Source organism: Psychroserpens sp. (genome assembly GCF_034670085.1).
Lineage (GTDB): Bacteria > Bacteroidota > Bacteroidia > Flavobacteriales > Flavobacteriaceae > Psychroserpens.
The window spans coordinates 57,672-115,342 of sequence record NZ_JAXMOD010000006.1 but is presented as its reverse complement, the minus strand read 5'-3'; the positions used below and the strand labels follow the sequence as shown (position 1 = coordinate 115,342).

The 57,671-nt window shown below is 33.1% G+C and carries 43 protein-coding genes and 2 tRNA genes (2 of these 45 cut by a window edge); 22 read left to right on the top strand and 23 right to left on the bottom strand.

Translation table 11 applies throughout. The annotated features are described in order from the left end of the window. Positions 1–1,016, bottom strand: partial view of a TonB-dependent receptor gene (locus VOI25_RS11330; protein ID WP_323789191.1) — the beginning only. The gene continues 1,822 nt to the left of window position 1, outside the view; 1,016 of the gene's 2,838 nt are visible here — the first part of the coding sequence; the start codon lies at positions 1,014–1,016; its stop codon lies off the left edge, out of view. Between the two features lie 178 nt (positions 1,017–1,194). Between VOI25_RS11330 and dgt the strand changes: the two genes are divergently transcribed. The 3 genes from dgt (at position 1,195) to VOI25_RS11315 (ending at position 5,627) form a co-directional block, all read left to right on the top strand. Next, positions 1,195–2,538, top strand: coding sequence for a dGTP triphosphohydrolase (gene dgt, locus VOI25_RS11325; RefSeq protein ID WP_323789190.1), 1,344 nt, complete (start codon positions 1,195–1,197; stop codon positions 2,536–2,538). A gap of 17 nt (positions 2,539–2,555) precedes the next feature. Next, positions 2,556–5,318 carry a T9SS type A sorting domain-containing protein gene (locus VOI25_RS11320; RefSeq protein ID WP_323789189.1) on the top strand — a complete coding sequence of 921 codons (2,763 nt, stop codon included), beginning with the start codon at positions 2,556–2,558 and terminating at the stop codon, positions 5,316–5,318. Between the two features lie 135 nt (positions 5,319–5,453). Continuing rightward, the gene (locus VOI25_RS11315) at positions 5,454–5,627 is read left to right on the top strand and encodes a hypothetical protein (RefSeq protein ID WP_323789188.1); all 174 of its coding nucleotides are present in this window, start codon (positions 5,454–5,456) and stop codon (positions 5,625–5,627) included. On the opposite strand, the gene dxs is transcribed toward VOI25_RS11315, so the two are convergent. Next, positions 5,602–7,380 carry a 1-deoxy-D-xylulose-5-phosphate synthase gene (gene dxs, locus VOI25_RS11310; protein ID WP_323789187.1) on the bottom strand — a complete coding sequence of 593 codons (1,779 nt, stop codon included), beginning with the start codon at positions 7,378–7,380 and terminating at the stop codon, positions 5,602–5,604. The genes VOI25_RS11315 and dxs overlap by 26 nt on opposite strands. A gap of 55 nt (positions 7,381–7,435) precedes the next feature. Here dxs and VOI25_RS11305 point away from each other — a divergent pair, with 55 nt between their 5' ends. Then, positions 7,436–7,885, top strand: coding sequence for a nucleoside deaminase (locus VOI25_RS11305; protein WP_323789186.1), 450 nt, complete (start codon positions 7,436–7,438; stop codon positions 7,883–7,885). A gap of 151 nt (positions 7,886–8,036) precedes the next feature. Here the strand turns inward: VOI25_RS11305 and VOI25_RS11300 are convergent, their stop codons facing one another. The 10 genes from VOI25_RS11300 to VOI25_RS11255 all read right to left on the bottom strand — a co-directional run bounded on the left by VOI25_RS11300 (position 8,037) and on the right by VOI25_RS11255 (position 20,885). Beyond that, positions 8,037–8,228 (bottom strand): cold-shock protein, encoded by a 192-nt coding sequence (locus tag VOI25_RS11300; RefSeq protein ID WP_040252334.1) that lies wholly within the window; start codon positions 8,226–8,228, stop codon positions 8,037–8,039. Between the two features lie 193 nt (positions 8,229–8,421). Beyond that, positions 8,422–8,649 carry a hypothetical protein gene (locus VOI25_RS11295; RefSeq protein WP_323789184.1) on the bottom strand — a complete coding sequence of 76 codons (228 nt, stop codon included), beginning with the start codon at positions 8,647–8,649 and terminating at the stop codon, positions 8,422–8,424. A gap of 128 nt (positions 8,650–8,777) precedes the next feature. Next, positions 8,778–10,556, bottom strand: a complete 1,779-nt coding sequence (locus tag VOI25_RS11290) for a chloride channel protein (RefSeq protein WP_323789183.1) — start codon at positions 10,554–10,556, stop codon at positions 8,778–8,780. Further along, on the bottom strand, positions 10,556–11,362 hold the full coding sequence (locus tag VOI25_RS11285) for a tetratricopeptide repeat protein (RefSeq protein WP_323789182.1): 807 nt from the start codon (positions 11,360–11,362) through the stop codon (positions 10,556–10,558). The genes VOI25_RS11290 and VOI25_RS11285 overlap by 1 nt, the downstream gene beginning before the upstream one ends. Further along, entirely contained in the window at positions 11,334–11,885 is a 552-nt protein-coding gene (locus VOI25_RS11280; RefSeq protein ID WP_323789181.1) for a hypothetical protein, read from the bottom strand. Before VOI25_RS11280 ends, VOI25_RS11285 begins: the two co-directional genes overlap by 29 nt. Positions 11,886–11,930: 45 nt before the next feature. Continuing rightward, the gene (gene aspS / locus VOI25_RS11275; protein WP_323789180.1) at positions 11,931–13,685 is read right to left on the bottom strand and encodes an aspartate--tRNA ligase; all 1,755 of its coding nucleotides are present in this window, start codon (positions 13,683–13,685) and stop codon (positions 11,931–11,933) included. Positions 13,686–14,219: 534 nt separating this feature from the next. Further along, complete coding sequence (locus VOI25_RS11270; protein WP_323789179.1) at positions 14,220–17,747, bottom strand: efflux RND transporter permease subunit; 3,528 nt, start codon at positions 17,745–17,747, stop codon at positions 14,220–14,222. Between the two features lie 12 nt (positions 17,748–17,759). Next, complete coding sequence (locus VOI25_RS11265) at positions 17,760–18,947, bottom strand: efflux RND transporter periplasmic adaptor subunit (RefSeq protein WP_323789178.1); 1,188 nt, start codon at positions 18,945–18,947, stop codon at positions 17,760–17,762. A 9-nt stretch (positions 18,948–18,956) separates the two neighbouring features. Next, entirely contained in the window at positions 18,957–20,279 is a 1,323-nt protein-coding gene (locus VOI25_RS11260) for a TolC family protein (RefSeq protein WP_323789177.1), read from the bottom strand. A gap of 3 nt (positions 20,280–20,282) precedes the next feature. After that, entirely contained in the window at positions 20,283–20,885 is a 603-nt protein-coding gene (locus VOI25_RS11255) for a TetR/AcrR family transcriptional regulator (RefSeq protein WP_323789176.1), read from the bottom strand. 124 nt (positions 20,886–21,009) lie between these two features. On the opposite strand from VOI25_RS11255, the gene VOI25_RS11250 reads away from it, so the two are divergent. Further along, entirely contained in the window at positions 21,010–21,984 is a 975-nt protein-coding gene (locus VOI25_RS11250) for a polyprenyl synthetase family protein (protein ID WP_323789175.1), read from the top strand. Further along, the gene (locus VOI25_RS11245) at positions 21,984–22,334 is read left to right on the top strand and encodes a hypothetical protein (protein WP_323789174.1); all 351 of its coding nucleotides are present in this window, start codon (positions 21,984–21,986) and stop codon (positions 22,332–22,334) included. The genes VOI25_RS11250 and VOI25_RS11245 overlap by 1 nt, the downstream gene beginning before the upstream one ends. Here the strand turns inward: VOI25_RS11245 and VOI25_RS11240 are convergent. Next, entirely contained in the window at positions 22,331–22,858 is a 528-nt protein-coding gene (locus VOI25_RS11240) for an alpha-ketoglutarate decarboxylase (RefSeq protein ID WP_323789173.1), read from the bottom strand. The two genes, VOI25_RS11245 and VOI25_RS11240, sit on opposite strands and share 4 nt — an antisense overlap. 115 nt (positions 22,859–22,973) lie before the next feature. On the opposite strand from VOI25_RS11240, the gene VOI25_RS11235 reads away from it, so the two are divergent. Together VOI25_RS11235 and odhB are read left to right on the top strand one after the other, a co-directional pair. Beyond that, complete coding sequence (locus VOI25_RS11235) at positions 22,974–25,730, top strand: 2-oxoglutarate dehydrogenase E1 component (RefSeq protein ID WP_323789172.1); 2,757 nt, start codon at positions 22,974–22,976, stop codon at positions 25,728–25,730. A 67-nt stretch (positions 25,731–25,797) separates the two neighbouring features. Then, the gene (gene odhB, locus VOI25_RS11230) at positions 25,798–27,012 is read left to right on the top strand and encodes a 2-oxoglutarate dehydrogenase complex dihydrolipoyllysine-residue succinyltransferase (protein WP_323789171.1); all 1,215 of its coding nucleotides are present in this window, start codon (positions 25,798–25,800) and stop codon (positions 27,010–27,012) included. A 705-nt stretch (positions 27,013–27,717) separates the two neighbouring features. On the opposite strand, the gene VOI25_RS11225 is transcribed toward odhB, so the two are convergent. Both VOI25_RS11225 and VOI25_RS11220 read right to left on the bottom strand, forming a co-directional pair. Then, positions 27,718–28,353 (bottom strand): response regulator transcription factor, encoded by a 636-nt coding sequence (locus VOI25_RS11225; RefSeq protein ID WP_323789170.1) that lies wholly within the window; start codon positions 28,351–28,353, stop codon positions 27,718–27,720. Between the two features lie 42 nt (positions 28,354–28,395). Continuing rightward, positions 28,396–28,836: a retropepsin-like aspartic protease gene (locus tag VOI25_RS11220; RefSeq protein WP_323789169.1), complete on the bottom strand. Its 441-nt coding sequence runs from the start codon at positions 28,834–28,836 to the stop codon at positions 28,396–28,398. A gap of 51 nt (positions 28,837–28,887) precedes the next feature. Here VOI25_RS11220 and VOI25_RS11215 point away from each other — a divergent pair, with 51 nt between their 5' ends. From VOI25_RS11215 to VOI25_RS11205, 3 genes are all read left to right on the top strand, one after another. Continuing rightward, positions 28,888–29,655: a TatD family hydrolase gene (locus tag VOI25_RS11215; protein WP_323789168.1), complete on the top strand. Its 768-nt coding sequence runs from the start codon at positions 28,888–28,890 to the stop codon at positions 29,653–29,655. Between the two features lie 2 nt (positions 29,656–29,657). Next, positions 29,658–30,689 carry an asparaginase gene (locus tag VOI25_RS11210; RefSeq protein WP_323789167.1) on the top strand — a complete coding sequence of 344 codons (1,032 nt, stop codon included), beginning with the start codon at positions 29,658–29,660 and terminating at the stop codon, positions 30,687–30,689. 65 nt (positions 30,690–30,754) lie between these two features. Further along, positions 30,755–30,842 (top strand) — tRNA-Ser (locus VOI25_RS11205). A gap of 381 nt (positions 30,843–31,223) precedes the next feature. On the opposite strand, the gene VOI25_RS11200 is transcribed toward VOI25_RS11205, so the two are convergent. From VOI25_RS11200 to dinB, 3 genes are read right to left on the bottom strand one after another with little or no spacing between them, the layout of a single operon-like run. Next, positions 31,224–31,961 carry an SOS response-associated peptidase gene (locus VOI25_RS11200; RefSeq protein ID WP_323789166.1) on the bottom strand — a complete coding sequence of 246 codons (738 nt, stop codon included), beginning with the start codon at positions 31,959–31,961 and terminating at the stop codon, positions 31,224–31,226. A 35-nt stretch (positions 31,962–31,996) separates the two neighbouring features. Further along, positions 31,997–34,954, bottom strand: coding sequence for a DNA polymerase III subunit alpha (locus tag VOI25_RS11195; protein ID WP_323789165.1), 2,958 nt, complete (start codon positions 34,952–34,954; stop codon positions 31,997–31,999). Beyond that, on the bottom strand, positions 34,954–36,168 hold the full coding sequence (gene dinB, locus VOI25_RS11190; protein ID WP_323789164.1) for a DNA polymerase IV: 1,215 nt from the start codon (positions 36,166–36,168) through the stop codon (positions 34,954–34,956). The genes VOI25_RS11195 and dinB overlap by 1 nt, the downstream gene beginning before the upstream one ends. A gap of 52 nt (positions 36,169–36,220) precedes the next feature. Between dinB and VOI25_RS11185 the strand changes: the two genes are divergently transcribed. Both VOI25_RS11185 and VOI25_RS11180 read left to right on the top strand, forming a co-directional pair. Continuing rightward, a complete protein-coding gene (locus tag VOI25_RS11185) occupies positions 36,221–36,994 on the top strand; it encodes an XRE family transcriptional regulator (RefSeq protein WP_323789163.1) in 774 nt (257 codons plus the stop codon). A gap of 56 nt (positions 36,995–37,050) precedes the next feature. Continuing rightward, positions 37,051–37,500, top strand: coding sequence for a translesion error-prone DNA polymerase V autoproteolytic subunit (locus VOI25_RS11180; RefSeq protein ID WP_323789162.1), 450 nt, complete (start codon positions 37,051–37,053; stop codon positions 37,498–37,500). Positions 37,501–37,603: 103 nt separating this feature from the next. Here the strand turns inward: VOI25_RS11180 and VOI25_RS11175 are convergent, their stop codons facing one another. Both VOI25_RS11175 and VOI25_RS11170 read right to left on the bottom strand, forming a co-directional pair. After that, the gene (locus VOI25_RS11175; protein WP_323789161.1) at positions 37,604–38,089 is read right to left on the bottom strand and encodes a hypothetical protein; all 486 of its coding nucleotides are present in this window, start codon (positions 38,087–38,089) and stop codon (positions 37,604–37,606) included. 29 nt (positions 38,090–38,118) lie between these two features. Then, entirely contained in the window at positions 38,119–40,263 is a 2,145-nt protein-coding gene (locus VOI25_RS11170) for a hypothetical protein (protein ID WP_323789160.1), read from the bottom strand. 146 nt (positions 40,264–40,409) lie between these two features. Between VOI25_RS11170 and VOI25_RS11165 the strand changes: the two genes are divergently transcribed. From VOI25_RS11165 to VOI25_RS11150, 4 genes are read left to right on the top strand one after another with little or no spacing between them, the layout of a single operon-like run. Next, on the top strand, positions 40,410–40,943 hold the full coding sequence (locus tag VOI25_RS11165; RefSeq protein ID WP_323789159.1) for a sigma-70 family RNA polymerase sigma factor: 534 nt from the start codon (positions 40,410–40,412) through the stop codon (positions 40,941–40,943). Positions 40,944–40,992: 49 nt separating this feature from the next. Continuing rightward, positions 40,993–41,895, top strand: coding sequence for a FecR family protein (locus VOI25_RS11160; RefSeq protein WP_323789158.1), 903 nt, complete (start codon positions 40,993–40,995; stop codon positions 41,893–41,895). Beyond that, positions 41,882–44,386: a TonB-dependent receptor gene (locus VOI25_RS11155; protein WP_323789157.1), complete on the top strand. Its 2,505-nt coding sequence runs from the start codon at positions 41,882–41,884 to the stop codon at positions 44,384–44,386. Before VOI25_RS11160 ends, VOI25_RS11155 begins: the two co-directional genes overlap by 14 nt. Positions 44,387–44,435: 49 nt before the next feature. Then, entirely contained in the window at positions 44,436–47,036 is a 2,601-nt protein-coding gene (locus VOI25_RS11150; RefSeq protein WP_323789156.1) for a T9SS type A sorting domain-containing protein, read from the top strand. A 129-nt stretch (positions 47,037–47,165) separates the two neighbouring features. On the opposite strand, the gene VOI25_RS11145 is transcribed toward VOI25_RS11150, so the two are convergent. Beyond that, positions 47,166–47,247: transfer RNA gene (locus VOI25_RS11145), tRNA-Leu, on the bottom strand. A 145-nt stretch (positions 47,248–47,392) separates the two neighbouring features. Here VOI25_RS11145 and VOI25_RS11140 point away from each other — a divergent pair. The 3 genes from VOI25_RS11140 (at position 47,393) to pth (ending at position 49,727) form a co-directional block, all read left to right on the top strand. Next, a complete protein-coding gene (locus VOI25_RS11140) occupies positions 47,393–48,334 on the top strand; it encodes a ribose-phosphate pyrophosphokinase (protein ID WP_323789155.1) in 942 nt (313 codons plus the stop codon). A gap of 24 nt (positions 48,335–48,358) precedes the next feature. Continuing rightward, positions 48,359–49,015 (top strand): 50S ribosomal protein L25/general stress protein Ctc, encoded by a 657-nt coding sequence (locus tag VOI25_RS11135; RefSeq protein WP_323789154.1) that lies wholly within the window; start codon positions 48,359–48,361, stop codon positions 49,013–49,015. A gap of 145 nt (positions 49,016–49,160) precedes the next feature. Next, the gene (gene pth / locus VOI25_RS11130) at positions 49,161–49,727 is read left to right on the top strand and encodes an aminoacyl-tRNA hydrolase (protein WP_323789153.1); all 567 of its coding nucleotides are present in this window, start codon (positions 49,161–49,163) and stop codon (positions 49,725–49,727) included. 46 nt (positions 49,728–49,773) lie between these two features. Here pth and VOI25_RS11125 read toward each other — a convergent pair whose 3' ends face one another. Both VOI25_RS11125 and VOI25_RS11120 read right to left on the bottom strand, forming a co-directional pair. Continuing rightward, a complete protein-coding gene (locus tag VOI25_RS11125) occupies positions 49,774–53,121 on the bottom strand; it encodes a reprolysin-like metallopeptidase (protein WP_323789152.1) in 3,348 nt (1,115 codons plus the stop codon). A gap of 102 nt (positions 53,122–53,223) precedes the next feature. Then, entirely contained in the window at positions 53,224–55,278 is a 2,055-nt protein-coding gene (locus tag VOI25_RS11120) for a T9SS type A sorting domain-containing protein (RefSeq protein WP_323789151.1), read from the bottom strand. A 280-nt stretch (positions 55,279–55,558) separates the two neighbouring features. Between VOI25_RS11120 and VOI25_RS11115 the strand changes: the two genes are divergently transcribed. After that, positions 55,559–56,488: a bifunctional riboflavin kinase/FAD synthetase gene (locus VOI25_RS11115; RefSeq protein WP_323789150.1), complete on the top strand. Its 930-nt coding sequence runs from the start codon at positions 55,559–55,561 to the stop codon at positions 56,486–56,488. Beyond that, a protein-coding gene (locus tag VOI25_RS11110; RefSeq protein ID WP_323789149.1) for an HTTM domain-containing protein crosses the window boundary here: on the top strand, positions 56,481–57,671 show its 5' portion. The gene runs 132 nt beyond the window's last position; the window shows 1,191 of its 1,323 coding nt (coding positions 1–1,191); the start codon lies at positions 56,481–56,483; the stop codon falls past the right edge of the window. Before VOI25_RS11115 ends, VOI25_RS11110 begins: the two co-directional genes overlap by 8 nt.

The following is a 57,671-nucleotide window of genomic DNA, read 5'->3' as shown; positions in this document are numbered from 1 at the left end:
TCTGTCGTAACTCCTCTTCTGTATTCAAAACCGTTATTAAAAGAGCCTGTACCGTAAATACTTAATCGTTCTCCATTTTTGAAATCGAAAGATTTTCCGAACGAACCTCCAAAATTGATAGCCATAGGTGTGCTGCCATCAACAGGATCTATTCCATGCGATAAAATGACAGCAAAAGGGTTGTTGTCATATCTATTATAGTAACCAAAGTAGCTGGTACCTTCACTCTTAACAAAGTTTTTACCAATTGCGTTGGTGTTTATTGAAGATCCTACTTCAAAATCAAAAAAGCCATTTCCTGAATAGTCTTTCGAGGATATATCAACATTTCCAGCCGAAAAATCTCCATAAAATCGAGCAGAATAGGCTTTACTTATGGATACATTTTCGATAATATCTGATGTAAATAAATCTAAATCAATATTCTTTTTATTAATATCATTTGATGGTAAAGACAGCCCATTAAACGTTGTGTTTTGATAACGGTCGCCCAAACCTCTTACATAGACATTACTTGAGCCTTCTTGTTTAGAAACACCTGAAATTTTAGCTACAGCACCAGCTGCATTGCTAACCCCTTTTCTTGATAGTTCTTCAGCACCAATACTTTGTTTGATTTCTACTGCTTTTTTTTGATCTAATAACAAAGCTTCTTCACTTTCCTTTCGTCGAGTTGTCTTAATAACAACCTCATCTAAAGTAGCAGCACTTGCTGACATAAATGCATTGACTTCGGTTATTTCTCCTGCAATAACCTCAACTGTAATTTCTTGAGTTTCATAACCCACAAAGCTAAAAACTAAAACATAAGTTCCAGGAGATAAATTTTCAAAACTGTATAAGCCATCAAAATCAGATGTAGTTCCCGTAGTTGTTCCTTTAATAAGTACGTTACCAAACGCTAAAGGCTCATCATTGAATTCTTTATCAATCAATTTTCCAGAGATAAATCCAGTATTTTGGGAATTTCCTATGGATATAAAAAACAGTAGCGTTAATAATACAAATGTTCTCATTAGTAATTTTAATTTGTTGCTGCAAAGAAACTATCATTGTGTAAAGTCAAGGTTAATATGAGGTTAAACCTAAGTCATAAAAAAGTTATCTAAATGTTACTAAAGTTCTATTTTTTTATTCTTTGGAAACGATAATTTAACATTGATGTCCTATCTTGCACATACTTAAAAATTTACTATGAATTGGGAACAACTTTTATCTCTTAAACGTTTTGGCGATACGCATAAAAGATTGCGAAAAGAACAAGATGAAACACGCTTAGGGTTTGAAGTTGATTATGATAGAATTATCTTTTCTTCAGAGTTTAGAAGTCTTCAAGACAAAACTCAAGTTATTCCATTATCTGAAACAGATTTTGTTCATACACGATTAACTCATAGTTTAGAAGTGAGTGTTGTAGGTAGATCGCTTGGCAGAAAAGTAGGTCAAAAACTTCTAGAAAAACATCCGCATTTAAAAGACACTTTGGGCTATCGTGCTAACGATTTTGGAACGATAGTTGCTGCTGCATCTTTAGCTCATGATATTGGAAATCCTCCTTTTGGTCACAGTGGTGAAAAATCAATAGGTGAGTTCTTTAAAACAGGGAATGGCAAGCGTTTTAAAGATAAATTAACCGATAAACAATATCAAGACCTTTGCGATTTTGAAGGTAATGCAAATGGGTTTAAAATTTTAACTGAAAGCAGACAAGGACGAGAAGGTGGTTTAAGACTTAGTTATGCTACACTAGGAGCATTCATGAAATATCCTAAAGAATCGCTTCCTAAAAAACCAACGTCTCATATTTCAGATAAAAAATATGGGTTTTTTCAAACTGAAACTAAAGCATTTATTGATATCGCTAAAGAACTGGGTCTAATTAAAAGAGGTGCTGAAAGTGACATTAGTTTTTGTAGACATCCTCTAGCTTTTTTAGTCGAGGCAGCAGATGACATTTGTTATACTATTATTGATTTTGAAGATGGTATAAATTTGGGTCTCATTCAGGAAGAATATGCGTTAGAATATTTAATTAATCTAGTAAGAGATACAATAAACACTAAAAAATACAACTTACTCTCTACAACTCAAGATAGAGTAAGCTACTTAAGAGCTTTAGCTATCAACACGTTAATTAATGAGGCAGTCGTTTTATTTATGGCTAATGAAGAGGATATCCTAAAAGGAACGTACTCAAAAGCTTTATTAGATCACAGTAAATATGAGGCCCAAATAAAAGATATTATTAAACTAAGTGTTGAAAATATTTATCAGTCAAAAGACGTTATTTATAAGGAAATTGGAGGATTTAAGATTCTTAATGAACTTTTAAATATCTTTACAACAGCCATTTCTAACAATTTTGAAGGAAATTTATCGAATTTTGATAGTTTAATTTTGAAAGTTTTACCGAAAAACATAGACTTAAAACAAGATACGTTATACGAAAATTTGCTATCAGCTTGTTTTTATATTTCAAAGTTATCAGACAGAAATGCCATTTTAACATTTAATAAATTAAAAGGAAACCATTTATAAAAAAAAAAATTGAAAAGATGAAAAACAGATTACTAATTATTGCTGCAGTAATGCTATTATCACTAGTGGCAGTGATATCATTAAATTCTAAAGAAGAAGATGCTATAACAAAACTTAGGGAACAACATCAATCATTTTTAGATAAAAGTCCTTTTAAGGAAACTCAGAAACTAACCAGGTCAGAACGAAAAGCAATGGGTTTACCTCCTAATGCTTATAATGAACAAATGTGGGAATTGACAATGGATCCTTCTACTGGAAGACCAATGCCAGAACGCACTTTAGCATTACAAGAACAACTGAGACAAGAACAAGTTTTAAATCGAGGTGTTGGTGGAGAATCTTCAAATCCGTGGGTAGACAGAGGGCCTAATAATCAAGGTGGACGCACAAGAGGCATCATGTTTGATCCTAATGATGTGGGTAATGCTAATCCTGCAGATGACTATACTCGCGTGTTTGCTGGAGGTGTTTCTGGTGGTTTATGGGTGAACGATGATATTACTGATGCTAATTCATCTTGGACTTTAGTGACTGGTATTCAACAAAACATATCTGTAATCGCTATCACTTCAGATCCTAACGACTCTAACACATTTTATATAGCGTCTGGAGAATCATTCACATTTCAGTCTGTAGCTGTTGGAAGAGGTGTTTGGAAATCATCAGATGGTGGTGCTACTTGGTCGAACATTTTTGGAGGCTATGATAGCTTCTCGTTAAATAGTGGGAACGGTTTTGTAAACGGAATTTTTTATGTCAATGACATCGTTGCTCGAGATAATGGAGGAGTTACTGAAATTTATGCAGCTATTGTTGGAAAGCAATATTTTGATGCAGCAACTCCGAGTAACTTTCAAGGTGCTGTAGAACAAGGTTTGTACAAATCTGTTGATGGTGGTGCAAATTGGACGCGTTTTAATATTACACATAATGATGGATCTTTTAAAAACCCTTGTGATATTGAATTAGACATTAATAATAATATATGGTTTACAACAACAAGTAATATTTTTGGAAACCCAGGAGGTGATATTTATCAATCAAGTGATGGTATAACATTTAATTTAGTGAGAAATGTACCTAATGCATCTAGAACAGAACTAGAACCATCAAGTACAGATGCTAATAGGTTTTGGGTTGCTGCAAGTGTCGGTAATCAAGGACGATTATTTACAACAAGTGATGCTTTTGTAATGCCAGGTAATTTTACTGCTATGAATCTTCCAGTTGATGCTGATACGCAAACAATACCTGCTGGTGATTTCACAAGAGGACAGGCATTTTATGATTTAACAATTGAAGCAGATCAAAATAACACTATTTATGTTGGAGGTATTGACTTATTCAGATCTTCAAATAATGGCGCAACTTGGTCTCAAATTTCTGAGTGGTATAATATTTCAGGATTTACAGCTTCAAATGTGCATGCAGATCAACATGCAACTGTTTTTAGACCTGGAACTAACGACAATCAAGTTGTTTTTGGTAATGATGGAGGAGTTTACTATTCAGGTAATATAGCAAATGCCGTTGGAAGTACTAATAATATTCAGACTAGAAATAAAGATTACAATACCACTCAATTTTATTCTGGTGCTATTGATGGTTCTAGTGCAAATGATAATATTGGTGGCGGACTTCAAGATAATGGATCTATGACTCTAATAAACGGTGCGCCTGGCGCAAATAACTTTACTGAAAACCGTGGAGGTGATGGTGGATTTGTTGAAATTGATGATAGTGGAGCATACTCCATCTTATCAAATCCATTTAACAATCACTTTCTATATGGCTTTCCAAATGTTGCTGGTGGTTTACCTATTTCTAATGGAAGTGGAGGAAACTTCGTAAATGAAGCTGCGTTAGATAAAAATTTAGATATATTATATTCTAATGCTTCTACTGGAACTAGACAAATTGAACGCATATCTGAATTTTTACCAGGTGGTGCAGCACAAACAAGTGCACTTTTAACCAATGGTTTAATTAATGCTGGTATTACTAATATAAAAGTTTCACCTTACACTACAGGATCAACAACACTTTTTGTGGGTTTAAGAAATGGTCGTATTCTAAAGTCTACACTTGCCAATTTTAATCCTATATGGTCCAACATTACAGGACCAAGTTTTATTGGTAGTGTTTCCGATATTGAATTTGGAGTAAGTGAGCAAGAAATATTTGTAACCATGCATAACTATGGTGTACAAAGTATCTGGTTTACTAATAATGGCGGAACAACTTGGAGAAGTTTAGAAGGTAATTTACCAGATTTACCTGTTAAATGTATTTTACAAAACCCATTATTACCTCAAGAATTAATTATTGGTACAGATTTAGGTATTTGGGCCACTGGAGATTACACAGTTACAAACCCAAGTTGGGTTCAAGCCTATAATGGCATGAGCGATGTTCAAGTTTTAGACTTAGACTTAAGAGCTTCAGACAATACTATTTTGGCGACGACTCATGGTAGAGGCCTTTTTACTGGTCAGTTTACTAATACGCCTTTAAGTGTCCTGGATAGTCAATTAGAAACTAATTTGATTTCAATATTCCCAACAATATCTAGTGGTCAAATTACAGTGGCTTCAAAAAATAACCTTGGAAATGCGGACATTGATATTTTTAATATTAGTGGTCAAAAAGTTTATACATCAAACATCAATATATCGAATTCAAGAAATGAGATCAATTTAAATCTTAATTCTGGTATTTACTTTGTAAATATTAATGTTGGAAATGTTACTGAAACAAAAAAGATTATTATCAAATAAGGTATAATCTACACACAAATAAAAAGGGAGCTCTAAGAGTTCCCTTTTTTATTTTATGCATTTCGTCGAATAAATTTGCATTTTATCTTGATTAATGTATATATTGATAATCCCAAATCATATAAACCTACTATCATGAGAAAAAATATTCAGTTTATTATTGTTATCTTTTTTGTGACTTTAGCCTTTTTAGTTATGTTAAATGATGTCACAAGTAATAGGAATCCAGAATATCAAAATTCTGTTGAATTATCAAATGATAATGATCCATCAGAAATAGCGGCTACCGATTTAGAAGACGAAGAGTAGCATTAAGAATCTTACAAATATGTGAGGCATCAATTTTCAAATGTGATTGTAATTGATCCTTTCTGCCATGTTCAACAAATTCATCGGGAATACCTAGTACCTTAATTGGGTTTTTATAACTATGAGAAGATGCAAACTCTAGAATAGCACTTCCAAATCCACCTACAACTGTACCATCTTCGAGGGTAACAACTGTTGCATATTTATCAAATATATGATGTAACAACTGCTCATCTATAGGCTTTACAAATCTCATATCGAAGTGAGCGATAGCCTCACTATTACTAACTTTTTCAATAGCATCGGTAATTAAATCTGAAACAGTTCCAATGCTTAAAACAGCAATTTCACTACCAGTTTTTAATTGCTCACCTTTTCCTATTTCAATTTTTGAAAATGGCTGTTTCCACTCTAAAATATGACCTCTTCCTCTTGGATATCTAATAGCAATGGGTTGTTCAAGTCCTAATTGGGCAGAATACATGATATTACGTAACTCAATTTCATTTCTAGGAGCGCAAATTATTAAATTTGGGATACACCTTAAATATGCTAAATCAAAAACACCATGATGCGTTGCGCCATCTTCACCAACCAATCCTGCACGATCTAAACAAAAAATTACAGGAAGTTTTTGCAAAGCGACATCGTGAATTACTTGGTCGTATGCACGTTGTAAAAAAGTAGAATAAATATTACAAAACGGAATTAAACCTTGTGCAGCCATTCCAGCGGCTAAAGTCACTGCGTGTTGTTCTGCAATACCAACATCAAAAGCGCGCTCAGGAATTTCATCCATCATAAATTTTAAAGAGCTTCCTGATGGCATTGCTGGTGTTAAACCAACAATTTTTTTATTCTCCTTAGCTAATTCAACGATTGTATATCCGAATACATCTTGAAGCTTTGGAGGTTGTGTAGCAGTAGATTTGGCATGAACCTCTCCTGTTACTGCATCAAATTTACCAGGTGCATGATATTTAACCTGATCTTCTTCAGCTTGTTTTAAACCCTTCCCTTTGGTAGTAATGACATGTAAAAACTTTGGGCCCTTAACCGTTTTTAAACGCTCTAATTCAGAAACTAGCGCTGATAAATCATGACCATCAATGGGTCCTGAATAGTCAAAATTAAGCGCTTCAAAGATGTTGTCTTGTTGCTCGTTCCCTTTTTTAACGTTGGTCAAATATTGTTTTAAAGCACCTACACTAGGATCAATTCCAATGGCATTATCATTTAAAACTACCAGTAAATTAGCATCAGTAACACCAGCATGATTTAAGCCTTCAAAAGCCATTCCACTAGCAATAGAAGCGTCACCAATAACTGCAATATGATGTTTGTTTTCTCCTTTTAGTTTTGAAGCAATTGCCATTCCTAAGGCTGCAGAAATAGACGTTGACGAATGTCCAACACCAAACGTATCATAGGCACTTTCATCACGTTTTGGGAATCCGCTAATACCACCAAACTGACGATTAGTATGAAATATATCTTTTCTACCTGTTAGTATTTTATGACCGTAAGCTTGATGCCCAACATCCCAAACCAAGAGATCTTCAGGCGTATTAAACACATAGTGTAATGCTAACGTCAATTCTACAACACCGAGACTTGCGCCTAAATGTCCTTCTTTAGTTGCAACTATATTTATAATAAACTCACGTAACTCTTTAGCGAGTTGAGGCAAGTCTTCTTGATTTAATTGTCTTAAATCTGAAGGAAAATTGATATGGTCTAAGAATTTTTTCATTCAACTACAAATGTACCATTTGAAATTGTATTTTTGATTATGAATATACTTCATAATGGAAAACCCTTTTGACGATACATACTTTATGAAAAAAGCTTTATTAGAGGCTCAAGATGCTTTTGATAAAGGTGAAATTCCTGTTGGTGCTATTGTGGTTATTAAGGATAGAATCATTGCCAGATCTCATAATCTTACTGAGCTATTAAACGATGTTACTGCTCATGCCGAAATGCAAGCCATCACTGCTGCCGCCAACTTTTTAGGCGGAAAATACTTAACTAATTGCACGCTTTATGTGACCTTAGAACCTTGCCAGATGTGCGCTGGTGCTTTGTATTGGAGTCAGATTTCTAAACTTGTTTATGGTGCATCAGACGAGAAACGAGGATTTAAAACTTTAGGAACAACACTGCATCCTAAAACGGAAATAGTTTCTGGTGTGCTTGCCGATGAAGCTTCTGAGTTAATGAAACGCTTCTTTATTGAAAAACGAAATTTGAACTAAGTTACAATTTGTGTTAGTGATTAAACGGTCTGTTTGAGCTCTTCGCAGAAAGCGAGTAGTGAAAGCACGACCCTTGTGGTAACGCCACGAAAAAAGACAAAAAAAACGTCTAACTTTCGTTAGACGTTGAAACTGTAATAAAGTATATCTCTTAGAGAACTTGCACGTTAGCGGCAACCATCCCTTTTCTTCCTTCTTCTTCGTTGTACTCTACACTATCGCCTTCACGTAACTCAACACCATTAAGGTTTGATACGTGTACGAAAATGTCTTTTCCTGTTTCGTCGTTGGTAATGAATCCAAATCCTTTTGAATCATTGAAAAATTTAACTGTTCCAGTCATTGTAATAAAAATATATATGTTAATTAATGTACAAATGTACGGCATAAAATAATGCCATTTGTAAATTTATTATAATTTTTTAAATTATTGAAACCTAAAAGGCTAAAATACTAAGACCTTGGGGTTTAATGCTTAAGCCCAATTAAATTGGTTAGATATGATACTTTAAAATGGTAAAACAGTATAAATAGTTTCAATTTTTCTGATTCTCACGCATCTTATCCAGATTCTCTTTTGTCAACATATAATCCTTGATGTCTTTATCTTTCCATCGGTAGTATGAAAACAACGGAAAAACAAATACAACTAGTCCTAAAACACCAAAGCCAATTAACTTTTGAGCATATGCTACGTCTAATAAAAAGCCACAAACTATACTTCCAAAAGAGACTAAAAAGGCGATAAGGATACTATATTTCATAAAACTATTGTTTTGAATCAGAATGCATTAGTTTATTATATTGAACTTAATCGGAAGCTATTTTTCTTTTTCATATTCTAAAAGGTTTCGACTGCGCTCAACCTGACACTTGGTTTTTATAATTTAGGTTAAGATGTAAAATTAATCAATTCTCGTCTGTAAGCAGTTAATAGTTTCGATTTAGAAATAAATCCGTAGTAAATTTCATCTTTTATAACTGGAAGGTTCCAAGCTCCAGTATCTTGAAATTTTTTCATGACCATTTTCATCGAGTCCGTTTCATAATATATAAGTTCTGGTGGATTATGCATAAAGGTTTCAACAGTTGTGGATTCATAAAGTGTTTGATCAAACATAACATCTCTAATATTATCTAATAAAATTATACCAACCATTCGCTGCTGTTCATCAACAACTGGAAATAAATTTCGACTCGATTTTGCAACACCTTGATGCAACATTTCACCTAAAGACATTTCAGGAGATAACACCGTAAAATCTTGTTCTATTACGCTATCTAGACGCATTAATGTTAAAACCGATTGATCTTTGTCATGCGTTAATAGTTCTCCTTTTTCTGCCAATTCTTTAGTGTAGATTGTATGGTCTACTGCACTTTTAGTAATAATGAAAGACATCGAAACGGTGATCATTAAAGGTACAAACAGTTGATAACCACCTGTAATTTCTGCAATTAAGAAAATAGCTGTAAGAGGTGCATGCAATACGCCTGCGATTAAACCTGCCATTCCAATAAGTGTGAAACTAGACTCAGACACCTGAAATCCTAGTCCGATATTATTAATAATTTTTGCCACCACATTTCCTAAGGCGCTACCCATAACCATTGTTGGAATGATAATTCCACCTGCTCCACCAGCCGCAAAGGTTGTGGTCATAGCTACAGCTTTAAAAATTGTAATTCCGATAAGTAAGGCAATGACAACCCAAATATTATCTAAGTAATCATCAAAAGGCGTTTTTCCTAGAGCGTGTAAGTGATTGCCATCGAGTAGATCATTAATAAACCCGAAACCTTCACCATATAGTGGTGGAATAAAATACAACATCACTCCAATGGCCAAACCTCCTACAATGAGTTTTTGTCCACTCGTTTTAAACCGTTCAAAAAATTTGTAAACCGCAAAGTAAATCTTAGAGAAATAGATTGAAGCTATTCCAGTTCCGATACCTAAAATGATAAAAAATAAAGTGTCTCTTAATGCAAATGGTGTTGAAATGCTGTAATTAAAAAGTAAACTGTTTCCAACGAAAAAGTAGGACGTTAACACTGAAGATACCGAAGCAATTAACAAGGGTAATAAGGACGCAAACGTTAAATCAAGGCTAAAGACTTCAATAGCAAAAATGATGGCAGCAATTGGTGACTGAAAAATGGACGCAATAGCTCCAGCTGCCGCACAACCTATTAATAGCGTTCTTGTTTTGCGATCAACATGAAACAACTGGCTAATATTAGAACTCACTGCTGATGCTGATGCAATTGCAGGACCAAGTAATCCAACAGATCCTCCAAAACCTGCTGTAATTGGTGCAGTAATTAAAGGTAAATAAATTTTGCTTCGCTTTAATAAACCATTTTTTTTTGAAAGCGAAAACAGGATACTTGGTATGGCATGTTCAACTTTTTGTTTGGATACATATTTCACAAATAAGTAGACGAGCCAAAGTCCGATAACTGGTAGAATAAAGTAAATACTGTTTTCTGATACTATGGCTAATTGATCTAAAACCCACTCGATACCATAGGTGATATTTTTAATCGTTACAGAAACCAATCCAGATAACAATCCAATAAGCATGGCTAATAAAAACACGAAATTTTTCTGCGATATGTATTTATATCGTAGAACTAGGATTCGTCTTATGATGGTCTGTATTTGCATTATTTTAAATTAGACCTAAAAGCATCTAAATCTTCTGGATAAATTTGCCTTAGTGTTTCTACATAAGGTCTATTATTATAATAACCAATATTATAATCATTTATAGCCTCTTCAATTAAAACCATAGCTTCTTTAATTCTACCTTGAAATTTAAAAATTAGAGCTTTGTAATATTTTGCATCAGCACTTTGGTTTCTTGAATATTGAAGTTGTTTCTCAAAATTCAACAGAGCTTGGTCGTAATTTTCCGTTTCGAAATAGGCAATTCCTCGATATAAAAATGCGGTAACCTCAACCCAATCCTCTCCTGATTCTTCAATTTCGGTGTTGATATACTTATCGAAATAAGCAATTGAATTTTTGTAATCCTTAAGTCCCAAATAACAAATCCCTCTCCAATAATCAACACTATGACCTTGAGGAGCATCAATAAAATTTGGTGTTAACGAATCTGTGGCATCAAAATCGGCAATGGCTTTTTTATAATCTCTATAAAACCATAAATAATTATAGCCACGATAACCTTGCCACAAAGAAGGTGCGCACTCAATTGCTTTATCTATTTGTGGTTTCCACTTATGCGGCAATCCTCTTTTAAGGTATGCTACAGATAATTCTCTTACGGCTTCATCATAAGTTGAATCAATTTCTGTTGCGCGTTTTATACCATTGATACTCATCATTGATCCTTGAGGGTAATGAATAGCTCTTTTATAAACAGCTTCAGCACGTTCTCTTTTACTATCACAAGACAGAGCGGAGAATGCAACAGCTATACTAAGGAATAATTTCAGTAATCTCTCCATTTTCTATTCGATATGATACATACATATAGGAATCTCTATTCTCTTCCCATAGAACTGTAGGTTTCCATCCTTTTGCTTCAGACGTAAGTTTAAATAGTTGTTTCTTTAAATTTTCGTTAAATGTGGTAGGTTCTAAATCTAAATTGTTTTCATGAATGACAAAGCGACCTACTTCACCTTCACAATTAACAATGAATCTTATATTTAAATATCCAGAATCTGAATAATTATTATTTACATAAGCTAGATTTATATAATTTCTAAACCTGTTTTTTCCATTTGGATAAGGCAATTCTTGTGTGTTGTAATATTGGGCAATGTAATTTTCATCACAAACCTTAAAGTTTTCATTTAGCAAAGCTGTTTCGGGATCAATATAATGAGAGGCATGTTCAAAAGGCTCATGTTCTGGCATTAAACTCGAATTAAACATATAATAGCCATAACCAATAAAGCAGCCAATCGTGATTACAATTAAACCAAGTATAATTCCTAAAATTTTAAAAACTTTCTTTGTTCTCATTGATTAAATCTACTAAAAAATCCTGCATGATGCAGGATTTTTAATTTATGATTTTAAGTTGAGTTTTAAACTTAACTCTGTTAATTGCTCATCATCAATTGGAGCAGGTGCATCAATCATAACATCTCGACCATTATTGTTTTTTGGAAAGGCAATAAAATCTCGAATGGTTTCTTGTCCGCCAAGTATTGCTACTAGTCGATCTAAACCAAATGCAAGTCCACCATGAGGAGGAGCTCCATACTGAAAAGCATCCAGAAGGAATCCAAATTGAGCTTTAGCGTCTTCAGGCGTAAAACCTAAATAATCAAACATTAAAGCTTGTGTTTCTTTATCGTGAATACGAATCGATCCTCCACCAATTTCGTTTCCGTTGAGAACTAAATCATAAGCATTTGCTTTTACATCGCCTGGATTGGTTTTCAGTAATTCTAATTGTCCAGGTTTTGGTGATGTAAATGGATGATGCATAGCATGGTAACGCTCTGTGTCTTCATCCCATTCTAACAAAGGGAAATCCATAACCCAAAGAGGAGCAAATGTTTTAGGATCTCTTAATCCTAAACGAGTTGCTAATTCCATACGCAATGCACTCAATTGCGCTCTAACTTTATTAGTGTTTCCCGATAGCACACAGATTAAATCACCAGGTTTTGCACCTGTGACTTCTGCCCATTTTGCTAAATCGTCTTGGTCGTAGAATTTATCAACTGAAGATTTATAGCTTCCATCTTCATTATACCTGCAATATACCATTCCTAATGCACCAACTTGTGGACGCTTTACCCAATCAATTAGCTTGTCAATTTCTTTTCTTGTATAACTATTTCCGCCAGGAACGGCAATACCAACAACTAATTCAGCAGCATTAAAAACCCCAAATTCCTTATGTTGAGCAACCTCATTTAACTCACCAAATTGCATTCCAAAACGAATGTCTGGTTTATCATTTCCATAAAGACGCATCGCATCATCGTACAACATTCTTGGAAATTTTTCTACCTCAACTCCATTCACTTCTTTTAATAAGTGACGAGTTAAACCTTCAAAAGCATTTAAAATATCTTCTTGCTCAATAAAGGCCATTTCACAATCTATCTGTGTGAATTCTGGTTGTCTATCAGCACGTAAATCTTCATCCCTAAAGCATTTCACAATCTGAAAATACTTATCCATTCCGCCAACCATAAGCAATTGCTTAAAGGTTTGAGGCGATTGAGGTAAAGCATAAAACTGACCTTCATTCATTCTCGATGGCACCACAAAATCACGAGCACCTTCAGGCGTTGATTTAATTAAATATGGTGTTTCAACCTCAATGAAGCCTTCTTTTGACAAGTAATTTCTAACTTCTTGGGTTACTTTATGTCTAAAGATCAAACTGTTTTTTACTGGATTTCGACGAATATCTAAATAACGATATTTCATACGTAATTCTTCACCACCATCGGTTTCATCTTCAATGGTAAAAGGTGGCAATTGCGCTTCATTTAAAACGGTTAATTCAGACACTAAAATCTCAATATCACCTGTTGTCATATTGGGATTCTTAGAGGCACGCTCAATAACTTTACCTTTGACTTGAATTACAAATTCACGACCTAAATCTTGAGCTTGTTGCATCATTTCTTTCGACGTTCGTTCTTCATCAAACACTAATTGTGTCATTCCGTAACGATCACGTAAATCTACCCAAACGATAAATCCTTTATCACGCGATTTTTGAACCCAACCTGCAAGGGTAACTTCTGTATTGATATGTGATGCTCTTAATTCACCACAATTATGACTTCTGTACATAGTATTTTATTAAAGATGCAAATTTAATGAAGTTGAATGATTATGAATAATTAAATCCAGTTTTTGATTGTATTAGTTATCAAAATGAAAAAGAAAGTATTAAATAATTGTCTTTTGAACATAATTTTAAATCACTTTTGCAAATCTACACCCAAAACTAAAATTCTCATAAAGGTTAATATTGATAATTAATTCCTATTATGAATAGGACGTTGTATCTGTTTATTTTGCCTTGATGCAAAACGAACCAAAAAATCAAACCGATTTATTTGGAAATTGCTACACATCCTTCCTTAATCCATTTAAAATCATATTTCTTAACGAACATTAGATATTCAATGCTAAATTGAGTTATTCAACAGCGTTCTAAACTCATTATTTCTGAAAATCGTTTCTTTCGACCTTGTCGAAATTCCAAGTAATTATAATGAAAAAGCCATAACATTACGTTGTGGCTTTTTCTGCTATTAATCAAACCTTTTCTAATTCCCTAAAAGGTTTATTGCACATCGATTTGAAATCAAATGTGTTCTGTTAGAATTGCGTTTCAATTCTTTTATCCATATTAATTGTTTCTTCAGGTACAACTTCTGCCGTAGTCTTTGATCCTTTCATCCACATTTTAAATCTAGTCACTAAGAAAAACAGTATTGGTACAATAATAAGTGTTAAGAATGTAGCGATAAATAATCCGTAGATTACAGTCCATGCTAATGGTCCCCAAAAAATTACGTTGTCACCACCTACATAAATATTTGCATCAAACTCACTAAACAGTGTAAAGAAATTAATGTTTAATCCAGTCGCTAATGGTATAAGTCCTAAAATCGTTGTGATTGCTGTTAGTAATACTGGACGTAAACGTGCTTTTCCACCTTTTATAATAGCGTCTAATAAATCGTCTTTTTCAAGGTATTGATCCTCTTCGAGATTTCGTTGGATTTTCTTTCTATCAACCAACAATTGTGTATAATCTAAAAGAACAACGCCATTATTTACCACGATTCCTGCTAGTGAAATAATTCCCATCATGGTCATCATGATTACAAAAGCTTTTCCTGTAATAATCAAACCTCCAAATACACCAATAAGACTTAAGAAAATGGCAAGCATTATTATACCTGGTTTAGACACTGAATTAAACTGAAAAATTAAAAGGAAAAATATAAGTCCAAGACCAATAAAAAAGGCAGACATTAAAAAGGCCATTTGTTTATTTTGCTCTTCAATCTGACCAGTATAATCAATCTTGACACCTTCCGGTTTATCATGAAACGATTTCATTTCATTCTGAATTTCAGATACAATTGCGCCAGCATCTGTATAACCAGCTGCTAAAGCAGAATAGACTGTCACTACGCGCTCAACATCTTTATGTTTTATTGCACTGAATCCAGAAGAATTGCTTTGACTTGCAACTGCCGAAACTGGAATGGCTTTGACTTGACCAGAAGCCATATCTCTAAAAGTAATTTTCTGGTTAAAAATGGCACTTTTATTATAACGATTCTCTTCATTAAAGCGAACATAGATGTCATAATCGTCACCATCTTCTTTATAAATTCCTGCCTTAGCTCCAAAAATAGAATTTCGTAATTGCTGTCCAACTTGTCCTGAAGAAATGCCTAATTCTCCAGCTTTTTTACGATCAACATTAACTTGCATTGAAGGTTTTGAACGATTTACATCAATTTTTAATTCTTCAATACCTCTTATATTTTTGGTATTAATAAAATCACGCATGCGCTCTGCTGTTGCAATGAGCTCTTCGTAATCTTTTCCTTCTAACTCAATATTAATTGGATATCCTGCAGGTGGACCTACAGCATCTTTTTCAACTGAAATTGCAACACCTGGATAAATACCTTCTAAATCATCTTGAACTTTTTTCAATAATTCATTACTATCTGCTCCTTCACGATATTTGTACTCTCGCATGGTAGCTGTAATTTTTCCTCGATGTGGCATTTCGGCTGCTGAACCTCCATCGGTTTGTGGATTACCAGCACCTTCTCCTACTTGAGATACAGCACTTTCGGTTAAGAAATTATAACCTCCATTTTTATACGAATCATCATTAATGATATTATAAACGCGTTGTTCAATATCTTTAGTAATTGCATTTGTTTTTTGAATATCTGTTCCTTCCGGATATTCTATATATGCTATAATTTGGTTTGGTGTATTGTCTGGGAAAAATTCAACTTTAGTACGCTGACTTCCGATTGATGCGCCAAAGCCTCCAAAAGCAATAAACAATAAAATGACGGTTCCAATACTTATGACAACCGGTTTCCTTCCCGATAGAGCACCTCTTAAAGTCCTTTCATAGAAATTTTCAAGTTTAGGTAAGGTTTTTGATTGAAAATTGTTGGCCCATTTTCTTAGGAAGATTCTATACAACCATAGTAATACAACAGTAAAAATCATAACAGAACCTAATCCTCGATAAGCACCACCAAACACGAATATCAGTAAGCCAATAACAGTTAATATTGCAGACACTTTTATGATTTGATTTAATGGCATCTCCTTGTCTTCAATGGTCATATATTGTGATACTAATACCGAATTAAAAAAGATAGCCACAAATAGAGACGAACCTAAAACTACCGAAAGTGTCACCGGAAAGTATATCATAAATTGTCCCATAACGCCTGGCCAAAGTCCAAGTGGAACAAAGGCAGCAACCGTCGTTAATGTTGAAATAATAATTGGAAATGCAATTTCCCCAATGCCTTTCTTAGCGGCTTCAACACGACTCATGCCTTCATCTTGCATTAATCTATAAACATTTTCTACTACCACAATACCATTATCAACTAACATCCCAAGACCCATAATTAACCCGAAGAGTATCATGGTATTCATGGTATATCCTAATAAATTCAGAATCATCAAGGACATGAACATGGACATTGGAATTGCAAAACCAACAAACAAGGCATTTTTAAAGCCTAAAAAGAACATTAACACTGTTACAACTAGAATAATTCCGAAGATGATATTATTCACTAAATCATCTACTTGACCAATGGTCTTTTCAGATTGGTCGTTAGCCACAGTAACTTTTAAGTCAGGAGGAAATGTATTTGCAAGCGCATCATGAATAATAGATCTAATTTTTTCAGCTGCTGCAACCATATTTTCTCCCGAACGCTTTTTCACATCCAGCATCACTACAGGTGCTCCAAACTCTCTCGCATACGTTGTTTTATCCTCATCCTTAAAGGTTACTTTTGCGATATCTCTTAAGTAAATAGGGTTGTTATTTTCACTCTTTACTACAAAGCTTTCCAATTCTTTTGGGTCTTCAATTTCACCAAGAATTCGTATCGTTCGTCGTTGTCCACTAGAAATAAAATTACCAGCAGACATGGTCATATTTTCGTTGTTAATTGTATTTATGATATCATTAAAACTGACCTGAGCAGCCATCATTTTATAGATATCTACGGCAACCTCAACCTCTTTTTTTTGAGCTCCTCTTATATCAACTTGTTTTATTTCTAAAAGTCCTTCAATCTCATCTTCAAGATATTCGCCATATTCTTTAAGCTTATCCACTGGATAATCACCAGAGATATTAATATTCAAAATTGGAATTTCTTCAGACATGCTCAAGTCAAACACATTAGGTTCTACTTTTGCACTATTGAATGTTGGCCAATCCTCACTAGCTGTTTCAGAATCTACTTCGTCTTTAACCTTCTGTTTTGCAGCTTCTACCGAAATATTTTCATCAAATTCTACAATAACAATGGAGTAATCTTCTTGTGAAGTAGAGGTGATTTCAACTACATTACTAACTGTTTTTAACTTGTCTTCTATAGGATCAGTAATTAGTTTCTCAATATCTTCAGCAGTATTTCCAGGATATATTGAACTGATATAAATTTTCGTCTCTTTAATTTCTGGGAAATTCTCACGTGGCATACTAAAATATGCACCAGTACCTAATATTAAGATTAAGGTAATTAGAACATACATTGTGGTTTTGTTATTAATGGCCCACGACGATAGTATAAATTCTTTATCTACTTGTTTCTTTTTCTTGTTCATCTGATGCTAAATTTAGTTGGAAGATTGGTTAGATTCCATTTTTAGAATTTTAACTTCTTGTCCATCTTTAACACTTCGAGCACCTTCTTGAATAATTTCATCATTGCTAGTTAGTCCTGTTAAGACTTCAATATCGTCGCCTTGCGTTTTTCCGGTCGTAATAATCGTGCGTTTAGCAGTAGCTATGCTATCTGTTTTATTAGAAATGGTATACACATACTGTTCGCCATTAGCATTTTCTGAAATGATACTCAACGGGATTAAAATTGCTTTTTCGTTTGTATAATCGTTAATTCTCAATTTAGCAGTTAAGTTTGGCTTAATATTTTTATCCTTATTAGGAATTGCAACTTCAACCTTAAATGTTCGGTTTGCTGGATTGATAAAACTTCCTGCTTGCCGAATTTTCGCATCCATAGTCATTCCTAAAACTGGGAAATCAACTTGAACAGTTTTGCCTTCTGAAACAGTTGTGATATAGCTTTCTGGAACATCAGTTTCAATGTACATTTCATCAAGATTTACAATACGAAATAAAGCCGTTTGACCTGGAGCGACAACACTACCTTGTTCGGTTATGACATCATCAATTGTTCCAGAAAAAGGTGCTTTTACTATTGTTCTAGCCACTTGTTGTTGTAATTGATTTACAGCTTTTTGCTGAGCTTCAAAAGTAGATTTAGATTGTAAATATTGTATTTCACTTCCTATATTTTGTTCCCAAAGTCGTTTTTGACGTTCAAAAGTAGTTTTTGCTAAATCAGCTTGTATTTGTAATTGTGCTACTTGCTGACTTAAACCACCATCATCAATTTTTGCTAACGTTTGCCCTTTTGAAACATTTTGACCCTCTTTAACAAACACACTTGTTAAGATTCCAGAGTATTCAGGATAAATGACCAAATTCTTTTTAGTATCTACATTTCCTTGTAATTCAACATAATGAATAAACTCGCTTTCTTGAGCTGGGAAGGTTGTTATTAATGGGATTTTTTCTTGAGGATCTAATTCCTTAATTTTTAAGCCCAATTGCTTCAACTGAAGTTCTAATTCTTGTTGTTGAGCATCAAGCTCTGTTTTCTTAGTTCTAATTTGCTCTAAGTCATTTGAAGCAATAATATCTTCAACACTTGTCTTTTTATCTGCTCCACAAGAGACCATAAAAAGAGTTATAAAGGCAATAGTTATGATTTGTTTCATTGGTTTATATTATTTGATTGGTGTGTTTAAGATTGTTTCTAATGTCGCTTTAGAGTTAATAACTTCTAACATAGCTTGTAGAAATTCTTGTTGTGCTGTATATAATTGCGTTTGTGCTTGTCTGAGTTCAAAACTTGAGCCAATACCTTCAAAAAATTTGGTTTGATTTTTAGCTTCAATGCGTTCAGCTAATTCCAAATTTTGTTGTTTGTTTTCAAATTCTTCAATGGCAAATTTAAAATCACTTTTAGCTGATTCTATTTGTAATTTTAAGCGTTGTTCTGTTTCACTTAAATCGTCTACAGATTTTTCTAAGTTTATTTTTGCTCGCTGTGTTCTCGCGCTTTTTAAACCAGATCCGAAAAGCGGTATATCTAGACTCAAACCAAAAGCAGCTGTGCCTGCCCAAGCCTGACTACTACTAAAAAATCGGAATTTATCATTATTGCCTATATATGATCCAGTTAAAAACCCACTTAAAGTTGGCAAGGCTCTACTATGTTCTAGCTTAACCAGAAGTTCTTTAGAAACTTTATCATTCTCTGCAATTTTAAAATCGATCGTATTCTCAACATCGGTTTCAGTCTCTAAGAGATCTAATTGCATGTTTTGCACTGCTAATGTTTCAAGATTATCTGTTAAAAGTGTCGCATTATTTATGTCTAACCCTAAGGTTATATTTAACATTTGATAGGCTAAATCTTTTAATCGTGACGTATTACTCAAATTACTTTGAACACTGGATAATGTAATTTTTAGTTGCTCTACACTTTCCTCTTCTTCAAGTCCGTTTTCATAGATTTTAGTGATATCGTTTAAATTCTTTTCTAAAACATCTACGTTTCTCTCAAAAATTTTCACACTCTCTTCAGCTAACAACACATTTCCGTAGGCATTAATAACAGATTTTCTCACTTCTAAATCTGTTTTTACTTTAGCATTTTCTGAAATTTCTAAGAACACTTTTGCAGATTGCAAGCCAACTAAATATGAACCATCAAAGATGAGTTGATTTAATGTGGCTGAAGGTGTTATATTTTGTTTGGCGCCAAAATCTAATACACCATCATTATTAAAATCAATTCCAGGAAATTGTTGTTTGACATTGTTAATATAACTTACATTACCATTTATTTGAGGTAATCCAGTTGCAATAGTTTCCCATTTCTGCTGTTTTGCAGCTTCGATATCTCGAGTTGCATTTTTTGCTTGCCTGTTATTCTCTAAAGCATAATCTATAGCTTCCTGTAAAGAAAAACTATTAGTATTCTCCTGAGAATATCCAACAGAAACTGAGATTAAACAAATAACTAATATGAGTGATTGTCTCATAATTTATGATTGGTTTTTAATAAAATTATTTAATATGGTCATCCCTTTTTCGGTTACAATAGCTCGCAGGTGATATTCGAGATAACTTTCCATGAGATAGTCCATTTGATAGTGTTCTGGCGGAAAAAACATATTATCCTTAATACCTGTCATTCCTGTGAAGTACATCCTCGAAATAAAATCGACATCAATTGTATCTCTAAAAACTCCTGTATCAACGCCATGCTCTAAACTTTCCTGAACAGATTGATGCATTTTTTCAAATTGCTTAAATTTTAAAGCGGCATGTATTTGCGGATAATATTTTTTGAGTTGGTATTGTGGTGATGCCTTTTCATTTTTTAAGTGATGCATTACAAACATTTTAATTGAATACAATTCTTCAATTGGGTTTGGCGCTTTTTCACAAATGTTGTCAATTCCACCACAAATTTTGTCGAACAAGTTGAAGGTTACTGCCTCAACTAATTTGGTTTTATTACTAAAATGAACGTAAATCGTCTTTTTAGAAATACCCATTTCACTAGCAATATCATCCATTGTCACGCTTTTAAACCCTAAGTTTAAAAACAATTCAGTCGACTTATGTATAATTTGTTCTCTCATAATTTGACTGCAAAGCTACAACAGGAAACTTTAAAAACAAAAATAGTTTCCAAAGTTTTAATGTTTTTTTAACATATAGTTAAAGTGTGATTGTAGATTTAGGCATTTACATTATTTTTGTGCAATGCAGAATATTCAATCTTATCAGGAGGCGTTCTTAAAACACCTAGAAACTTTTATAAAACCTAAAGAACCGTCTACGCTTTATAATCCAATTAATTATATCATTCAACTTGGCGGAAAACGTTTACGACCTATTTTAACCTTAATGACTGCAGAAATTTTCGATTGTGATTATAAAAAAGCACTTAATGCTGCTTTAAGTGTGGAAGTCTTTCATAATTTTTCATTAGTTCACGATGATATTATGGATGATGCTCCTTTGCGTCGTGGACAAGACACTGTTCATGAAAAATGGGATGTGAATACAGGAATTCTTTCTGGCGATGCTATGCTAATTATGGCGTATCAATTATTTGAAAACTATGAGCCAAAAGTATTTCAGGACTTAGCAAAATTATTTAGTAAAACTGCGCTTGAGGTTTGTGAAGGACAGCAATATGATGTTGATTTTGAAACTCGTGATGATGTTACTATACATGAGTATTTAAGAATGATTGAGTACAAAACAGCTGTTCTAGTTGGTGCTGCCATGAAAATGGGAGCAATTGTTGCTAATGCTTCGGAAAGTTGTCAAGATTTAATTTATGAGTTTGGCAAAAATCTAGGAATTGCGTTTCAGTTACAGGACGATTATTTAGATGCATTTGGCAATCCAGAAACTTTCGGCAAACAAGTTGGAGGTGATATTATTGAAAATAAAAAAACCTATTTATATTTAAAAGGCTTAGAGTTTTCTAGTACTGATGACAAACGACAATTAGAGCACTTATATAGCGTTAATCCTTCAGACCCAAGTGAAAAAATAGATACTGTAAAACAATTTTTCATATCTAGTGGTTCGGCAGAGGCAACTAAAAAGGAAATTGAGAATTATACAAATAAGGCATTCTCAGTTTTAGAGCGTATACGAATTTCTGAAGACCATAAAAATGCATTACGAGCATTTGGGAACGATTTAATGACAAGAAATGTATAATGCAATTACCACAAACTTTTGAGGATTTAATTTCTGAAGCTGATACATTAAAGCTCTATTCAAAACTCATACAACAAATCAATAAAGATTTTTTGCTTGCGAATATTGATCTCGATTTTGATATTACTATTTTACCTACTAGTCTTAAATACCTATTGCATGAAGTTGTTTTTAAACTCATCCAAGAGAAATTTGCCGATTACCTCAACCTTTTATATATCATTGATGTTTCAGAGCTAAAAATTAAACAATTAGATGGTAGTGATACTCTAAAACTGTCTGAAGATGTTACATTTTTGATACTACAACGCGAGTGGCAGAAAGTTTGGTTTCGAAATGTGTATTCTTAAAAAAACACTCTTACAAACGGCATCCAAGGATCTGCATAAATACTTTTGTTTCTGTTATAAAGCAAATCATATCTAATTCCGAAGGTGACATTACCATTTCCATAACCCAATCCCATAAATAAAGCTGGATACCAATAATTATCATCTTTATATATTGGGTTATCAAATTTACGACTCACATTAAGTTGTTCAAATTCTGCAGACGCTTGTAATTCTTCAATTGGATTAAATAATCCAATAAGACTAGCTCCTAAAACAGTAGACTTAAAGAAATTATCTTGCTTATTATAGGTAGCATTTAAACCTACTCCAACTGCAAAATTTGAATCAAACTCATAAATTCCACTTGGCGCAATGGTTCCGCTAAAAAACCCATCTCCAAAACTTAAACCTAAACCACCTCCAAATCGAACATGACTCCAAAAATCATAATCTTCATTTTGTGAAAAAGAGACCAATGAGCTAGCCAAAAAAAACAAAACAAACACGTAGGTTTTACAATTAAAAAGAGATGAAAAATTCATTATCTAAAATTTGAGTTAAATTACATCTATAAATATATCAAAAACATACCTATTTTTAGTAAATGTTGTATTTTTGACTAAATATTGTTGAAGCGAAAACGACTTACACCAAATAATGGATAAATATTCCTTTTTAAACGCAGCACATACAGCATACTTTGCTGATTTATACGAACAATACCAAAAAAATCCTGATTCTATTGAACCAAGTTGGAGAGCCTTTTTTCAAGGCTATGACTTTGGTAGTGAAAGCTATGGAATGGATGGTGAAATTACAGAAGGTGTCACGACTCAGATTCCGGAGCTTGTGCAAAAAGAATTCCAAGTTGTAAAACTTATTGACGGTTACAGAAATAGAGGTCATTTATTTACGAAAACTAATCCTGTTCGTGCAAGACGAAAATATGCGCCAACACTTGAAATAGAAAATTTCGGACTCTCACAAAGTGATATGGATACCATTTTTTCAGCTGGAGACATTTTGGGCTTAGGAAAAGTAACACTGAAAAACATTATAGATCATTTAGAAAAAATATATTGCGATTCAATTGGTGTTGAGTACATGTATATTAGAAAACCTGAAGAAATTCAGTGGATTCAAAACAAATTAAATATAAATGATAATCAACCACAGTTTTCGCCCGAAGAAAAAAAGTATATCCTAAAAAAACTAAACGAAGCAGTCTCTTTTGAGAGTTTTTTACACACAAAATATGTTGGTCAAAAACGTTTTTCACTAGAGGGTAATGAATCCTTAATTCCTGCCCTTGATACTCTTATAGAAAATGCTGCAAATCATGGTGTAAAAGAATTTGTAATGGGAATGGCTCATCGTGGTCGTTTAAGTACGTTGACAAATATTTTTGGAAAATCTGCTGAAGACATCTTTAGTGAATTTGATGGGAAAGATTATGAACAGAAAGTATTTGATGGAGATGTGAAATACCATTTAGGTTGGACGAGTAATCGTGTCACAGATGGTGGAAAAAGAATCAATTTGAATATTGCTCCAAACCCTTCACATCTAGAAACTGTTGGTGCTGTTGTCGAGGGTATTGTTAGAGCTAAACAAGACCACAATTACAGTGATGACCCTTCACAAGTATTACCAATAATAGTTCATGGTGATGCCGCAATTTCAGGACAAGGTCTTGTATATGAGTTGGTTCAAATGGCACAATTAGATGGCTATAAAACCAATGGAACGATACATATTGTTGTTAATAACCAAATAGGGTTTACTACTAATTATTTAGATGGTCGTTCAAGTACATATTGTACAGATGTTGGAAAAGTTACACTATCTCCAGTAATGCATGTAAATGCTGATGATGCTGAAGCTGTTGTTCATGCAATGAAATTTGCGTTACACTTTAGAATGAAGTTTAAACGCGACGTATTTATTGATTTATTAGGCTACAGAAAATACGGTCATAATGAAGGTGACGAACCTCGTTTTACTCAACCTAAATTGTATAAAGCCATTTCAAAACATCAAAACCCTAGAGATATTTATGCCGCAAAATTAATTGCAGAAGGTGTAATCGATAAGGGTTATGTTGCGGAATTAGAAAAAGAATATAAAGATAAACTAGAGGTGAAATTAGAAGACTCTAGAAAAATAGATAAAACAGTCATCACACCATTTATGGAAAATGAATGGGTAGATTTTCAAACCGTTGTTGAGGATAAAATGATGCAACCTATTGACACTACTTTTCCAAAAGAAGGTCTTGCCAAAATCACCAAAGTGATCTCAAATTTACCTGAAGACAAAAAATTCATTCGTAAAATTGAACGTCTTGTACAATCTCGTCAAACTATGTTTGATGAAGACAAATTAGATTGGGCTATGGCTGAACATTTAGCTTATGGTACACTTTTAGAAGAAGGATTTGATGTGCGTATTTCCGGACAGGATGTAGAACGTGGCACATTTTCTCATAGACATGCTGTTGTAAAAGTAGAAGATAGTGAAGAAGAAATATTGTTACTCAATCAAATTAGTGAGAAACAAGGTAACTTCTATATCTATAACTCCTTACTTTCTGAATATGGTGTTGTAGGTTTTGATTATGGCTACGCGATGGCAAGTCCAAAAACTTTAGTGATTTGGGAAGCTCAGTTTGGCGACTTTAGTAATGGTGCACAGATAATGTTAGATCAGTACATTTCAGCAGCAGAAGACAAATGGATGCTTCAAAACGGTTTGGTAATGTTATTACCTCATGGTTATGAAGGTCAAGGTGCTGAGCACTCTTCAGGCCGTATGGAACGATACTTACAATTATGTGCAAAAGACAATATGTTCGTGATGGATTGCACGACTCCTGCAAACATGTATCATTTGCTACGCAAACAAATGAAAGCTGAATTTAGAAAACCTTTAATCATCTTTACTCCAAAAAGTTTATTGCGTCATCCTTTGGTTGTGTCAACGGTTGATGAGTTTGCAAATGGAAGTTTCCAAATGGTTATTGATGATACTCTTGTAAAAGCAGATACCGTTAAAACATTAGTGTTTGTAACTGGTAAATTCTATTATGATTTATTAGACCAACGTGAAGAACTTAAAAGAAATGATGTTGCTTTGGTAAGAGTAGAACAATTATTCCCATTACCTGAAAAACAAATCAAAGATGCTATTGCCAAATATAAAAATGCAAATGACATTGTTTGGGCTCAAGAAGAACCAAGAAATATGGGAGCTTATAGTCATATGTTAATGCATTTAGAAGAAGCTAAATCGTTTAGAGCAGCAACTCGAAGACCATATGGAGCACCAGCTGCTGGTAGTAGTGTACGTTCTAAAATTCGTCATCAAGAAGTTATTGATTACGTCTTTGACAAAACCAAAAATAACCAACGATAGATAAATTATTTCCTAATCCATGGAATTGATAACATATATAAACGCTAAAAAATAAAATTACAGAACAATGATTTTAGAAATGAAAGTTCCTTCGCCAGGAGAATCAATCACAGAAGTAGAAATTGCAGAATGGTTAGTTTCTGATGGTGATTATGTTGAAAAAGATCAGGCCATTGCAGAAGTTGATAGTGACAAAGCTACTTTAGAATTACCAGCTGAAGCAAGTGGAACTATTACACTAAAAGCTGAAGAAGGCGATGCTGTTGAAGTTGGAGCTGTAGTCTGTTTAATAGATACGAGTGCTGCAAAACCTGAAAGTAGTTCTGCACCTGCATCAAAAGAAAAGAAAAAAGAGGAAGCTCCTAAAAAAGAAGAGCCTAAACCTGCATCAGAATCTAAAACTTATGCTACAGGAACAGCAAGTCCTGCTGCGAAAAAGATTTTAGATGAAAAAGGAATAGATTCATCTACAGTTTCTGGTTCTGGAGTAGATGGTCGTATCACTAAAGATGATGCTGTAAATGCTGTACCATCTATGGGAACTCCAACTGGCGGAAATCGTGGTGCTTCTCGCAGTAAAATGTCTATGTTACGTCGTAAAGTAGCTGAGCGTTTAGTAGAAGCTAAAAATACAACAGCCATGTTAACGACTTTTAATGAAGTCGATATGTCTCCTATTTTTGAATTGCGTAAACAATACAAAGAAGACTTTAAAGCAAAGCATGGCGTAGGTCTTGGCTTTATGAGTTTCTTTACACTTGCTGTTGTTCGTGCTTTAAAAATGTATCCAGCAGTCAACTCAATGATTGATGGGAAAGAAATGCTAACCTATGACTTTGTTGATATTTCAATTGCGGTTTCTGGACCTAAAGGTTTAATGGTTCCCGTAATTAGAAATGCTGAAAACTTAAGCTTTAGAGGCGTTGAATCTGAAGTAAAACGATTAGCTATTCGTGCTCGTGATGGCCAGATTACTGTTGATGAAATGACAGGAGGAACATTTACCATTTCTAATGGTGGTGTTTTTGGAAGTATGTTATCAACGCCAATTATTAATCCACCTCAAAGTGGAATTTTAGGTATGCACAACATTGTTGAACGACCAGTTGCAATTAATGGCAAAGTAGAAATCAGACCTATTATGTTTGTCGCTTTATCTTATGACCACAGAATTATTGATGGTAAAGAATCTGTAGGTTTCTTAGTCGCAGTTAAAGAAGCTTTAGAAAACCCAACAGAATTATTAATGAATAATGACATTAAGAAAGCTTTAGAAATGTAAACTTTAGTACATAAGTTATTTAAATAAAAAAGCGCATTCCGAAGATTTGGATTGCGCTTTTTCTCCCTAATAAAAATAACTAACTAATAACTAAAAAAAATTAACAAGAATATTTACTGTAATGATTACAACAGCGCTAACAATTAAGCCTGTTATAAATAATTTATTGGTTACACTTGTTTTGTGTTTCATTGTATCCATTTTGTTTCGATTTTAAATTGTTTTGTAATAAAGTCCTGGGATAAAAATCCCAGAACTTTACACCCTATAACTAATTATCTTGTTAATTAAGATTAATTAGTTGCTATTCATAATCCCTATATAAATAACATAATGTAAAACTCGGCAATTAATCAAAGCGGCACAATACGTAGTTCTACGTATACGGTCAATTTTTATCTTTAAATGACTGAAAAACAACATCTTAATAAATGTTAAAGTTTTAAAGTTTATAAAAAAAGCTCTGAGCTTTAAAAACTCAGAGCTTTTATCCTTTCTTTCAAAAGGAAAATTGATTAATAGCATTACAAACTTCGGAATTAAATCAATACAACACAATACGTAGAACTACGTATATTCTGATTTTAAGACATAAAAAAACCTTGAATCAATGACAACTCAAGGCTTTTTGTAAAATAACTCTCCCTAAAGAATTAATAGCAACACAAACTTCGGCAATAATTTTACATAAAACAATACGTAGAACTACGTATATTTTGATAAAAATTCCTCTTGACCTTTTGCGTAAATTGCTATACTATTTGCATTAGAAGATAATTTCAATTTAGATCGTATATGACTTTTATGTTTTTCAACGGTTCGATTTGAACAACCTATTAAGGCTCCAATTTCCTTAGCCGTTTTATTTTTAGCTGTGAGTTGTAGCACTTTCATCTCAGTAACTGTAAGTGATTTTAACTCATCTGGTGTTTGAGTAATTTCTAAATATTCTATGAGCTCTGGACTAAAATAAGATTTCTCCTCTAACACATTTGCAATACAGTGTTCTACTTCTTCTATAGCAAACTCTTTTAGAATATATCCATATATCCCTAGAGATTTAGCCTCGTTATAAATGTCTTCGCTTTTTTCAAAAGTGATGATGATAATTTTAGTAGTAAGACCAGCTTCTTTACATTTTTCAGCAACTTGTAAGCCTGTAAGATAAGGCATTTGTATATCTAAAATAGCTATCTCTGGTTGATGTGCATGAATAAGTGTAAACGCTTCCTTTCCGTTTTTTGCACTTGCAATTACATTAAAATCTTTTTCAAGAAGGAAATCTTTAAGGCCTTTAAGAATTAATGGATGGTCATCTGCAATGATTATAGATGTGGGCATTTGCTATTAGTGTGAGGGATTTTTATAAAGATAAATAAAATCTTACAACTTGAGATATAAATACTTTTTTTCATAATCGATTACAGCTTTACCCTTTTTTAAAATATCTGCTCCAATAATGCCATCTACAGGCTTAGAATTGTGATTGGTTAATGCTGTATTTACATGAGTCAAATTAAATAAAATTAATGCAACTCTGTCTTTTTGCCATTTCCCTATTTTTAACTTATTGCTCATTGATACTTGAGTTATCATATCTGTAGCACCTGCTCCAGCAGCTTTTATATCACTATCTTTTGCCTTAAGATTAAAAGTATCTATTGCTTCAAAACCTACGCATGAACTTGACGCTCCAGTATCTAAAATAAACAAACCTCTTTGACCATTAATTTTAGCTATAATCTCAAAATGATTTGTCTTGGTTAAATGCAACTTAATTTTCGTGTAACCCTTATTTAAAAGGAATTCCTGTAAGGTTTCCATATCATCTGCTTTTTTACAAATATAGTCTTATAAAACATTTATTTTTGCAACATGATAATTACAGATACACATACACACTTATATAGCGAAGCTTTTGATGACGACAGAAAAGACATGGTTCAACGTGCTTTAGATGCTAAGGTTACTCGTTTTTTTATTCCTGCTATTGATTCTAGTCATACAGAAGCGATGCTTCAACTTGAAGCTAATTATCCAGACTATATGTTTTTGATGATGGGTTTGCATCCAACGTCTGTAAAAGATAATTTTAAAGATGAATTACAACATGTTGAAGACATGCTTGCCAAACGTCATTTTTATGCTGTTGGCGAAATTGGTATTGATCTGTTTTGGGACACGTCAACTTTAGAAATCCAAAAAGAAGCTTTTAAACATCAGATACAACTAGCAAAAAAGTATAAATTACCCATTGTTATTCATTGTCGTGACGCTTTTGATGAAATTTTTGAAGTTCTAGAAACTGAAAAAGATGATGAACTTTTCGGAATTTTTCATTGTTTTACTGGCACTTTAGAACAAGCGCATAAAGCTATGTCTTATAATATGAAATTAGGTATTGGTGGTGTGGCAACTTTCAAAAATGGCAAAATCGATCAGTTTTTAAATCAAATTGATTTGAAACATATTGTTCTTGAAACCGATTCACCATATCTGGCTCCTAAACCATACAGAGGAAAACGGAATGAAAGTTCGTATGTCACAAAAGTTTTAGAAAAATTGTCTGAGATTTATGAAGTTTCCGAAGAAAAAATTGCCGAAATTACAACTCAAAACTCAAAAGAAATTTTTAAAATTTAATCATGTCACAATCACAACCTAATATTTTATTGATTTATACAGGAGGTACTATTGGTATGATTAAAGATCCTGATACTGGAGCTTTAAAAGCTTTTGATTTTGAAAATTTACTTGACCGTATTCCAGAATTAAAATTATTAGATTGTAATATAAATACTACCTCATTTGAGGATCCAATTGATTCGAGTAATATGAATCCCGATTATTGGAGACAAATTGCAGAAATTATTGAAAACAAATACCATGATTTTGACGGTTTTGTGGTTTTACACGGAAGTGATACCATGAGCTATTCGGCTTCGGCCTTAAGTTTTATGTTTGAAAATCTAGCCAAACCAATCATTTTTACAGGATCGCAATTACCTATTGGAGATTTACGAACAGATGCCAAAGAAAATCTTATTACTTCTATTCAAATGGCATCGCTTCAAAAAAACGGTAAACCTGTCATACGAGAAGTCGGACTTTACTTTGAATACAAACTCTATAGAGGTAATCGAACCACCAAAATTAATGCTGAGCATTTTGAAGCTTTTGAGTCTTTAAATTATCCGCATTTAGCAGAATCTGGAGTCCACTTGAATGTTTCGGAAGAAGCGTTATTCAAACCAAATATTAGAAAAAAATTAGTCGTTCATAAAACCTTTAATACCAACATTGCTTTAATAAAATTATTTCCTGGGATTTCTGAACCTATATTAGAAAGTATCCTAAATACTACTGGTTTAAAAGGCGTCATTTTAGAAACTTATGGCGCAGGAAATACAACCACACGAAAATGGTTTATAGATCTTTTGAAACAAACCATTAAAAAAGGAATTCCAATTATTAATGTAACACAATGTTCGGGTGGAAGTGTTATGATGGGACAATATGAAACCAGTTCTCAATTGAAACAAATAGGTTTAATTTCTGGAAAAGATATTACAACGGAAGCAGCACTGACCAAATTGATGTTTATGTTAGGAGAGGCTATTTCAATAAAAACTTTTAAAACTATTTTTGAAACATCGTTGCGTGGTGAAATGAGTTAAGAAAAGTCAAATCAAATTTTAAGCATTAAGAAATTTTATGGTTATTTGCACTCACAAAATTAAAGAGAGAGGTGGCCGAGTGGCTTAAGGCGCACGCTTGGAAAGCGTGTAAACGTTAATAGCGTTTCGAGGGTTCGAATCCCTTCCTCTCTGCGAATAGATTATAAAAGTTCAAAGAATTTATCGAAGTTTACTTCAGTAAATTCTTTGGACTTTTTTATAGGCAAACGTCAGTTTGCTATTATAATCTATTACCAGCATAATCTAATTGGGATGGACGAAGTCAATCCATCATTTATCGAAGCTTGCTTCAGTAAATTTGGTTAGTTGTTTTAACAAGTAAACGTTAGTTTACTCTTTTAATCAATTACCAGCATATCTTATTGGGATGGACGAAGTCAATCCATCGTTTATCGAAGCTTGCTTCAGTAAATTTGGTTAGTTGTTTTAACAAGTAAACCCTAGTTTACTCTTTTAATCAATTACCAGCATATCTTATTGGGATGGACGAAGTCAATCCTAGTATTAATTGTTTCACGGTTGCATTTCAAGTTCAGGATATACGACTTTCGTTATAATGTCTATATGATTGCTATCCACTTTAGGACTAAATAAATCCTTACTTACTGAATATGTTTCTAGGTCAGATTCTGGATAATCTGTATTAATAATAGACATAATATCATTTTCATTTAAGTCATTTGACAACCAATTATTCAATTCAGTATCATTAATAATTACTGGCTGTCTATTTTTTAAGTTATGCACTCTTTCAAATAAAGGAGATGCCTTTTTGGTTAAAATGGTAAAGGTTATATACGTGTCTATTTTAGTGTAAACTCCAGCTAAACATAATAGATTATCATTTCCATTTTTAAAATAAAACGGATACTTCTTCTTGTTTTGATCATGTGGTTCAAAAAAACCTGATACTGGAATTATACAACGTTGATTAAATATTGAGTTCTTATAAATAAAGTGTTCGAATAGTTTTTCAGAACGTGCATTTAGACCTCCTCCATACTTTACAGCTTCCTTATAATACGATTTTATGTCTTCTTTAGATTTATAGTTTGGCACAATTCCCCAAACTCCTGGTGCAAGAATCTCAGATTTTTCTTGTGGAACCAAGAGCATGTTTGGATGTGAAAATCCATTAAGATGATAGTTTGGTGTATCAAATAAAGGTCTAAACTTATCATCACTCAACTTGACTTTTAATTGTTGCTCTATTTTTCTAGTTGGATGACTTATACTGGTATGAAAACACATAACAATTGGTTTGTTTTAAAATTAATGAAAAAGAACTAATTATTTCTTGGGTCTTTTACAATCGATAATTTCTTAGACCAAACAACACTCATACTGTAAAAATCGAATCGATCTGTAATATTTCCGAAGCATGCATACACACCTAATCCATGTATTGGATATTTGTCTACAACATCTGTAAAATGAACAGCATCAAAATAATCGCCTTGCTGATCAATAAATGTGCTTAACCGCATCAGTTGACCTTTATAGGTTTTATTAAATCGTGTGGTGACTAAGCTTCCGTAAATGAGGATTTTTTTATTGATATGATTCTTCATTTCAGAAGCGAGAACACCACCTTGCATTTCTTCACTTACGAGTTTAAAATAATTACATAAAGGAAAGCCTAGAAGTTCCATTTCATCATAAGCATCTTCAATCCAATTAGAATTAAGTTTCGGTAATTTATACGCCTTATGTTGAATTTTAAATAATTTCGATTGTTGAGTTTTTAATCCATTTGCATTTAACTTAAAAATGGCCTTCCATAGCAATTCTGTTTTAAGCTGTTTGGTAAATCTAAACGCATCTATTCGAATTAGAATGGTTAATTGTTCTATACTGATAATAACCCTATCAATAAAATCATCTAAAGACAAATAGTTACCATGTAATTGCCTTTCTGTGAGTAATCTTTGAATTGTAAATCGTTCTAGCTGTCTTAAATACCCAAAGCCCAAATAGATAGAAGCACCTATTAATCTATTAGGATGGTCACTGTTATTTATACAAGGTAAACATATAGTTGCGCCTTGCATTTTGGCTTCATGCAAATAATGTTCTGCGCTATAAAAACCACCTCCATTATTTAATACCGCAGTCATAAACTCAAGTGGATAATAGCACTTTAGAAATAAACTTTGGTAACTTTCTACTGCATAAGATGCTGAATGTCCTTTGGCAAAAGCATAACCTGCAAAGCTTTTAATTTGATTCCATACTTCAAAAATCAAATCGTCAGTAAACCCTTTATGCCTACAATTGTCTATGAATTTTTGTTCAACCGCTACAAACTCTTCTCTTGAACGAAACTTACCACTCATGCCTCTCCTAAGCACATCGGCTTCTCCTAACGTTAAGTCTGCAAACTGATTAGCGACTTTAAGGACATCTTCTTGATACACCATAACACCATAGGTTTCTGGCATGATTTTCAATAAAATCGGATGGGCGTTTTTGCGTCTCTCAGGTTGACGATGACGTTTTATAAACTCGTCTTTCATTCCAGAACCAGATACACCAGGTCTTATAATAGAACTAGCAGCTACCAAACCCAAATAATCTTGTGTTTGCAGTTGCGTCATTAAACCTCGCATTGCAGGTGACTCTACATAATAAGCACCAATGGCACCTCCAGTTTTTAACAACTTATTTATGCGTTTATCTTTTTTAAAAGCTTCAACATTGGTGATATCTATTGGCGGAACTTCTGGCCTATTTTCCTTAATAATCTTGAGAGCATCTTTGATTTTCGCAAGTCCTCTCTGTCCTAAAATATCAAATTTAAAAACACCTATATCTTCAGCAATAATCATATCAAATTGAACCGTAGAAAATCCTTTAGGAGGCAAATTTGTTGCCGAATAATAGTGCACTGGCTGATCTAAAATTAGAATACCAGCAGAATGCACACTCAAATAATTTGGAAACCCTTCAATGAGTTTGCCATACTTTAAGACGAGTTTAGAAATATCATCTAGATTTGAAACCTGAAAATGTCCTTTACTTAGTTTATCTATTTCTTCTTTTGGCAAACCGAAAACTTTGCCTAACTCTCTAACAACAGCTCTATATTTGAATGTATTATAGGTTGCTAGTAAGGCAGTGTGTTTAAATCTTCTGAAAATATAAGCGGTTACATCATCTCTATCTTTCCACGAAAAATCGATATCAAAATCTGGAGGTGATGCTCTAAACGGATTAATAAATCGTTCAAAATATAAATCCAGTTCTATAGGATCTACGTCTGTAATTCCAATAATATAAGCCACAATACTATTTGCTCCACTACCTCTTCCGACATGAAAATAACCTTGACGTTTTACATAAGAAACGATATCGTGATTGATTAAAAAAAACGATACAAAGTTCATAGTTTTAATTGTATCTAACTCTACTTTTAACCGTTGCAAAACTGTTGTATTCGGATTTGAATATCGTTTTCTCAACCCTTGTGAGCACAACAATTCTAAGCGTTCAAAATCTTCTTCAGCTGAATCGGTATAACACTTCAAATTTTGTGAGATTCGCTTATCGCCAAATCCAAAATTAATACTACAACGGTCTAATAGGTTTTTGGTATTGGTTATGATATGAGAAAAATCACTAAAAGCTTCTTTTAATTTCTCTGCCGATAACATCCTATCTGTAAGCTTACATTCCTGCGATTTTTCCAGCTTACTTAATAAGGTGTTATTATCTATAGCGCGTAAAAGTCTGTGTGCATTGAAGTCCTTTTTAGTTCTAATCGTTACCGTTTGCAAAACCACCAACTTATCTTTAAAACGATGTAATCTTGAAAACGGAAGCTTTCTTAATTCTTCAACAGAAACACCAATATATTCATTGTCTTTGTAGGCTGCAATCTCGAGTTCTAAGGCTCTTTCAAATGGGTAAATAATGTAGCAGTTTCCAAGTTCTGGAGCTACATCTGGTATCGTGATATTGTTTTCAGAATGGTAAGATAGAAAAGCGTTTAACGTTTTAAATCCTTCGTTGTTTTTAGCAATTCCAATAAAGTTTTGCTTGGCATTATTTCTAAAGTCTATACCAACGATAGGTTTAATGTTATACGCTTTCGCTTTCCGAATAAAATTTAGACAGGCAGATGTATTATTAATATCTGTTAAAACCAAAGTATCTATACCATGTTGTTTGGCAAGCTCTAAAAGTTCAATTTCAGAAAAAGTACCATATCGCAAAGAATAATATGTATGACAATTGAGATACATTATTGTTTTCTATGTGCCAATAAAACAGGTGGTTCGCCATTAAACGGATTTTGAAATCTACCAATCGTCTTTGCTCCCATTGAAGACGCTCTCATAATACTCAATTCTCCATATCGATCTCGTATGGTATCCATAGCACTGTAGAGGTTTATCATATCTTCGGTATCATCAAATAAATGTATCTGGTAATTACCACTAACAATATCATTAATCTTTACACCAACTAAGCGAATTAATAATCGCCTTTGGTGTAGTTTTTCAAATAACTCTAAGGCTTTTGGTATGATAATATGGTCTGCACTTGTATAAGGAATTTTAATCTGTTTACTATAGGTGTTAAAATCTGAATACCTAATTTTTACACTTATGGTGCTTGCTAATTTATTACCTCTTCTAAGTTGAAACGCCAAATTTTCGGCCATTGCAAAAATGGTAGTTCTTAGCTGCTTCATATTAATGGTGTCCTTAGTAAAGGTTCGTTCTGTAGAAATCGATTTTCGTTCATGATATGGGATTAATGGTGGATTGTCAATACCATTCGCTCGTTTCCATATGGTTCTTCCGTTAGCTCCCAAAGCACTTATCATCATATCTAATGGCATTTGCTGAACAACACTAACTTTATCGACACCTAAATTTCTTAGTATTTGATATGTTTTTGCTCCTACGGAAGGAATTTTCCGAATAGATAAAGGTGCTAAAAACGACTTTTCATATCCTGAATCTATCTTTAATTGATTATTAGGTTTTGCCTCTCCTGTAGCTACTTTAGACACAATTTTATTTTCAGATAAACCGAAAGAAATTGGCAAACCACTTTCCTTTATAATTTTTTGTCTTAACTCTGACGCATATTTATAGCAACCGTGAAACTTATCCATTCCTGTAAGGTCTGCGTAAAATTCATCAACACTAGCCTTTTCAAAAACAGGTACACTTTCTTTAACGATATCTGTTACTAAATGCGAATATTTTGAATATATCCCTGAATTACCTTTTATAACAACAGCCTCTGGACACAATCTTCTAGCAACTTTCATTGACATACCAGAATGCACACCAAATACTCTTGTTTCATAACTACATGCCGCGACCACACCTCTATCTCCAGTGCCACCAACAAGCAATGGTCTGTTTTGTAATCTGCTGTCAATAAGGCGTTCACAAGACACAAAGAAGGTGTCTAAATCAAAATGTAAAATACTATTTCGCATAACACAAAATTAGCTACATATTCTAGTAATTATTGCTTATATTTGTAGTAATATGAGTTTTATTGCAAAAAACATTAAACATTTAAGACACTTAAAAAAGTTGTCTCAAGAAGGTTTAGCTGAAGAGCTAGGCGTTACACGCTCGCGTATAGGCTCTTATGAAGAAAGTCGCTCATCACCTACCATCGAATTGCTATTAAAACTATCAGATTATTTCAAGATTCCTATTGATATTATTTTGCGGAATGATCTAACAAAAGCTAAAGATGTTTCATTTATTGAATTAAATAATCAACGTGTATTATTCCCTATAACTGTAGATAATGATAACGAAAATTTAATTGAAGTAGTCCCAGTCAAAGCTTCCGCTGGATATCTATCCGGTTATGATGATCCAGAATATATTGAACAACTTCAAAAAATAAAGCTTCCTTTTTTGCCAACAGGAAAACATAGAGCTTTCCCAATTAAAGGAGATTCTATGCTACCTATGAAAGATGGTGCTTTTGTTGTTGGTCGTTTTATTGAAAATCGAAACGACATTAAATCAGGAAAAACATATATTTTAGTAACCCTAAATGATGGTATGGTTTATAAAAGAGTAAACAATGATATTGCCATTGATGGTACTTTAACGTTAATCTCAGATAACAAAACCTATAACGCTTACAAAGTTCCTATTAACGAGGTTCTAGAACTATGGGAATTTACTTGTAGTATTAATACGCAAGAATATAGTGAAGAAGAATTAAAAATTAGTAGCATCATCAATATGTTTAGCGGTTTAGGAGTTGAATTAAAAGCGCTCGAAAAAACGATGAGATAATGTTTTGTTTTAAAAAAATAATCTAAATTTATAGAGAACTATAAGTCCCAAATACTATGTCATTAAAATTCTTAACTCCAAAAAATGCGCTTGAGTTTTATACTCCAGATACTAGTGATCCTTTAGAAGTGGCATTAGCTCAAACGGGTATTTCAGCTGGATTACCATCTCCCGTAAACGATTATGCCGAATCTAAAATTAGCCTAGACAAAACCTTAGTAAGAAATAAAGACACCACTTTTTATGCTAAAGTTAGCGGACAATCAATGATTGGTGCAGGATTAGATGATGGAGACTTACTTGTGGTTGATAAAAGTATTAGTCCACAAAACAAACAAATTGCGGTGTGTTTTCTTGATGGAGAATTTACGGTAAAGCGTTTAAAAGTAACCTCTGAAGGTGTCTATCTGCAACCCGAAAACCCAATTTACGATCCCATTCTAGTAGCAGAAAGTAATAATTTTCAAATTTGGGGAATTGTGACACATGTCATTAAGAGGATGTGAAAATAAAAAAAACCAACCATGAGAAACTCACAGTTGGCTTGCTATTAATCAAATATTTTGGGGCTGAGGGAGAATTTGACTAACTTATATACTTTTTTTCTTATCAATTTTTTTCAAAAGTGAGCATGTCTGTACCTCCATTACCACCACTAACATCAATCAGTTCAATTTTAGTTGAAGATGTTGATACAATATCCCAATCATCATTAAGGTCTTCAAAATCATTACTCTCAGGAACTGGAAAAAATATATTGAAATCAATATCGTCGTCACTACTACTATCATCATTACTATTGCTGTCGTCTGTAACAGACCACGAACCTGTCACTGTATTTGAACCATTTGTTACTACAAGCGAACCATCAGAATTGAAGCTAAAGTCATAATCATTAAAATCAGAGGTTTCATTTTGACCAGAATCATTAAAATTTGTAATTCGCCACGCTCCAGATTGGGCAGTACTAACTATTTCTGCTATTTGTAAAGTGTTATTATTTGGGTTTCCACCATCATCATCATTTGTACACATTGATGACATTAGAGAAAAACTTAACATTAATAAAAGTCCGAGGTTAAATACTTTTTTCATAATTAATTTTTTAGATTGATACTATTATTTTATAGTTTTTGTAGTGTTAGAGTATCCGTTCCTCCTCCACCTCCACTCACATCTTGGATTACCACTTCGGTAGCAGAAACTGAAATCACATCCCAATCATCGTCATTAAACTCTTCAAAAGGGATTGCTATTCCAAAGTCTAATACCATTTGATTACCACTACTTATTACCATCCAAGTCCCATTATTAGGATTACTACCATTATCAGCTACAACAGTTCCTGCAGGATCGAAGTCTAATTGATAACCACTGTAGTTTCCCGTTTGGTCGTCTGCATCTTCAGTATAAGAAGCCACTATCCATAAGCCATCAGTTAAAATATCTTCCAAGTCATCGTTTCCGTTGCCACCATCAAAAGGTGTTCTTTCAAAAGTTAAAAAGTCTTCTGAACCATCTCCACCACTAATATCTTTTAATCTGATAATATCATTTGTGACTTCCAATACATCCCAATCATCAGCTAATTCATCAAGTGGAATACCTGTTCCAAAATTTAAATTTAATCCTAGTTCTGTATCATCTCCTGATGTTGTTGACCAAGAGCCATTAGTCGTTCCACTCATATCCATTGCAGTTGCAGTATTGTTTGATGCAAAATTGAAGGTATAGTCTGCGAAGTCTGGGGTTTCATTTGTATCATCAAAATAATAAGTTACATACCAATCTCCATTAGTTAAAGCGTTGACTAAGGCTGTATCATTTATACCACCATTAAAAGGTGTTCTTTCAAAAGTTAAAAAGTCTTCAGACCCATCTCCACCACTAATATCTTTTAATCTGATAATGTCATTTGTCACCTCAAGTACATCCCAATCATCAGCTAATTCATCAAGCGGAATACCTGTCCCAAAGTTTAAATTTAAACCTAGTTCGGTATTATCTCCTGATGATGTTGACCATGAACCATTAGTGGTTCCACTCATATCCATAGCAGTTGCTGTATTGTCTGATGCAAAATTGAAGGTATAGTCTGTGAAGTCTGCGGTTTCATCTGTATCATCAAAATAATAAGTTACATACCAATCTCCATTAGTTAAAGCGTTGACTAAGGCTGTATCATCAATACTTCCATTACTTGAACAATCACTTTCAAACCTTAAGCGATCATCTCCTAATCTTAAATCTACTTTCACCTCGCCTGGCTCTTGCTCTATCTCATGTAAATTCCAAGTGTCATTAAAATCAGACAATCCTATTACATTAATGATTACTGAAATAGTATTGCCTGTTCCAGAAGCTTCCCAAGTGCCATTAAAAGTATTAATTCCTTGAGTAACTAAAATTGTTCCATCGCTATTAAATTCAAATTCATATCCTACATAGTTATCTTCAAGGTCGTTGTCATTACGCTCTAATTTGTCCACTGACCATTCTGTACAGTCTGCAAAAATTGTGTCAAGGTCATTTGTTGAACAAGAATCACAGTCATCATCATCAAAATCGTTATCATCATCTTCATCACAACTATCATCAGCCATTTCAATAGCATTTTCTAGCTCTTGGATGGTATTTATGACTTGCGTTGTTCCGTCAGCAAATATTACAGTTATAGGAAAGTTAATTGTAGCTGCTGCAAATCCATCCAAATCATCAATAAAATCATACATATCATTATCACTATTGATAGTAATGGAGTTAATTAAATTATTGTTTTCATCTAAAACTGAAGCTGTGATAGGGTATTGAAAATCAATACATTCAATATCGTCATCATCTTCATTTTCTCCAACACAATTAACAACAAGAGCTGCTAATTCAGAATCAGAGTTAACAACTACTGTTGAAAAATCTACTAAAATTATTGTAATTGGATATGAAATCACAACAGAGTCCACATCATCATCAAACAAATCGATAATATCTTCAATGTCTTCATAACCATCGTCATCATTGATTTCAAGTTCAATGCCATTAACAGTTACAGTAACAGGAAGTTGAACACTTAAGCAACTCGCATTATCAATAATGTTATCATCTGAACCATCATTAGATGCTGTTCTACTTAATAAGTCTGCTACTGTTGAATTGGCTTCAATTGTTTCCTCAACTGGTGGATCAATCGCTAAATCGTCTTCGGTTCTACAAGAAGTCAAAGTGAATAAAACACTAAGAGTTAGTAGTAAGATTGGTTTAAATGTTTTCATAGCTAAAAAAGTTTTATTGTGATTTTCAAGTTCGTTTGTCAGTTGGCTAATTATTCGCCTCTTTATTCTTAAAACAACTTATTAAAAAAATATCCCAAGAAAAAATAGATTATTTTTTATTTACCTTTCACTTCAGAAATCAAAAAATGGAAACCTTGCCAAAATCATTGCATCAAGATATATGTGATAAGATTCGCTTTTCAAAACTCTATGAGAAGTATGCCCAAACATTGAGCAACATCCTCTTTTACAAATATGGCGATCTATTAAATCCCACTGATAAAGTTCAAGAAGCATTTATTAAACTTTGGGAAAACTGTTCTAAAATTACTCCTGAAGCTGCAAAATCCTATTTATATACTACAGCAAATAATATGATGTTAAATGAAGTCAAACATCAAAAGGTAGTGTTAAAATATCAACAGGTAAAACCGAAAGATTACACAAATGAAACTCCCGAATTTATTTTACGAAAAAAAGAATTTCTGAAACGGTTTGAATATGTACTGTCACAGTTAAAAGAAGAAGAAAGAGCTGCGTTCCTCTTGAACAAGGTAGATGGTAAAACACATAAGGAAGTTGCAGAAATTTTAGGCATCACAAAAAAAGTGGCTGAACATAGAATTTATGCGGCTTTTAACAAACTTAAAAGTGAACTTGAAGAATTAAATCGAAAATAATTCTGGGACAATTCAAATTAAAGTTGTTTTAAATATATAACAGCTTATTATGCAAAAAGAATACCTTTTAAAAAAGTGGTTAAACAATGAACTGTCTGATACAGAAGCCAAGTCTTTTGATATGTTAGAAGATGCTGAGTTATATAATGAAATCATTGAGGAAGCTCAGCGGTTTAGTGGCAACACTAATGCACAAGTAGAATCTTTTGAATTGTTGAATAACAAATTAAATTCCGATAAAAACACTTCTACAAATTGGATTAAAGTTGTTTCAAGCATAGCTGCTATTTTTGTTATTGGCTTTGCTATATTCACATTAATAAATAAAAACCAAATTAGCTCGTTAAAGACTGTTTTAGCTCAAAATGAAACTGTTACCTTACCAGACAACTCTATAGTTAACCTAAATGAGTTATCAGAGTTAGACTACAATAGTTCTGATTGGGATGAAAATAGGTCAATAAATCTAAAAGGTGAAGCCTTTTTTGACGTAGAAAAAGGAAAACAATTCGATGTCAACACCCAATTTGGAAAAGTAAGCGTATTAGGCACAGAGTTTAATGTCTTATCCAGAGATGGTGTTTTTAAAGTGTCCTGTTATGAAGGCTTGGTTCAAGTAACTTATGAAAATAATGAAATTAAGCTGCCTGCTGGTACAGAGTTTATATTAGACTCTGGTGTAGGTGTGAAATCAAGTATTGTAATCGCAGAACCTTATTGGCTTAAAAATATGAGTGTTTTTGAAAATGCTACGTTAAAAGATGTTATAGCAGAATTTGAAAACCAATATGATGTTAAAATTCATTATACATCTGATACACCTATGAATTTCACGGGTGCTTTTGAACATAACAACCTTGAAAAGGCCTTAAAATCAATAACCCAACCCCTTAACTTGACCTACATCGTACAGAATACTAACGAGGTCATAATAAGGAATGGACAGAACTAATTTTCATATATTTTTATTACTGTGTCTCGTTTCGATATTAAAATCGCAAGGTCAAAGTACGGAAAAGAAAGTACCAATTTTTGAAGTACTTGAAGAAATCACTAATCAACACGGTATAATTTTTAATTATGAGAGTAATCTTTTAAATGATGTAACTGTTATTCCGGTATCTCAAGATTTGAGTTTGTCTGTAAAAATTAAAAATCTAGAAAAGCAATCTGATTTAATATTTGAGAAGGTAAGTAATTTAGTTTACAGCATTTCTATAGCTGTAAGATTGTGTGGCTATATTAAAGATTCAGATTTAGAACAACCACTTTTGGGCGCAACTATCAATGGTAAATTTGCTTATGCTTTAACTGACGAGAATGGTTTTTTTGAAATCGTATTAAAGTCTACAAATGAAATTGTAACCATAAGACATCTAGGATTTAAAACTATTGAACGTCAAGTCACCTATTTCGACTTGGAGCAATGTGGAACAATTACAATGTTAGTTCAACAAGAGGTCATCGCACCAGTACTCATTGAAACTTATCTTGTAAGAGGTATTGATAAAAGACAAGATTGGACGACATCTATTGATTACAGTCGTTTTAGCCTATTACCCGGTCTTATAGAATCTGATGTGCTTCAAACAGTCCAAGCCCTACCTAGTGTTCTAAGTGTTGATGAAACGGTTTCAAACATCAATATTAGAGGTGGTTCAAATGACCAGAATTTGATTCTGTGGGATGATATTAAGATGTATCAAACGGGACACTTTTTTGGTCTTATATCCAGTTTCAATCCACTCATGACTCAAACAGCAAGTGTTATTAATAATGGTTCAGATGTATCATTAACAGATGGTGTCTCTGGAACCATTCACATGCAAACTGACAAACAAATCGATTCAAAATTCAATGGTATTTTTGGAGTTAATTTTTTAAATGCAGAATTATTTTCAAATATTCCCATAGGAAATAAATCATCCCTTCAAATTGCATCAAGAAAGTCTTTAGATGACTTTGTAAGAACACCTACCTACGATGTCTATTTTGATAGAGTAACACAGGATACAGAAGCGGAAAATAATGTCTCTAATGTTACTAATTCTAATCAAGAATTTAATTTCTATGATACATCTTTCAGATGGTTATATCAACCAACAGATAAAGATCATATTCGATTAAATTTTATTCTAGTAAATAATGATTTGGGCTTCAATGAAACCGCTGACATCAATAGCAATTTACGAACCAGACGGAGCAAAATATCTCAAAACAGTCTAGCTGTTGGCCTTAATTACAAAAGACAATGGAACGAAGCCTTTTCATCAAGAATCAATGTTTACAATAGTGAATATAAACTTCAAGCATTAAATGCCGATGTATTGAGTAATCAGCTTCAATTGCAAGAGAATATTGTTTCTGAAACAAGTATTAAAATTGATAATAGCTTTGAAGAAAATTTATGGCGGTTTAATCTTGGATATCAATTTACAGAAACTGAAGTCATCAACTTAAACGATATTGATTTACCAAGATTTGTAAGACGTGATGAAGAAATATTAAGAGAGCATGGCGCTTTTGGACAGGCATGGTATAAGAACTCAAATAATAACTTTTCAGTTAGAGGAGGTGTTAGAGCAAATTACCTAACTAGGTTTGAAAGACTAATTATCGAGCCTAGATTGAATTTAAGAAAATCAATTGGTAATCAAATAGAAATTGAAGCTCAAGGGGAATTTAAACATCAAAGTACTTCACAGATAGTTAATTTTCAAAATGATTTTTTAGGCATCGAAAATCGACGTTGGCAATTAACAGATAACGATAGCATACCAATCATACAAAGTAAACAAGTTTCACTTGGATTTATGTATAAAAATAGCGGTTGGTTATTGGATGCAAAAGGATATTACAAAACAGTAAATGGTATTACTACACAAAGTCAGAGCTTTACTACAAAATATGAATTTGCTAAAGAAAAAGGAAGTTATGATGTCTTAGGTTTTGAGTTTCTATGTAGAAAGACATTTAATAATTTTAATAGTTGGTTAAGCTATTCTTATATAAACAACACTTACACTTTTGAAAATCTTGAAGAGATTCAGTTTCCAAGCAATTTTGATATTACGCACTCGGTAACCCTCGGAACCACTTTTAGTAACACATCTTGGAATATATCTGCTGGTATAAATTATAGAACCGGAAACCCAACTTCAATTCCTTTAGTTGGTTCTGAAATCTTAGATGACGAGGTGAATTTTGACCAAGCCAATAATGAAAGGTTACTTGATTATTTGAGGATAGATGCTTCAGCAATTTATAAGTTCAAAATAAATAACACATTTAGGTCAGAAATTGGAGCTTCTATCTGGAATATATCTAATAGAGAAAATGCAATTAATAATTATTATAGAGTTAATGAAAATAATGCGACTGAAGGGTTTTCAAGATTCTCTTTAGGCCTAACTACTAATGCTGTAGTACGTGTTTATTTTTAAAACAAAAACAACCAAAATAACCTTACAATTATAATTAATACTTAATATTATGAAAGCTTTTTACTACACTACAATTTTACTCTTTACGTGTTTCGTTCAAGGACAAATTATCAATTTTACAGACGTAGAATTAAAAAACAAATTGTTATCAGCAAATACTACAAACTTTACTGCATTAGATGTCAATGGAGATTCTGTAATAATTGACACCAATACTGACAACGAGATTGATATTGCAGAAGCACAGGTTATTTATGAATTAGATCTCAGCTCAAGTAATTTAACAAACCTTACTGGGTTAGAACACTTCATTAATTTAATAAGTTTAGGAATAAATTTAAATGATATATCTACTTTTGATGGAACAGCTTTCACTAATTTAGAATATCTCAATTTTAGCAATAACAACTTAACATTAACAAATCTTACAGGTCTTTCTAACCTGCAGATTTTTTGGGCGCATGGAAATCCGTTCAGCACAATCGATGTAAGCTCTCTTAGCTCACTAACCTTTTTTGACATTAGTTATTGTGACAATCTTACTGCATTGGATGTTAGTAATTTAACTAATCTCACTGATCTTTCTTGTAGTAGTAATGACGTTATGACAACCATAAATTTAAATGGCTGTACTGCGCTTGAGGATTTAAATTGTCAATATGGAGCTTTAACAAGTTTAGACTTAAGCGGACTTACAAATTTGTCAACGATGTTTGCTGAAAACAACAATATTTCAACAATCGATGTCACAGGAGCCGTAAGTCTTGGTAACATAAATATTGCTTACAATCAAGTATCCTCTTTAGTAGTTCACGATTTACCAGTATTACAATCCATTAGCGCAAATGGAAATATGATTAGCAATTTCAATATTCAAAATTGTCCACTCTTTTTTACACTTGTAATGATAGACAATCAATTAACTACACTAGATTTATCGGATGTTCCCAGCACAGTAATTGTTGAAGTTGAAAACAATGTATTAGAAAATTTAATTTTGGCAGATGCTAATGAAATTTATCAAATCAAATTAGCAAATAATCTTTTAACTGAAATTAACTTGAACAATTGTGTCAACTTAAATTGGGGTTCATTTGGTAGTAATCCAAATTTAGAATCTATTCTTCTTAAAAACGGAAGTATTGAATCACTTTTTAATATCAATATTAACAACCTACCAAATTTACAATATGTGTGTGCAGATGATGAGCAATTAAATGCTGTTCAAGCTTGGTTAACCGTCAATGGTTACGAAAATACCAACATAAATACCTATTGCTCTTTTACTCCTGGTGGTGAGTTTTATGAAATACAAGGTCAGACACAGTTTGATTTTGAAAGTGACGGATGTTCTATTACAGATGCCATGGTTCCCTTTATGACATATACAATTAATGATGGCTCTATTGAGGCAATAGGTGTTGCTGATAGTTCTGGGTCTTATCGCATTCCTGTGCAAGCTGGAAGCTATACTGTTACACCTGTTTCTATCGATCCAACACTTTTTGATGTTATTCCAGAAAGTTTCACTGTAAACTTCCCTTCAGAAAACAGTCCTTTTGAGCAAGACATTTGTATAGTGCCTAATTCGGTTACAAATGACTTAGAGGTAACAATTGTTCCAATAACTCCAGCTAGACCAGGTTTTAATTCAGATTATCAACTTTTAGTAAAAAATGTAGGGAATCAAATCCTAAGTGGCAATGTGAATTTATCTTATCCACAAGATGTAGTTACTTTTATTGAGTCTGATATTCCGTTTGATACGTCTGATATAAATAGTTTAACATGGAATTTCAATGATTTAGTTCCTTTTCAGTCTTTTGCGATTAACATCATGTATAATGTAAATCCACCTACTGACCCAAATTTCCCTGTTAACATTGATGATGTTTTGACTTATATAGCTACCGTAAACCCTGTTACTGATGACATTACTCCTGAGAATAATGTATTCACTTTAGATCAGATAGTGGTAGGCTCTTTTGATCCTAATGATATTGTTTGCTTAGAAGGTGAAAATATCCTATTAAACGAGGTTGGAGATTATGTACATTATCGTATTCGTTTTGAAAATACAGGTACGTTTCCTGCCGAAAATATTGTTGTTGAAAATTTAATTGATATTCAAAAATTTGATTTATCTAGTCTCAAAGTTTTAAGTGGTAATCATGAATTTGTAACGCGTATAACTGGAAATAAGATAGAGTTTATTTTTGAAAACATCAATCTTCCGTTTGATGATGCCAATAACGATGGTTATATTTTGTACAAGATAAAAACTCAAGCAACTTTAGAAGAAGGTGATACATTTGTTAATAATGCAAATATTTATTTTGATTTCAACTTTCCTATTGAAACAAACAATTATAGTACAACAGTAGTAACGGAGAATTTAAGTGTCAATGATTTTGAAATGCTTGATAGTGTGACAATTTATCCAAATCCAGTTGAAGATGTTCTAACAATTAGATCGCAATTTAATATCGAAAAGATTCAAATATTTAATCTACTTGGAAAGCTGATACAGGAAATCAAGCCAAGTCAAAATTCTCATGACATTAATGTCTCATATTTAACAGACGGTGTTTATTTTATAAATTTTCAAACAGAAAACAAGAAAATAACTAAGAAGTTTATTAAGATTTAAATAAGATAAGCTAAAAGGTAAGAAATTTGAGTGTTAATCTGGAATATTTCCAATAATGATAATCAAAAAATAAACTAAATCTATGTTCTATTAAAAAACCTTCAACCAAAAAAGGTTGAAGGTTTTTTGTACTCAAGGTGGGAATCGAACCCACACGACCGAAGTCACTGGATTTTGAATCCAGCGCGTCTACCAATTCCGCCACTTGAGCAATTTTGGACTGCAAAACTATAAAATAATTTATTACAATCCATTAAAAATAGTGGCTTTTATGCTTTTTCAGTCCAAATAAATTCCTAAATTTGCACCTCGTTTAAAGAAAGTGGTTTAAATCATTATCAAACAAACAATTAGATATGCCTAATTTAGCAACAGAAGCAAAAATTTTTGCTTGTAACCAAAGTAAAGAACTCGCAGAGAAAATTGCAGCTACTTTTGGTGTGCCTTTAGGTAATGTAATTACGTCAACTTACAGCGATGGTGAATTTCAACCATCTTATGAAGAATCTATTAGAGGCACACGTGTTTTTATAATAGGTTCTACTCATCCTGGTCCTGAAAATTTAATGGAAATGCTATTAATGATTGATGCAGCAAAGCGTGCTTCTGCAAGACACATTACAGCAGTTCTACCTTATTTTGGATGGGCAAGACAAGACAGAAAAGATAAACCAAGGGTTCCTATTGCAGCAAAATTAGTTGCAAAAATGCTTGAAGTTGCTGGAGCTACTCGTATTATCACAATGGATTTACATGCAGACCAGATACAAGGATTTTTCGAAAAACCTGTGGATCACTTGTTTGCTTCAACTATATTTTTACCATACTTAAGAGAACTTAACTTAAGCAACTTAACGATTGCTTCTCCAGATATGGGAGGTTCGAAAAGAGCTTATGCCTATTCTAAAGCATTAGCAAGTGATGTCGTAATCTGTTATAAGCAACGTGCTAAAGCAAATGTCATTTCTCACATGGAACTTATTGGTGATGTCACTGGAAAAAATGTAGTATTAGTTGATGATATGGTAGATACTGCCGGAACATTAACGAAAGCAGCCGATTTAATGATGGAAAAAGGTGCACTTAGCGTTAGAGCTATTTGTACGCATCCCATTTTATCTGGTGATGCTTATAAAAAGCTTGAAAACTCAAAATTAGAAGAATTAATCGTTACTGATTCAATTCCTTTAAGACAACAACACTCTAAAATTAGAGTTTTAAGTTGTGCCGAACTTTTTGCAGATGTAATGCACAATGTACATTACAACAAATCAATAAGTTCAAAATTTATAATGTAATTAATATTAATATAAACAAAAACAATGAAATCAATTACAATCAATGGATCTCAAAGAGAAAGCGTAGGCAAGAAAGCAACAAAAGCCTTACGTAATGCTGGCCAGGTTCCTTGCGTATTATACGGAGGAAACGAAACAGTGCATTTCTCAGCACCTGAATTGGCTTTCTCAAAACTTGTATACACGCCTAATGCGCATACAGTTGTGATTGCCGTTGAAAATGGGGAAACTTACGATGCTGTTTTACAAGACATTCAGTTTCACCCAGTAACAGATAAAATCTTACACGTAGATTTTTACCGCTTATTTGAAGACAAAGAAATCGCAATGGATATTCCTGTACATGTTATAGGAACATCTAAAGGTGTTTTAAATGGTGGTGTTCTTCGTAAGAACAGACGTAAATTAAGAGTGAAAGCTTTACCTAAGAATCTTCCAGATTTCTTAGAAGCCGATATCACACCTTTAAAAATTGGTAGTAAATTATATGTTACCGCTTTAGAAGGTGAAGGGTACTCAATTTTACATTCTGACAATACTGTTGTCGTTCAAATCAAAACTGCTAGAACTGCTATTGTTGATGATGAAGATGAAGATGAAGATGAATTAGAAGAAGGAGCAGTAGCAACTACTGAAGGAGGAGAAGCTCCTGCAGCTGAAGCAACTGAAACTCAAGAATAGAACACATTTATTCTTTAAATATAAAAAGCATTCTATTTATTTAGAATGCTTTTTTATTTTTACAAAAACTTTGATTATCTGGAAGTTTATAAAAAATCTATTTAAATGGAATTCGACATCGTTAGATATCGAAGACACTAATTCTATGAAAAAATTTCTAATTGTTGGACTTGGCAATATTGGAGAGCAATACGCAAATACCAGACATAATATTGGTTTTAAGATTTTGGATGCCTTTGCTGACAAAGAAGAACTTCATTTTGAGACTCAAAAATTGGGTGATCTAACCACCTATAAATTTAAAGGAAGAACTTTTATTCTATTAAAACCTAGTACGTTTATGAATTTAAGCGGGAAAGCTGTTCTGTACTGGTTAACAAAAGAGAAAATTCCTTTAGAGAACCTATTGGTTATTACAGATGACCTCAACCTTCCTTTTGGTAGCCTTCGGTTGAAAACAAAGGGTAGTGATGGTGGACATAATGGTTTAAAAGATATTCAAGACAAATTACAAACCAATAAATACAACCGATTTAGATTTGGTATTAGTGATGAGTTTAGCAAGGGAAGACAAGTTGATTATGTCTTAGGAGAATGGACCATGGAAGAATCTGAAAAACTCAAAGAGCGATTTGAAAAATCAATAGAGATTATAAAATCTTTTGGTACTGCTGGAATTAGTATTACAATGAATACGTTCAATGGAAAATAAAAAGAGAGGCTAATTAGCCTCTCCTTTATTATATATGGTAGACCAATTAATAATCAATTATTATTCGCTTGGTTACTTTACTTGTTCCGTTATCTACAGTCACTAAATACACTCCAGATTGAGCATTATCTAGATTAACTGTTTGATTAAATGATGGTGAGCCTTCATAAAGGTTTTCAAAAATTCGTCTTCCTCTAATATCGAATACCGAAATTTTTACATCTTCAGAATTAGAGTTATTGATGACAACATTAAACGTTCCTTTACTTGGATTAGGATAAATTACAAAATCTGAAACACTAATAGTTTCATCATTTACTGAAAGTGCTCCTTCAATACAAAGCTCTAAAGTAAAAGTCAAAATTTGTCCTCCATCTGCAAATCCAAAATCATCGTCAACAGAAAGTGTCCAATCACCACCAGACATTTCACCATACAGTGTTGATAAATCTCCTTCAGGAATAAAAGTTCCTGTAAAAGGAGAAACACCATCTGTTATTAATGTTGTTGCTTCTTGATCAAATGTTGTATCAATATAATCATCATCAAAATCTTCACCATTATCTGTTGAAAGTTCTACAGATGTTCCTTGAGGACTGATTAAAAATATATCCAAATCGTTGTTCCAATCATGAGGAATATTAATAGTGACATTAACATCAGTAATTGGAGCATTGTTAGGAACATTAATAACAGAGGTGTACGTGTCTGTCGCATTTCCAGTTTCAAGAATTTCGATAGGTAAATCTAAAGCATCAAAAAATCCACAAGAAATGTTAGCAGTTGTAAAACTAAAAACTGAAGATACTGGAGCTGTATTACATAAATTAGAAGCCGTAACTCTCCAATAGTATAAGGTATTCGTATTTAAATTACTTGCTATATAAGATGTCGTCTGAGCTGTTCCACTGTCTACAATAGTTGTGAAATTCATGTCTGAAGCTACTTCAACAAAAAAGTTTTGAGAATTATCAGTTCCAGTCCACATCAATTCAGGTTCCGAACTTTGATCTATAGCTCCATCACTCGGTGAGGTTAGAATGGCTGCATCAACTAAATCATTATAAACATTCATTATTAAATCTACACTTTGCGAAATACCTCCTGAAGTCCCAACAAATGTAAATGGATAGCTTCCAACAGCTATACTTCCTGTTCCATTTATGGTTATTGTACCTGTAGTTCCATCTGTAATAGCAGATAATGGATTTATAACTGCCGAAGCTCCTGCTGGCAAACCTGTAACAGAAAATGTTGTGGTATCACTAAATCCTAAAAACGTATTATACGTAAAATTATATACTGGACTAGTTGGCTGACAAACATCTAATTCTGCTACATCAACTGTAACAATAAATTCAGATTCTTGGATACTGAAATTAGAAGAATTTACAGCATAAAATATATTGTTATTTCCTTCAACTATAATTCTTGCCATTGATGTATCACCTCCTGTAATTGGCACAGTTACATCATGAGAACCGTCATTAGGTACATTAGCAGCCATGGTAAACGGAAAGGTTTGACCGCCATCTACAGATAGTAAAATATTTACAGTTGGTGTATTCACATTACCACCATCAGTGCCTGCAACATCCCAAGTAATTGTTTGTGAAGATCCTGCATCCCAGTTTTCATTTGAAGTTTGCGAAGTCACTACAAAAGGACCGCTATTATTATCAACAGTAACTGTCATCGTATCAAAATCTGATTGTGGTGTTTGACCAACTCCTCCAGCTTCAGATCGATCTCTAACGATTAAAGCAAAATTTAAATCTCGACCTACAGTAGATACAGTTTCCCATGAACTATTATCAACAGTTTCAACAGGATTTGTCTCTGTAAGCTGACCATTTAAAACACGCTCAAAAATTGGCATATATCTATCTGGTGACGTACTAGGAGGTCTTGATCTCCAAACAGCTCCAGTGGTTTTGGTTGGACCAAAATTACCATTCGTTGTAACACCATCATCAATTTGCTCCCAGCAATACGTTAAAGTATCTGAACCATCAGCATCTGTTGCGTTACCCTTAAGAATAAAAGCTGTTCCGTTTGGAATTGTATAATCTAATCCTGCATCTGCAACTGGAGGATTATTAGTTATTGCTGTAGTTACCGCACAATTATTTGGTGCTGAACCTACATTGTTTAAAATTTGTGAAATACTATAGTAATGAAAATAAGGATCAGAATGGTCCTGTACATCATTTCCACCTGTTATTCCTGCATAACCCATAATCGTAGTTCCACTTCCTGGCTCTGCGTTTACACCTGTACCTTCTGAACCAAATGAATAGGTGTGATTTGCTCCCATTTGGTGACCCATTTCATGTGGTACATAATCGATATCAAAGAAATCAGCCATATATGGTCCACCATCATTATCTACAAACGAATGGGCTGAAAAAGCACTACCTTTTCCATTCTGACAAACACATCCAATACAACCAGCGTTTCCATTATTCCCAGCAAAATGTAATAAATGACCAATATCATAGTCGGCTTCACCTACCGTTGCTGTTAAATTAGTTTGTAAATCTCCATTCAAATTTCCTCCGTAAGGGTCTGTTCCAGAGTACACAATATCTATTGCAGGATCATCAACTGTATTGACTAATAAAAAAGTAATTGCCATATCAACTTCAAATACCTCATTTACTCTATTTAAAGTTGAAACCATTTGAGCTAAAGCATCTTCTTGTGGTCCACCATTTCCAGCATTAGCATCATCCCAAAACCCAGTATATTGTGAAGTTGTAGAAATTGCTATCCTGAACGTTCTCAACAATTGATCATTGGCATCTCGTTGCATAGATGGTGTTGAAGATCTTGAAAGCACTTCTAAATCTTCAGTTAAGCATTCAAATGTATCCGATGAATCAATTTGAGCATCTCTATTATATATCAAATATTGACCATTAGAAACTTTGGTCACAGGTTGAATATAGAACATCTCTTTACCAGGTTCTGAAATCATTGCTTTTAAACCTAAAGGCGTCACACTAAATCTGATGCGAGTTCCAGAATTATCAATTCTAGACCCTAAATACGTTTTGATGTTTGGAAAAGCATTCGCTCCATATTCTGAAGAAAATATAGCAGTTTCAACTATACGATAATCTTCTAACTCACCTCTAAAATTAGGAAACTGAATAATCGTATTTGATTGTCCATTAGATTCTTTTCTATGAGGCACATTGAGAAGTTGTTCTTTTAGGTTTTCAATATTTAATTGAAAAACCGTATAATTTTTAGAATCTAGTTGCTCTAAGGTAACATTATCTGTTCCATTTCTAAATTTGGAACTTTCCCAAACGTTTTGTTGAGCGCACATCGAAAATGCAACAAAAAAGAAAATTGTAAATCTGATCAAGTGGAGAGTTATTTTCATATCTTTTTTTTAAATTTTTTAAAGATACCATAATTTTAAAATAATGGACATAAAAAAAAGAGGCAATAATTGCCTCTTTTTTTTAATATAAATTTTACTGTATTAGTCTACAATAATTCTTTTAGTAATTTCATTAACTCCATCATTAACAGTAACTAAATACATTCCTGAATGAACGCTGTTTAAACTAACTGTTTCGTTAAAGTCTCCATTATTTGTATAAGCATTATTAAAGATTTTTCTACCTCTAATATCAAATACTTCTACTATAATATCATTTCCTGAATTAGAATTTAACTTAATCGTAAATTCACCATTATTAGGGTTAGGGAATATTGCAAAACCATTTGATTCAAATTCTGAAATACTCAATTGATCTTCTAAACAAAGTTCAATTTCAAAACTTGTTAAATTTCCACCATCTTGATCAAAGTTATCAGTAATAGTCAATGTCCAATTACCTGCAGACATCTCTCCATATATTAAAGATAAATCACCTTCAGGAATGTATGGTCCAATAAAGATATTGTTTGTAGGAGTATCTCCATCAACTGGAATTGTAGCCTCTTGGTCAAAAAGTGTGTTTTGGTATTCGCCCACACCGTTAACTCCATTAACAGAAGTTAATTCTACTTCAGTTCCGTTTGGACTTGTAATAGTTGCTGTTATATCACGAATCCATGTATGATCAATTGAAAAAGAAACATTGATATCATCAATAGGCATATCTTCTGTCACATTTATTACAGATGTATAAGTCAGACCTGCTCCTACCGCTGAAATTACTTGTGGTGTATCAGTTGCGACATAATCATTACATGTTATTACTGTACAATTATTATCTAGTTCAACATCTACAGTTTCTGTAACAGAATTAGAAGTACCAGTAACAGTTATCGTATAATCACCTACAGCAGTAGCTCCTAAATTACCTACAGTCATGACGAAGTTTCCATCATCATTTAAAGTTGCAGGACTAAAGTTAACTGTTGCATTTGCAGGCAAGCCAGTAGCCGAGAATGTTGTTGTTTCATTAAAGTCTAAAATTGTAGTATACGTAAGATTAAAATCAACAGACGTATCAGTATTAGGACAACTAGACATTGGACTATCGTTAGCAGTTAACGTAAATCCAGGTGTTGGTGCAACACATACATTAGGCTTAAACTGAGCAGCCAAAACTGCATTCATATAGGCATCAACATTATTCATTTGACCAGGTGTAAACATATACATACACGCATCATTTACGTAATCCATATAGTTCATTGTTAAAGCTCTTCCATTACAACCAAATGGTCCAGGAATAGCAGGACATCCATAAGTACTGTTAGCAACCTCAGGAGTATCCGCAATACCGTCACCACCAACTCCACAAACGCCTCCACCATCAGCATTAAATGTATGGTTTAAACCATAAAAGTGACCTAATTCGTGAGTTACTGTTCTACCAAGGTTATATGGCGCTCCAGGAACAATCCCAGAACCAGGACAACCAGATCCAGATCCAAAAGCAAATGTATTCATTGTTACGGCTTGACCGGCTGCAACACTACCATTTAAAGGTGAAAATCCTAAAAGACCACCTCCAATATTTCTAACTACAAAATTCATGTAACCAGACCAGTTTCCATCAGCATTACCAACTCCACCACCAAAATTGTAACCAATACTTACGCAAGGATTACCTTCAAGTAATTCTGGATCAAGTCCAACAGGGTGATTTGAAGTAGCAATACAAAATGAAATATTAGCAGCACCAGCATTTAAGCCAGGAAAAAACACACTAGATTGAGTATTCCAAATAGAAATATCACCATTTGTAGCCGTGTAATCTGCATTTAATATGTCTATTTGATTTTGAGCTAAAGCTTCTAAACAAGCTCTATCCGCTTCATTTGCATCTGGATAATGAACTGCAACAGGAATTTCAATTGTTGCACCTCCTCGATTACTGAATTCTCCAGTACTTAATCGTCTCGCGATTTCTTCTTTTAATTTTTTTTGATTTTCTTCATATTCCTTAGCAAAAACAGGATCTTTAAGCATCTCCTCCATGTACTCAACCATTCCACAAGTACGATCTTGAGAATAACCAGTCATAGCAAGCATTAGCGCTAGGATAGTGAAAATTGATTTAAAAGTAAAGTTCTTCATGTGTATTTAAATTAGTTATTAATTTTTCTTTTCACTAGGTTTTTTGGAAATAGTGAGTTCAAATCTAATAAATTCATATGATTTTATAATAGTTTTTTTAACAAAAATTGAGGTTTTAACAGTTAATTTACACTTTTTATTAGATTTTAATAAAAAGTGTGCAACACCTTTCTTTTCAGATTGTTGACTCTTGAGTTAAATTTTAAAATCAATTAAAGTAGAAACTTATATTTTATTGGTTTTAGGTTTATGGTTATTTTTACCAAAATAATTTTCAATTTTGAAACTTTACGATAATCAAAACTCTTATTCTAAAAAGCCATCTGTTATAACAATTGGAACGTTTGACGGTGTTCATATTGGACATCAAAAAATCATAGAACGATTAGTTAAAGTTGGTAAGAATAAAAGCCTTGAATCTGTAGTACTTACGTTTTTTCCACACCCAAGAATGGTGCTTCAGAAAGAATCAAATATTGAACTTTTAAATACGATTGACGAACGAAAAGACTTACTGTCTAAACTTAATTTACAGGCACTTGTTATAAAGACCTTTACTGTAAAATTTGCAAATCTTTCAGCAAGAGATTATGTAAAACGTGTTTTAGTAGAAGAACTTAATGCTAAACATATTATTATTGGATATGATCATCATTTCGGCAAGAATAGAAGTGCCAATATTGAAGATTTAAAAATCTACGGAAAAGAATTTGGGTTCGATGTTGAAGAAATTTCAGCTCAAGATATTAAAGATGTTGCTGTAAGTTCAACCAAAATCAGAAATGCCATATCAAATGGTGAATTACAAACTGCAAATACCTATTTGGGATATCCCTATTTTCTAACAGGAATAGTTGTAAGAGGAAAAGGATTAGGTAAACAGATTCAATTTCCAACTGCAAACCTTCAAATTAAAGAAGATTACAAACTCATTCCAAAAAATGGTGTGTATGTGGTTCATTCAGTAATTGATGGTCTAACCGTGTATGGCATGATGAATATTGGCACAAACCCAACCGTTAATGGCACCTCACAATCTATTGAAGTTCATTTTTTTAATTTAGATAAAGATCTTTACGATGATACCCTTAAGGTGCATATTTTATCTCGTATAAGAGACGAACAAAAATTTCAATCTGTTGCTTTACTTCAAGAACAACTAAAATTAGATCAAGAGCATGCGCTAAAATACATTAGTGTATATGAATAAGTTTTTATTTAAGCATATTGACAATAGTGCTTTGGTGGTATTTCGAATTCTATTTGGCGCTTTAATTGCCTTAGAAAGTTTTGGCGCTATTCTCACTGGATGGATTACTCGAACACTTGTTGAACCTCAATTTACATTCAATTTTATCGGCTTTGATTGGCTTCAACCATTACCAGGATTATGGATGTATGTATATTATGCTGTAATGGGAATCTTTGGGGTTTTCGTCATGATTGGATTTAAATACAGACTAAGCATCCTTAGTTTTACTTTGCTTTGGGCTGGTGTTTATTTTATGCAAAAATCATCGTACAACAATCATTATTATTTTTTAATGATATTAAGTGCAGCAATGACTGTAATGCCTGCTCATAAATTTGCTTCGGTCGATGCAAGACTAAACCCGGAAATAAAAAGCTACTCAATGCCCAATTGGTGCAGGATGTATTTTTTCTTGCAACTATTCATCTTATATACGTTCGCTTCGATTGCAAAACTATATCCAGATTGGATTGATCTTACGGTTCCTAAGCTCTTAATGCAAAGTAAACAAGGCTATTTTTTAGTTGGTGAACTACTTCAATATAAAGCAATGCATTATTTTATTGCTTATGGTGGCATTTTATTTGACGGACTTATTATCCCATTATTATTATGGAAACCAACTCGAAAACTAGCATTTATTGCATCCATCTTTTTTCATCTCTTTAACTCTTTTATTTTTCAAGTCGGAATATTTCCGTATTTGTCATTAGCATTTGCTGTTTTCTTTTTTGACCCTCAATACATTCAGAAGGTATTCTTGAAGAAAAAACCACTTTATGAGGGCAATGACATTAATATTCCCAAATATGCTCCAGCAATCAAAACGGTATTTATAGTCTATTTTATAATACAAATTGCGCTTCCAATAAGACATCATTTTATTGAAGATGATGTGCTTTGGACAGAAGAAGGCCATAGAATGTCATGGCGAATGATGCTTCGTACAAAAAGAGGCACAACTACTTTTACTGTGTTAGACAAAGCTACAGATAATTGGATACGGATTAATCTCGACGAGTATTTGTCCAAAAAACAACAAAAAACCGTAAGCACTAAACCGGATATTATGTGGCAATTTGCCCAACATCTTAAAGAAGAATATGCCAAAAATGGAATGGATATAGAAGTATATGTTAAA

Excerpts from the sequence above, each read along its gene's own strand:
- dgt (WP_323789190.1), top strand. The coding sequence starts at position 1,195 with ATGAATTGGGAACAACTTTTATCTCTTAAACGTTTTGGCGATACGCAT.
- VOI25_RS11320 (WP_323789189.1), top strand. The coding sequence starts at position 2,556 with ATGAAAAACAGATTACTAATTATTGCTGCAGTAATGCTATTATCACTA.
- VOI25_RS11315 (WP_323789188.1), top strand. The coding sequence starts at position 5,454 with ATGAGAAAAAATATTCAGTTTATTATTGTTATCTTTTTTGTGACTTTA.
- dxs (WP_323789187.1), bottom strand. The coding sequence starts at position 7,380 with ATGAAAAAATTCTTAGACCATATCAATTTTCCTTCAGATTTAAGACAA.
- VOI25_RS11305 (WP_323789186.1), top strand. The coding sequence starts at position 7,436 with ATGGAAAACCCTTTTGACGATACATACTTTATGAAAAAAGCTTTATTA.
- VOI25_RS11300 (WP_040252334.1), bottom strand. The coding sequence starts at position 8,228 with ATGACTGGAACAGTTAAATTTTTCAATGATTCAAAAGGATTTGGATTC.
- VOI25_RS11295 (WP_323789184.1), bottom strand. The coding sequence starts at position 8,649 with ATGAAATATAGTATCCTTATCGCCTTTTTAGTCTCTTTTGGAAGTATA.
- VOI25_RS11290 (WP_323789183.1), bottom strand. The coding sequence starts at position 10,556 with ATGCAAATACAGACCATCATAAGACGAATCCTAGTTCTACGATATAAA.
- VOI25_RS11285 (WP_323789182.1), bottom strand. The coding sequence starts at position 11,362 with ATGGAGAGATTACTGAAATTATTCCTTAGTATAGCTGTTGCATTCTCC.
- VOI25_RS11280 (WP_323789181.1), bottom strand. The coding sequence starts at position 11,885 with ATGAGAACAAAGAAAGTTTTTAAAATTTTAGGAATTATACTTGGTTTA.
- aspS (WP_323789180.1), bottom strand. The coding sequence starts at position 13,685 with ATGTACAGAAGTCATAATTGTGGTGAATTAAGAGCATCACATATCAAT.
- VOI25_RS11270 (WP_323789179.1), bottom strand. The coding sequence starts at position 17,747 with ATGAACAAGAAAAAGAAACAAGTAGATAAAGAATTTATACTATCGTCG.
- VOI25_RS11265 (WP_323789178.1), bottom strand. The coding sequence starts at position 18,947 with ATGAAACAAATCATAACTATTGCCTTTATAACTCTTTTTATGGTCTCT.
- VOI25_RS11260 (WP_323789177.1), bottom strand. The coding sequence starts at position 20,279 with ATGAGACAATCACTCATATTAGTTATTTGTTTAATCTCAGTTTCTGTT.
- VOI25_RS11255 (WP_323789176.1), bottom strand. The coding sequence starts at position 20,885 with ATGAGAGAACAAATTATACATAAGTCGACTGAATTGTTTTTAAACTTA.
- VOI25_RS11250 (WP_323789175.1), top strand. The coding sequence starts at position 21,010 with ATGCAGAATATTCAATCTTATCAGGAGGCGTTCTTAAAACACCTAGAA.
- VOI25_RS11245 (WP_323789174.1), top strand. The coding sequence starts at position 21,984 with ATGCAATTACCACAAACTTTTGAGGATTTAATTTCTGAAGCTGATACA.
- VOI25_RS11240 (WP_323789173.1), bottom strand. The coding sequence starts at position 22,858 with ATGAATTTTTCATCTCTTTTTAATTGTAAAACCTACGTGTTTGTTTTG.
- VOI25_RS11235 (WP_323789172.1), top strand. The coding sequence starts at position 22,974 with ATGGATAAATATTCCTTTTTAAACGCAGCACATACAGCATACTTTGCT.
- odhB (WP_323789171.1), top strand. The coding sequence starts at position 25,798 with ATGATTTTAGAAATGAAAGTTCCTTCGCCAGGAGAATCAATCACAGAA.
- VOI25_RS11225 (WP_323789170.1), bottom strand. The coding sequence starts at position 28,353 with ATGCCCACATCTATAATCATTGCAGATGACCATCCATTAATTCTTAAA.
- VOI25_RS11220 (WP_323789169.1), bottom strand. The coding sequence starts at position 28,836 with ATGGAAACCTTACAGGAATTCCTTTTAAATAAGGGTTACACGAAAATT.
- VOI25_RS11215 (WP_323789168.1), top strand. The coding sequence starts at position 28,888 with ATGATAATTACAGATACACATACACACTTATATAGCGAAGCTTTTGAT.
- VOI25_RS11210 (WP_323789167.1), top strand. The coding sequence starts at position 29,658 with ATGTCACAATCACAACCTAATATTTTATTGATTTATACAGGAGGTACT.
- VOI25_RS11200 (WP_323789166.1), bottom strand. The coding sequence starts at position 31,961 with ATGTGTTTTCATACCAGTATAAGTCATCCAACTAGAAAAATAGAGCAA.
- VOI25_RS11195 (WP_323789165.1), bottom strand. The coding sequence starts at position 34,954 with ATGTATCTCAATTGTCATACATATTATTCTTTGCGATATGGTACTTTT.
- dinB (WP_323789164.1), bottom strand. The coding sequence starts at position 36,168 with ATGCGAAATAGTATTTTACATTTTGATTTAGACACCTTCTTTGTGTCT.
- VOI25_RS11185 (WP_323789163.1), top strand. The coding sequence starts at position 36,221 with ATGAGTTTTATTGCAAAAAACATTAAACATTTAAGACACTTAAAAAAG.
- VOI25_RS11180 (WP_323789162.1), top strand. The coding sequence starts at position 37,051 with ATGTCATTAAAATTCTTAACTCCAAAAAATGCGCTTGAGTTTTATACT.
- VOI25_RS11175 (WP_323789161.1), bottom strand. The coding sequence starts at position 38,089 with ATGAAAAAAGTATTTAACCTCGGACTTTTATTAATGTTAAGTTTTTCT.
- VOI25_RS11170 (WP_323789160.1), bottom strand. The coding sequence starts at position 40,263 with ATGAAAACATTTAAACCAATCTTACTACTAACTCTTAGTGTTTTATTC.
- VOI25_RS11165 (WP_323789159.1), top strand. The coding sequence starts at position 40,410 with ATGGAAACCTTGCCAAAATCATTGCATCAAGATATATGTGATAAGATT.
- VOI25_RS11160 (WP_323789158.1), top strand. The coding sequence starts at position 40,993 with ATGCAAAAAGAATACCTTTTAAAAAAGTGGTTAAACAATGAACTGTCT.
- VOI25_RS11155 (WP_323789157.1), top strand. The coding sequence starts at position 41,882 with ATGGACAGAACTAATTTTCATATATTTTTATTACTGTGTCTCGTTTCG.
- VOI25_RS11150 (WP_323789156.1), top strand. The coding sequence starts at position 44,436 with ATGAAAGCTTTTTACTACACTACAATTTTACTCTTTACGTGTTTCGTT.
- VOI25_RS11140 (WP_323789155.1), top strand. The coding sequence starts at position 47,393 with ATGCCTAATTTAGCAACAGAAGCAAAAATTTTTGCTTGTAACCAAAGT.
- VOI25_RS11135 (WP_323789154.1), top strand. The coding sequence starts at position 48,359 with ATGAAATCAATTACAATCAATGGATCTCAAAGAGAAAGCGTAGGCAAG.
- pth (WP_323789153.1), top strand. The coding sequence starts at position 49,161 with ATGAAAAAATTTCTAATTGTTGGACTTGGCAATATTGGAGAGCAATAC.
- VOI25_RS11125 (WP_323789152.1), bottom strand. The coding sequence starts at position 53,121 with ATGAAAATAACTCTCCACTTGATCAGATTTACAATTTTCTTTTTTGTT.
- VOI25_RS11120 (WP_323789151.1), bottom strand. The coding sequence starts at position 55,278 with ATGAAGAACTTTACTTTTAAATCAATTTTCACTATCCTAGCGCTAATG.